We start from the raw sequence: 45,053 nt of genomic DNA, 5'->3' as shown, positions 1-45,053 counted from the left end.
CAAAATTTCTACCAACAAAAACAGCGATCGCGCCCCCCCGCGGGTCCTAGGGGCCCCACGGCGATCTAGATGCTGCGGGCGATCACGAAATCATCGCTCGCTTGATCTGCGAGCGATGGCTGCGCCGCGCGGCTATCGACGTCTGCGACCCTGGCGCCTCGCGGTCCCTTCCGCGCCTCGGCGGCCAACAGCTCGACGGTCTCCGGCGCCCCGGACAGAACCGCCTCCACCGTGCCGTCGGAACGGTTGCGCACCCAGCCGGCCACGCCGGCGGCGAGCGCCCGCTCTCGCAGCCACTGCCGGTAGCCGACCCCTTGCACCAGGCCCGAAATGACGATGTGGAGTGTCATCCTCGCATCCTCCCTGCTCGGTACGGCACGAACTCCTGGGCCGAACGCCGGTCGCCTTGCGCTTTCTGCATGAGTGTACGGCCGATGACGGCCTTCGGATGGCGAAGCAGACGGTGGCTGTGCCGATAACGCGGGGACGAGCGGCGCCAATGCCGGTTCCCTGCCGTCGCGCCGATGCTCTAGCTTCGCCTGCCGTCCCATTCGGAACCAGAGGAAGCGCCGAGCGATGAGCGATATGACACCCGAGGAAACCAAGGTCACCGCCTGGCTCGCCAGCCGCAAGGACGCGATGGTGGCGCTGCTGCGCGAGATGGTCGACACCGATTCCGGCTCCTATGACAAGGCGGGCGTCGACCGGGCCGGGCAGGTGCTCGCCCGCTTCCATCAGGCCAACGGCCTGGAGGTCGAGATCGTTCCGGACGCGCGCTATGGCGACGCCGTCAAGGCGCGCCTGCCCAATCCGGCCGCCAACGACCAGCGCCCGGTGCTGCTGCTCGGCCATCGCGATACGGTCTTCCCGGAGGGCGAGCCGACGCGCCGGCCCTTCACCATCAAGGGCGGCCGCGCCTATGGGCCGGGCGTGGCCGACATGAAGGCCGGGCTGATGATCGAGGCCTTCGTCGCCGCCGCCTTCGCCGAATGCGGTGGGCTTCCCGCTCCGCTCTTGATGCTGACGACGAGCGACGAGGAGATCGCCTCGCCCTCGTCACGCCCGATCATCGAGGCGGCGGCGCGCGAGGCGCGCTGCGTCTTCAACGCCGAGCCGAGCCGGCTGCCGGCGGGGAGCGAGTTCGCCCGCGACCGGAAGCAGTCGATCACCAGCGGCCGCAAGGGCGGCGTCTTCATGCGCGCCGAGTTCCTGGGCAAGGCCGCCCATTCCGGCGCGAATTACGACAAGGGCATCTCGGCTATCGTCGATCTAGGCCACAAGATCCCGAAGCTGCAGGGCCTGACCGATCTCGAGCGCGGCGTCACCGTCAATGTCGGGCTGATCGGCGGCGGCCAGACCGTCAACACCGTCGCGCCGCATGCCTGGTGCGAGATCGACCTGCGCTATGTCACGGCCGCGCAGCGCGACGAGCTGGTCGGGGCGATCCGCGCCATCGTCGAGACGCCGATCGTCGAGGGCTCGAGCGCGACGCTGATCATCAAGGGCGAGTTCCTGCCGCTGGAGCGCACGCCCGAGGCTGGGCAGCTCTACGACACCTATCGCGATGCCGCCGCGACCTTCGGGATCGGCGTTACTGCCGAATTCACCGGCGGCTGCGCCGATTCAGGCTTCACCGCCGCGCAAGGCTGCCCGACGCTGTGCTCGGTCGGCCCGATCGGCGGCATGGCCCATACGCCCGACGAGTTCCTCGAGATCGAGAGCATCGTCCCGGCCGCGCAGAGCCTGGCGCTGGCGGTGATGCGGACGGCGGCCAGGATGGAGTGAGTTCCAGGCCCGTCATGCTCGGGCTTGACCCGAGCATCTCCTGCAGGAGGTGCCTTTTTCATGAGATGGTCGGCTCAAGGCCGACCATGACGTGAGGCCTCAGAACGCCTCTTCCCAGTTCCGGCTCAGCCGCATCGCCGAGTTGATCAGTCCGACCATCGAATAGGTCTGCGGGAAATTGCCCCAGAGCTCGCCGGTTTCGAGGTCGGCATCCTCCGAGAGCAGGCCAAAGCTGTTGCGCCGCTTCAGGATGCGGCCGAACAGCTCCTTGGCCTCGTCGCGCCGGCCGATCGCGTGCAGCGCATCGACATACCAGAAGGCGCAGATCAGGAAGCCGGTATGCATGAAGCCGAAATCGTCCTCGGAGGCGTAGCGCAGCAAGAGGTCGCCGCGGCCGAGCTCGCGGCCGATCGCCTCGACCGTGGCGATATAACGGGGGTCCTTCGGCTTGACGAAGCCGAGCTCGGCGATGAGCAGCAGCGTCGCGTCGAGTTCGTCGCCGTCGAAGGTCGAGACGAAGGTTCCCTTCTCCTCGTTCCAGATGCGGTCGCTGATGATGCCCTTGAGCCGCTTCGCTTCGCCGCGCCAGTAATCCTTGCGGTCGGCCCGGCCGAGCGTGCCGGCGATCCGCGCCAGGCGGTCGCAGGCCGCCCAGCACATCACGCTCGAGAAGGCATGCACCACCTGTTTCTCGCGCAGCTCCCAGGGGCCGGCATCCGGCTTGTCGAAGACCGAGATCGCGATCTCGCCCATGCGCTCGAGCTGCCCGAAGAGGGCGTCCTTGCCGGGCTGGATCAGGCGGCGGTCGAAGAATGAGTGCGTGGCGGCGAGCACGACCGCGCCATAGCCGTCATTCTGGATCTGGGTCGCCGCGCCATTGCCGACCCGCACCGGCTGGTGCCCACGATAGCCTGACAGGCTCTCGACCTCGAACTCGTTCAGCGCGCCGCCGCGCGTGATCGGGTAGAGCGGCGGCAGATGCTCTGCCCCGCTCTCCGAGAAGGTATCGACCACGTTGGTGATGAAGCCGAGATAGTCCTCCATCGTCCGCGTCGTGCCGAGCCGGTTGAGCGCATGGACGACGAAATAGGCGTCGCGCAGCCAGCAGAACCGGTAGTCCCAGTTGCGCTGCGTCCCCGGCGCCTCCGGGATCGAGGTGGTCAAGGCGGCGACGATGGCGCCGCTTTCCTCGAAACTGCACAGTTTCAGGGTGATCGCGGCACGGATCACCTCCTGCTGGTACTCGAACGGGATCGAGAGCGAGCGCACCCAGTCGCGCCAGTAATCCGTGGTCTTGTCCAGGAATTCGCGCGACGTCGTCTCGATCTCGGCGCGCAGGGCCTCGTCCGAGCCGATGAAGAAGGAGAAGGGGCGTTCGACGGCAAAGGGGATGCCTTCGACGACATAGGAGATCGGCGCGTCCGTCGTCAGCCGGATCGTCTGGTCGGCCCCGACGAAGCGGACATGGTTGGAGCCGCGCGTGATCTCGTCCGGCTGCTCGCCGAGGCCGAGGCAGGGTTTCAGCACCACCCGGATCCGCGGCCTGCCGGACAGCCGACGCACCCGCCGCACCAGCTGCGGCGGCCGGAAAAACCGCTCGAAGCGGACGAAGCGCGGCGCGAAATCGAGGATCTCGATGGCGTTGCCGTGATCGTCCGACAGCACCGAGGAGAGGATCGCGGTATTGTCCAGATAGCTCTGCTCGCAGCGGGTCATGCCGACGAGCTCGATGGCGAAGACGCCTTTCTCCGGCATCCCCTCGCCGTCATCGGCCTTGTTGTCGATCAGGGAGCAGAACACCGGATCGCGGTCGAAGCGCGGAAAGCAGCCCCAGACGAAATGCGCGCGGCGGTCGACGAGGACGGCGATCGAGCAGTTTCCGATCACGCCGAGATCGAGCGAGGCGGAGTGCCGCCCCGTGGTGGACGTTTCGACGGTCATGGATCAGCCTTGAAGAAATGCGTCGGTGGTCAAGCTGCCGGCTTCGGCGGCGGAGAGCAGAATGGAGCGCAGTGCGGTCGGCGAGGCAAGACGTCGCGCGGCGCAGGTCTCGCCCGGCCCGATTCGGACCGAGAGGCCGCCAAGTGCGTTCACCGTCTTGAAACCCGCCTCGTCCGTGATGTCGTCGCCGATGAAGACCGGTTTTCGCCCGGCATAGGGCGGTTCGTTCATCAGCCAGGAGATGGCGCCGCCCTTGCTGGCTCCGGCCGGAACCAGCTCCGCGACCGACTTGCCCTCCTGCAGCCTCACCGACGGCCCCATCCTGGCGGCGATGGTCCGGACGAGCGCGAGGGCCTCGTCCTGCAGTTGCGGCGCCAGGCGCCAATGCAGGGCGGCCGAAATCCGCTTGTCCTCGACGATGACGCCGACATGGCTGTTGGCGAAGCGCACGAGGTCGCGGGTCGCCTCGCGCAGCGCCTCTGGTGCCTCCGCCTGGGCGCGAATGACGCCGTCGAGCCGGACCTGGGCGCCATGGAGACCGGCCGCATCGAAGCGGTGCGGATCGAGGAAGGCGTCGAGCACGGGCACCGGACGCCCGGAAACGAGCGCCAGCGCGCCGCCCAGCGACGCGCGCAGCGCTTCGAGCGCCGGGCCGACGCGCCGGTCGAGTCTCACCTCATCCGGCAAGGGCGCGATTTCGACCAGAGTTCCGTCGAAATCGAGAAATAATGCGATCTTCTCGCCTGCGCCGGTGAAGTCGCGGGATTCGCTGGCAGATTCGGGTTCGATCAGTTCCATCATCTCGATCTGTTTGCGTGACGAAGCAGGCGAAAGCACGACGTAGGAACTGTCCGAATCCTGAAGATAGACCCTTGCATCATCCGCGCTACCGGCCGATGCTCGCGAACTTGCCACATTCTGCTTTCACTTTGCCACAGCCATCCTGATTTCAACGCAAGCCTGACACGGCTTTGCCACCTGGCCCCGGAGCCCCACGGAAACATTACGTGTGCCGGCGCGTTCTGTTCCTGCTTCCGGTGTCGAAATTCGGGCAGCCGGTTGATCGGAGAACTTCCCGCATGCGTCTCGTCATCGTTTCCAATCGCGTCACCGTTCCCGATCGCAGCGAAAAGGTCGCCGCCGGCGGCCTGGCGGTCGCGTTGCGGGAGGCCTTGGAAACCAGCGGGGGGCTCTGGTTCGGCTGGAGCGGGGCGGTGAGCGACACCGCCCGCGACGTGCGGATGGAGCAGCGCGGCAAGGTGACCTACGCCGTGACGGACCTGAGCGAAACCGAGCGGCAGACCTATTATCTCGGCTTCTCGAACCGCGCCTTGTGGCCGAACATGCATTACCGGCTCGGGCTGACCGAGTTTTCGCGGGCCGATTATGCCGGCTATCTCGGCGTCAACCGTCGCTTCGCCAAGGCGCTCGTCCCGCTGCTGCAGCCGGACGACGTGATCTGGATCCACGACTATCACCTCATTCCGCTCGGCGCCGAGCTGCGCCGCCGCGGCGTGACCAACCGCATCGGCTATTTCCACCACATCCCCTGGCCGCCGGCCGAGCTTTTCGGCGTGCTTCCCTTCGCGGCGACTCTGATCAGCACCATGTCGGCCTATGATCTGGTCGGCGTGCAGACCGAGAACGATGCGCGCAACCTCAGCGACGGTCTCGTCGCGATGTGCGGCGCGATCGCCGGCGGCGGCAAGATCAAGATCGGACGGCGCGAGACCACCGTGCAGGCCTTCCCGATCGGCATCGATGTCGATGCCTTCCGCAAGCTCGCCACCGCCTCGGTGCGTGCCGCGACGACGCCGATCCGCACGACGACCGGTCCGCTCGGAGCCCGCAAGCTCGTCATCGGCGTGGATCGCCTCGACTATTCCAAGGGCATCGTCCAGCGGCTGGAGGCCTTCGGGCAGTTCCTGCGCAACCATCCGGAGCATCGCGGCCATGTCGGCATGCTCCAGATCGCGCCGCCATCGCGCTCCGACGTTCCCGAATATGCCGAGCTCGACCGCCAGTCGGACGAAACCGCCGGCCGCCTCAACGCCGCGCTCGGCGAATTCGACTGGACCCCGATCCGCGTCGTGAAGAAGACCTATTCGCGCAGCGCGCTTGCAGGGTTCTACCGGCGCGCCCAGGTCGGCCTGGTGACGCCGATGCGCGACGGCATGAATCTCGTCGCGAAGGAATATATCGCGGCCCAGGATCCCGCCGATCCCGGCGTTCTGGTCCTGTCGCGCTTTGCCGGCGCCGCGCAGCAGATGGGCGAGGCGCTGATCGTCAACCCCTACGATACGCAAGGCGTCGCGGAAGCGATTCGCACCGCCCTCGCCATGCCGATATCGGAGCGGCAGCGCCGGTTCGAGCGTCTTTACGCGACGATCGCGGCGACCGACATCCGCTGGTGGACGCGGAAATATCTCGCGGTGCTTTCCGGCCTCGCGACAGTCGACAGCGAGGCGGTGCCGCCGGTCTCCCGCAAGCCCTCGGCTGCACCGAAAGGCCGGGCCCGGCCGGCCGAGCTGGCACGCAAGACCGGCTCCGCGAAAGTCGCTTCGGGCGGCGCGAAAAAGGCCGCGAACGGGTCGGCTGCCCGTTCCGGCCGAGATTTCGATCTGGGGTTGAGGCCGCAGACCTTGCCGAACACTCCTTTCGGTCGCTAGAAGGCGACGAGGATCGGAGCTTGCTGGCGACTCGTCCAGGGTAGGCGTCAGGTCTTGCGCGGGACATCGGCGACGGTGTCTGAGGAGGCGGGCGGAGGGCAGGATTGATGCGAGGCGCTCTCGGAGGATCGGGCGTTCTGCTGCGCCGCCTCCGTGAGGTCATGGCAGCGCCCGTCAGTCCGCAGGAGCGGCTGGATCGGCTTGTCGTCCTGATCGCGGGCAATCTCGTTGCCGAGGTCTGCTCGGTCTACGTCCTGCGCGAGGATGGCTCGCTCGAGCTTTATGCCACCGAAGGCCTCAACCGCGAGGCGGTCCATCTCACCACGATGCGCGCCGGCGAAGGCCTGGTCGGCCTGATCGCGAGCGAGGCCGAGCCCCTCGCCCTGTCGGACGCGCAGGGCCATCCCGCCTTCTCCTACCGGCCCGAGACGGGCGAGGAGATCTACCGTTCCTTCCTTGGCGTCCCGATCCTGCGTGGCGGCGCCGTCATGGGCGTCCTCGTCATCCAGAACCGCGCCTCGCGGCTCTACAGCGAGGAGGAGATCGAATCGCTGCAGACCACCGCCATGATCATGGCGGAGATGATCGCGGCCGGCGGTCTGAAGTCGCTGGCGCGGCCCGGCGCCTCGATCGGCCTCGACCGGCCGATCCATGGCATCGGCGTCACGCTCGCCGAAGGGGTCGGTCTCGGCTACGCCGTGCTGCACGAGCCGCGCGTCGCGATCACCAACCTGATCGCCGAGGACCCGGCGCGCGAGGTCCGGCGCCTGGAGGCGGCGATCGCCGAGATGCGGACCTCGATCGACGAGCTGATCGAGCGCGGCGATGTCGCCCATATCGGCGAGCATCGCGACGTGCTCGAGACCTTCCGCATGTTCGCGCATGACCAGGGCTGGCTGCGGCGCATGCGCGAGGTGGTGATGACCGGCCTCACCGCCGAGGCGGCGGTCGAGCGCGTCCAGTCCGATACCCGCGCCAAGATGCTGCGCCAGACCGACCCCTATTTGCGCGAACGCCTGCACGATCTCGACGATCTGGCGAACCGGCTGCTGCGCACGCTGATGGGCAAGGCCAATGGCGTTGCGCGTGAGAAACTGCCCGAGAATGCCATCCTGATCGCGCGCTCGATGGGGCCTGCGGCGCTGCTCGACTACGACCGCGCCCGCCTGCGCGGCTTGGTGCTGGAGGAGGGCGGGCCGACCAGCCATATCGCCATCGTCGCCCGCGCCATCGGCATCCCGGTGGTCAGCGAGATCGTCAACGCGACGGCCCTGGTCCAGCCTGGCGATGCGGTCATCGTCGACGGGCAGGCCGGCGAGGTCCAGATCCGCCCGCAGCCCGACGTCGAGAACGCCTACAAGGACAAGGCGCGGCTGCGCGCCCGCAAGCAGGAGCAGTACCGCAAGCTCAAGACCGTGCCCGCCGTCACCAGGGACGGCGTCGGGATGGCCCTGCAGATCAATGCCGGCCTTCTCGTCGACATGCCCAATCTCGACGAGACCGCCGCGGCCGGCATTGGCCTGTTCCGCACCGAGCTGCAGTTCATGGTCGCGCAGCACATGCCGACCACCGCCGAACAGCAGGCGCTCTACGGCGCCGTGCTCAAGGCGGCGCAAGGCAGGCCGGTGACCTTCCGCACGCTCGATATCGGCGGCGACAAGGTGCTGCCCTATATGGAGCGGGTCGACGAGGAGAATCCGGCGCTCGGCTGGCGCGCCATCCGCATAGGGCTCGACAAGCCGCGGCTGCTGCGCGCCCAGATCCGCGCCATGCTGCGGGCCGGCGCCGGCTACGACATGAAGATCATGCTGCCGATGATCGCCACGGTGGATGAATTCCTGCGGGCCCGCTTCATCGTGCGGCGCGAGCTGGCGATGCTGGAGAAGCAGGGGCGTCCGGCGCCGGTGAGCCTGCAGCTCGGGGTCATGGTCGAGGTGCCATCGCTGCTCTTCGAGCTGGCGGAGATCGCGCGCGAGGCCGATTTCCTCTCGATCGGCACCAACGATCTGATGCAGTTCCTGTTTGCGGCCGATCGCGAGAACCGCCGGGTCTCGGAGCGGTTCGATCCCTTGAGCATCGGCGCGCTGCGGGCGCTGCGCAATATCGTCGAGGCTGCGGCCGATGCAGACTGTCCTGTCACGGTCTGTGGCGAGATGGGCGGAAAGCCGCTGGAGACGATGGCGCTGATCGGGCTCGGCTACCGCGCCTTCTCGATGTCGGCGGCTTCGATCGGGCCCGTCAAGGCGATGTTGCGCGCGCTCGATGTCGGCAAGCTGCGCGAGCGGATGGACTGGATGCTGGCCTCGTCCGACGGCGCCGCGAATCTGCGTTCGCAGCTCTCGGCGCTCGCGGCCGAGCTGAAAGTCCCCGTCTAGCGAAGCTCGGCCCGCTGCCTTCGCCTGCCGTTGCATCCTTGTTCCAGAGTTTCCGATGTCCCTTCAGCTTCCGCAAGACCGTCTCGACAGCATCGTGGCGCGCCACGCCGCCGCAACCGACGAGATCAACCGCTCGGCCGATGCCGTGCGCACGGTCGAGCTCGCCAAGGAGCTGGCCGAGCTCGACCCCGTCGTTGCCGCCATTGCAACCTGGCGCGGAGCGCGGGCGACCCTCGACGAGGCCCAGGCGCTGATCGACGATCCTGAAACGGATAGCGAGTTCCGTGATCTCGCCTATGAGGAACGCGACGCCGCGCGCGTCGAGATCGAGGAGCGCGCCCGCGAGATCCTGATCGCGCTCCTGCCGAAGGATGCCGCCGACGAGCGCGGCGTCATCCTCGAGATCAGGGCCGGGACCGGTGGCGACGAGGCCTCGCTTTTCGCAGGCGACCTGCTGCGGATGTATCAGCGCTATGCCGCGCAGAAGGGCTGGAGCTTCGATCCGATCTCGCAAAGCGAAGGCACGGTCGGCGGCTACAAGGAGGTCATTGCCGAGATCTCGGGCCGCGGCGTCTATGCGAAGCTCAAATTCGAATCGGGGGTGCATCGCGTCCAGCGCGTGCCCGATACCGAGACGAGCGGGCGCATCCACACCTCGGCTGCGACGGTTGCGATGCTGCCGCTCGCCGGAGAGGTCGACATCGCGCTCAACGAGTCCGACCTGCGCATCGACACGATGCGCGCCGGCGGGGCCGGCGGGCAGCACGTCAACAAGACCGAATCGGCCGTTCGCCTCACACATATCCCGACCGGGATCGCGATCGTCGTGCAGGACGAGCGCTCCCAGCACAAGAACAAGGCGCGCGCCTATGACCTGATGCGGGCGCGGCTCTACGACCTGGAGCGCAGCCGCGCCGATGCCGAGCGCGCCGCCGACCGGCGCTCGCAGGTCGGCTCGGGCGACCGCTCGGAGCGGATCCGCACCTATAATTTTCCGCAAGGCCGCGTGACGGACCACCGGATCAACCTGACGCTGTATAAGCTCGACGAGATGATGCAGGGGCTGGTGCTCGACGAGATCATCGATGCCCTGACCGCCGAGCATCAGGCGAGGCTGCTCGCGGCCGAGGGCGGGACGTGAAACTTTTTGGCCGGATGGGCGTTGAAAAACCACCGATCCCATAACGGGCTGGAGGAAACCATGAAGAAGCTTGCATCGGCAATTGCGATGGCGGGTCTGATCGTGCTGTCGGGCGGCGGTGTCGCCCAGGCGCAGGAGAAGACCTTCGGCCGAATCGTGCGCGGACAGCCCGCGCCATTGCAGAAATCGATGACCCAGGCGCAGGCGCGCAGGATCTGCTCGCAGCAGATGCGCGGCGCACGCGAGAGCCGCAGCGCCATTCGCCAGAAAATGGCGATCTGCATGCGCCGTCAGACGGAAGGCATCTGATGGCGGGGCGCCCATGACGGCGCCCCTCACCGGGGCAGACGCGACAATGCAGCGGGCCGGTATGGCGTCCACGATTGGTGAGGCGCGATATCGGCTCGCGGCACGTTTTCGCGCGGCCGGAAGCGAAACGCCGGCGCTCGATGCGCGTCTTCTGGTCGAAGGTGCTGTCGGCCGGTCCCGCGCCGAGGACGGCGGGGCAATGCTGGGTGAGGCGGCCGCTTCGATCCTGAACGGCTATTGCGAGCGCCGGCTGGCCGGCGAGCCGGTCTGGCGGATTCTCGGCGAGCGCGAGTTCTGGGGGCTGACCTTCCGGCTTTCGCTGGCGACGCTGGAGCCGCGGCCGGATACCGAGACGCTGGTGGAGGCCGTGCTCGAAACGATGGCTTCGCGCCGGAACGAGGCGCTGTCGGTCCTCGATCTCGGGACCGGGACGGGCTGTTTGCTGGTCGCCATCCTGAGCGAGTTCGCGCAGGCGAAGGGCCTTGGCGTCGATCTCTCCAGCGAGGCCTGCGAGACGGCGGCGGCCAATGCGGTCGCCAACGGCGTCGGTGCTCGCGCGGAGTTCCGCCAGGGCGACTGGCTCGGCGGCGTCGACGGCATCTTCGACCTGATCGTCTCGAACCCGCCCTATATCCCGGCGAGCGAGATCGCCGGCCTCGCCCCGGCCGTGCGCGACCACGATCCGAGATTGGCCCTCGATGGCGGGGATGACGGGCTCGACCCGTACAGGATCCTTGCGCGCGAGCTGCCTGCGAGGCTCGCGCCGGGCGGGCTCATCGTGCTCGAGATCGGCGCCGGGCAGGAGCGGGACGTGGTCGCTCTGATGCGGCAGGCCGGCCTGCGATATCTCGGCGCGCGCAACGATCTCGGCGGGCATCCGCGGGCCCTGCGTTTCGCCGGCGAAGCATGATGCGCACAGGCTTTCGTGCGAATTTGCTTGGAGTCGCGTACAAAAGCCGCTATGCACATTTCCAGCCGAAGCTGGTGTCGTCAGCGCCGAGCCTTGGGCAGCCTCCCTTCTGGTGAGGCGTTGCCTCCGGACCAGTCCGCAGATTGACGGAACTGACAAAGCAAGATCGGAAATTCGAGGACGCCCAAGCGTCATTCGGCTCCTGGGGTAAGACGAGCCCCTTTTGGAAACAAGCGCGTGAAGACCAAGAACGGCGGATCGCCCCTTCAGGTCCACTCCATCCGGCGCGGCGTCGCAACCCGCCACGCACCGGAACGCGCATGACCACCGTCAGGTTGCCTTGAGCGAACAGAGCGCGAGATAGACGCGAATGAGACCAGGTCAGAACCGGCGTATGCGCGGCCGTAACAACAATAACAACAACAATAATAATAACGGCAACCGGAAAGCGCCTAACCCTTTACAGCGCAGCTACGAGTCGAACGGGCCGGACGTAAAGGTCCGTGGCACGGCGCAGCATGTCGCTGAAAAATACCTGCAGCTTGCGCGCGACGCGCAATCCTCCGGAGATCCGGTGGCGGCTGAGAATTACTTCCAACATGCAGAGCATTATTATCGTATATTGCTCGCTGCTCAGGAGCAGATGGCTCAGCAGTTCGGCCATAGCTTCCCGCCGAATCGCGCCTTCGGCGAAGATGGCGAGGACGGCGAGGACGAGAACGAGGACGAGGGCGCAGCCTTCCCGCAAGGCTCGCCGCAGCCCGACATGCGCAACCAGCCGCAGGGCGGCATGAACGGCCATGGCGCCAATGGCGGCCCCCGCCAGGATGGCGAAGCGGGCGATGGTCAGCGCTTCGACAGGCCGAACCGCAACAACGATCGGTTCAACAACGATCGTCCGAACAACGACCGCCAGAACAACGATCGCAACGGCAATCGCCGCTTCGATCGCAACGATCGTGGCGAGCGCCGCTTCGATCGTCCGGAGGGTGGCCAGAACGGCCAGCCTGGCGGTTTCGCGCCGCGCGCCGACCAGCAGGCCCCGTTCGATCAGCCCGACGGCGCTCCTGCGCAGGATCAGGGCGAGCGTCGCTTCGAGCGCGCTGACCGGCCCGAGCGTGCCGACCGGCCGGAGCGTGCTCCGCGTCCGGAGCGTGCCGAGCGCCGTCCGCGCCGGGATAGCGAGGCGGATAGCGACGGCGATGTCGCCGCCGCCCTTCCGTCCTTCCTGACCACCCCGGTCAGGGTGCCGATCGCCGTGGCTGAAGAACAGGCTCCCCAGGCCCCCGAGACTGCGCCCGTCGAGCCGGCCGCGTCCGAAGAAGCGCCTGCGGCTGCGCCGAAGCGCGCGCGCCGCCGCCGCTCGCCGCGCGAGGTGATGGATGCGCTCGGCTCGGAATCGGACAACCCGGCCGAATGAGATAGCGGGCAGTGCCCGTGACGAGACAGGGGTCCGCAAGGGCCCCTGTTTTTTTGGCTCAGGCGATGCCGAGGCCCGAGCCGGGCTCCTGCGAAGCCGGCTCCAGTCTTTCGCCGCCGGTCAGCGTGCCGCCGGCGAGGACCTCGCAATAGATCCCGCAATCGACATGGCCGTAATGCGTCATCAGGGCCTTGGGGATCTGCTGGTCCCGCGCCCCGGTGGTCGGGTCGACATTGGTCGCGGCGCAGCGCTCGATCCGCTTGATGGCGCGCAGCCTGATGCCCGAAGGCGTCGACAATTCCCGCCCGACCAGGTCGTTCTCGGCCCAGGCGGCCAGCCCCTCGACCATGACATTGCCGCGAAAGCGCAGGGGATCGAGTTCGGCGCCGATGCGGGAGCCGAGCTCGGCGACGCTGGCGAGATTGATGATCGAGACGAAGCCCGAGCGCGAATCGGTGAAGCGGTAGCCTTCGGGCGCCGTCAGCAACTGCGGCTCGCCGCGCAATTCCTCCGGCATGAACCCCGAGAAGAAGGTGCTGAGCGAGCGCTGGCCCTCGGCTGTCCTGGTGTCGGCACGCAGCGCCTCGCGGCCTTCATGGGCGATCACCAGCGTCCCGCTCTCGTCCTCGTAGCGGGTCCGCAGCCGGGCCAGCGCTTCGTTGCGCATCAGCATCAGGTACTTGATCTTCGGCTGGTGCACCGGCGCGGCCGGATCGAAGCCCGAAGGCCCGTTCTCGATGGCGAACAGCCGGTCTCCCGGAAAATAAGCGCCCTGTTTCAGGGACGCCCGATCCACGGGCTCGGGCGAAAGTCCCTTGACGGGGTAGCGGTAGAGCGAGGCGATGCGCATGCAGAGATCCCGTGGCTGGCTGATCCGCGGCGACATTAGCGAAGCTTTCGCCGGGGCGTGATCAAATCCTCTTAGAGAGGCGGGATGATTCAAGCCTGGGATGTGGACCCGAGCGAGCCGTGGCCGGATGGCTGGATTTGAGAAGCGCGCGAAGCGCTATCTGCGGGAAGATACGGTTTCGTTCTCAGGCAGGTTCAATCTTGACCCCGGCGGCCTTCAGCGCGTCCCAGATGTGGAACTGGATCGGCGAACTGAAGGTGTCGACCCCGGCCACCCAATAGGTGACGGCGAAATTGACGTTGCCGCCGAAATTGAGCAGTCGGCAGGTCGGCGGCTCGGGCGCGTTCAGCACTTGCGGTTGCTGTTTGACGGCCGCTTCGACGATCGCCGGCACCTGATGAATATCGGTATCGTAGCCGACGGCGAATTTGATCTCGCAGCGATGATGCAGATCGCTTTTCGTCCAGTTGATGAATTCCGACGTGACGAACTTCTCGTTCGGCACCAGAATGTCGCGGCCGTCGTTGGTGCGCAGGGTGCTGGAGCGAATGTTCATTTCCTGCAGCACGCCGGCCCGGTCGCCGCCGAGATCAACATAGTCTCCGACCTTCATCGACCGTTCGATCAACAGAATGATGCCGGAGACGAAATTCGACGAAATCTGCTGCATGCCAAAGCCGAGGCCGACGCCGAGCGCGCCGCCGAACACGGTGAGCGCCGTAAGGTCGAGGCCGAGCACCTGCAAGAGCAGGATGAAGATCAACAGGAACAGGGCGATCTGGAAGGCTTTCGCCAACAGTTCGCGGGTCGGAATGTCGAAGGCTTCCTGTTTGCGGATGACCTTCTGGCCGGCGTCGTTCGAGGCGCGGCCGAGCCAGAACAGAATGGCTGCCGCCAGCAGGGCTTTGGCCATCGTATAGACCGAGAGACGAATGTTACCGGCTTCGACCGAAATCGAATCGAGATAGCCGACAACGGCGCCAAGAACGCCGAATACATGCAGCGCGGCGAGGGGAATACCGACCCATCGCGCCACGGAATTGATGACCGGATGGGTGATGAACCGATTGATCGCTGCGTAGAGGACGCCGACGACCGCAAGGCCTTGGGCGATGCGCACCAGCCATGCCGCGCCGACCGCTGATTGCGCCAGTTCTACGGCGATAGCGAGCGCCAGAACCGTGAAGACCGGGAAGAGAAGATCGCGGCAGGTGTAGAGCCACTGCCGCAGCCGCAGCAGCGGTCCGTCGTCCGGCGCGGACGAGAACAGACCGGAGCGGGAACGGACTTTCTGGGCGACGAAATAGGCCACCGCGACGGCAACGATGATGGCGCCGATCTGCGCGTAGAATTGCGGGCTGACGAGCCAATTCAATGCGGTCTGTAAAGCTTCCGTCGCCTGCACGCGCAAGGTTTCGAAATTCATCGCGAATATCCTCTTCAAGTCCGGCGGCAAGGATTGTTAGGCTGAAGCCGTCCAGTCTTATTGCCGCAACGGCTATCTGGCCTTGCAAGGACCCAGTTCGGCTGCACAAAACGGTGTTGCGTGACAAGTCTATCGTCGTTTTAGACCGGAGCCGAATTTTCAACGAGCAGGGCTGCAAGCTTCGGTGTTTCTGCCCCTCGCGTAACATTATTCGCGCGAGATCGAGCATAACTGCGAAGTTCGTTCCATAGCCGGTGCCGCAAATTCTCATTGGGTCGTCGAGCGCACTTTCGGCTGGGTGACTCGCTGGAAGCGCCTCGTCCGAGACTATGAACAGCGCCTCGACGTCTCCGAAGCCATGATCCATGTCGCACTCGGAAGCCTCATGCTGCGGCGCGTCGTCTATCCCTGAGCATTCTCAAACGGACTCTAACCGATCGCAACCGGGGTTCACGCCTCGGCGTCGGCCTCGATCTCCTCGCCATCCGCCACCGAGCGCTGGCAGCCCCAGCCGGAGAGCACGGCATCGGTCTCCTCGACGACGAAGAACCGGGCCGCGTCGCGATCATAGCCTTCGGCGAGGAGGCGGTCATAGTCGGTATGGCTGTGCCGGACATGGCTGCCCAATGCGAGCCAGAGCGCCGTGGACGGCGGCAGGGTCTTCATGTGGCGGCGCTCGGCCAGCGCCAGCACCGCTTCGGCATCGGCCAGCGGAATCCCGGGAGCCAGCGCCCTCAACGCCTTGCGAATCGCCTGCTGCCGTTTTGTGCCAGTCATGGTGGGAGGCTGCTCCGATGATTTGAGCGCCGTCAATGCTTCTTGCGCCGCTGCCTCTTCCGTTGCGCGGATGTCACACCTATCTGTGTCGCGAAGGGTGTCCTCCGGGAGCCCTATCCTGATGAAAGGCAGCCGGATGCGTCGCTACGGGGCGCGCCGGCGGGCGGAGCGACGACATGAACATCGAGAAATACACCGACAGGGCCAAGGGCTTCCTGCAGGCGGCGCAGACGATTGCGCTGCGTGACGGGCACCAGCAATTTGCGCCCGAACATCTTCTGAAGGCCTTGCTCGACGACAGCGAAGGCATGGCGGCCGGGCTGATCGAGCGCTCGGGCGGCCAGGCGAAGCTCGCTTTGCAGCTGACCGATGCAGCCCTGGCCAAGATGCCCAAGGTCAGCGGCGGCGCCAGCGGCCTGCATCTGACGCCGGGCCTCGCCCGCGTCTTCGACACGGCCGAGAAGGCGGCCGACAAGGCCGGCGATTCCTTCGTCACGGTCGAGCGGCTTCTGCTGGCCCTGGCGGTCGAGAAGGAGACCGAGGCCGGCAAGGCCCTGGCCAAGGCCGGGGTGACGCCGCAGGCGCTGAATGCTGCGATCGAGGCGATCCGCAAGGGCCGCACCGCCGATACGGCCTCGGCCGAGCAGGGCTATGACGCGCTGAAGAAATATGCGCGCGACCTCACCGCCGCGGCGCGCGAGGGCAAGCTCGACCCTGTCATCGGCCGCGACGAGGAGATCCGCCGCACCATCCAGGTGCTGAGCCGCCGCACCAAGAACAACCCTGTCCTGATCGGCGAGCCCGGCGTCGGCAAGACCGCCATCGCCGAAGGCCTGGCGCTGCGCATCGTCAACGGCGATGTGCCCGAAAGCCTTAAGGACAAGGAGCTGCTCGCCCTCGACATGGGCTCGCTCATCGCCGGCGCGAAATATCGCGGCGAGTTCGAGGAGCGCCTGAAGGCGGTGCTGAACGAGGTCTCCAGCTCGGATGGCGGCGTCATCCTGTTCATCGACGAGATGCACACCCTGGTCGGCGCCGGCAAGACCGACGGCGCGATGGACGCCTCGAACCTGCTGAAGCCGGCTTTGGCGCGTGGCGACCTGCACTGCGTCGGCGCGACCACGCTCGACGAGTACCGCAAATATGTCGAGAAGGACGCGGCGCTCGCCCGGCGCTTCCAGCCGGTCTTCGTCGACGAGCCGACGGTCGAGGACACGATCTCGATCCTGCGCGGCCTGAAGGAGAAATACGAGCAGCACCACCGCGTCCGCATCACGGATTCGGCGCTGGTCTCGGCCGCGACCCTGTCGAACCGCTACATCACCGACCGCTTCCTGCCCGACAAGGCCATCGACCTCGTCGACGAGGCCTCGGCGCGGCTGCGCATGCAGGTCGATTCCAAGCCCGAGGAACTGGACACGATCGACCGCGAGATCGTGCGTCTGAAGATCGAGCAGGAGGCGCTCAAGAAGGAGAGCGACGCCGGCTCCAAGGAGCGGCTGAAGCGGCTCGAATCCGAGCTGGCCGATCTCGAGACGCGCTCGGCTGCGATCACCGCGCGCTGGAAGGCCGAGAAGGACAAGCTCGGCCAGGCGGCGGAGCTCAAGACCAAGCTCGACAATGCCCGCACCGAACTGGCGCAGGCGCAGCGCAAGGGCGAGTACCAGCGCGCCGGCGAGCTCGCCTATGGCGAGATCCCGCAGCTCGAGAAGGCCCTGGCCGAGATCGAGGCCATTGGCGACTCGTCCGGCATGGTCGAGGAGGCCGTGACGCCCGACCATGTCGCGCAGGTGGTCAGCCGCTGGACCGGCGTGCCGGTCGACCGCATGCTGGAGGGCGAGAAGGAGAAGCTGCTGCGCATGGAGGAGGTGCTGGCGGCCCGCGTCGTCGGCCAGCGCGAGGCGGTCGAAGCGGTCTCGACGGCGGTGCGCCGCGCGCGTGCCGGCCTGCAGGACCCCAACCGGCCGATCGGCTCCTTCATGTTCCTGGGCCCGACCGGCGTCGGCAAGACCGAGCTGACCAAGGCGCTCGCCTCCTTCCTGTTCGACGACGACACCGCGATGGTGCGCCTCGACATGTCGGAATACATGGAGAAGCATTCGGTCAGCCGGCTGATCGGCGCGCCTCCCGGCTATGTCGGCTACGAGGAGGGCGGGGCGCTGACGGAGGCCGTGCGCCGCCGGCCCTATCAGGTCGTGCTCTTCGACGAGGTCGAGAAGGCGCATCCCGACGTCTTCAACGTGCTGCTGCAGGTGCTGGACGACGGACGTCTCACCGACGGTCAGGGCCGCACGGTCGATTTCCGCAACGTGCTGATCATCATGACCTCGAACCTCGGTTCGGAATATCTGGTGAACCAGCCGGAAGGCCAGGATAGCGACGCTGTGCGCGAGGAGGTGATGGGTGTGGTCAGGCAGGCGTTCCGGCCGGAATTCCTGAACCGGATCGACGACATCATCCTGTTCCACCGCCTCAAGCGGGCCGATATGGGCGCGATCGTCGATATCCAGATGGGCCGCCTCGCCAGGCTGCTCGTCGACCGCAAGATCGTGCTCGACCTCTCGGACGAGGCGCGCGAATGGCTTGCCGAGAAGGGCTACGATCCGGCCTATGGCGCGCGCCCGCTCAAGCGCGTCATCCAGAAATCGGTTCAGGATCCGCTGGCCGAGCTCCTGCTCGCCGGCAAGGTCCATGACGGCGAGACCGTGCCGGTCACGATCGGGCCGGCCGGGCTGATGCTCGGCGATGTCTCGGTGGTGAAGGAGAAGCGCCCGGCCGGCGTCGCGCTGAACTGACTGCACGCTTCCTTCTCCCCTCGGGGGAGAAGGTGTCTGCGAAGCAGACGGATGAGGGAAGGGTCGCGCAAGCGGCCCTTTTCTTCATCGACACCTGACTTCCCTCATCCGTCAGCGCTGCGCGCTGCCACCTTCTCCCCCGAGGGGAGAAGGATTATCCCCGCTTCAGCAGGAACACCGCCTGCGCGCCAAAGAGGTTCCAGAGCCACCAGGGAGCGCTGACGCCGACCTTGCCGCCGGCCGCATTGAGCGCGACGGCCCGCTCCTTCTCCGCGCCGACGGCCTCGCAGAGGCTCACGAAGTCGCGGATGGTGCAGAAATGGATATTGGGCGTCTCCCACCAGGCATAGGGCAGGGCGTCGGTCACCGGCATGCGGCCACGGAAGAAGACCTGGCTGCGCATGCGCCAATGCCCGAAATTCGGGAAGGAGACGATGGCGCGCCTCCCGATCCGCAGCATGTGTTCCAGGACCAGCCTGGGATCGCGCGTCGCCTGGATCGTCTGGGACAGGATGACATAGTCGAAGGAATCGTCGGGATACTCGGCGAGATCGGTATCGGCATCGCCCTGGATCACGGACAGGCCGCGCGCGACGCAGCCGGCAACGCCCGCGCGCGAGAGCTCGATCCCGCGCGCATCGACCTGGCGCGTCTCGGCGAGCAGCGCCAGGAGTTCGCCATCGCCGCAGCCGACATCGAGCACGCGCGTGCCCGGCGCCACCATCTCGGCGACGAGCTTGAGGTCGATGCGGTTGGTGAAGCTCTCGCTCAGCGCCATGGCCCTACAATCCCCTTGCCCGCGCCGCGGCGTTGAGGAAGCCGCGCGTGGTCGCGAACAGGTTCGGCTCCTCCAGCAGGAAGGCGTCGTGTCCCTTGTCGCTCTCGAGCTCGACAAAGGACACCGAGGCGCCGGCTGCGTTCAGCGCATGCACGATCGCGCGGGAATCGGCCGTCGGAAACAGCCAGTCCGAGGTGAAGGACGCGACGCAGAAACGCGTCTTCGTCCCGCTGAAGGCCTTGGCGAGGACGCCGTCATGGTCGGCCGCGAGGTCGAAATAATCCATCGCCCGCGTCACATAGAGATAGGAATTGGCGTCGAAGCGCTCGACGAAGCTCAGCCCTTGATGGCGCAGATAGCTCTCGACCTGGAAATCCGCGTCGAAGGAGAAGGTCGGCGCCTCGCGGTCCTGCAGCTTGCGGCCGAATTTCCGATGCAGCGCCGGCTCCGAGAGATAGGTGATATGCGCGCCCATGCGGGCGACCGAGAGCCCCTTGGCCGGCCGCGTGCCTTCCTCCAGATAGCGCCCGCCGCGCCAGTCCGGATCGGCCATCACCGCCTGGCGGCCGACCTCGTGGAAGGCGATGTTCTGGGCCGAGTGCTTGGCGCCGGTCGCGAGCGGCAGGGCCGAGAATACCCGCTCGGGATAGCTCGCCGCCCATTCCAGCACCTGCATCCCACCCATCGAGCCGCCGGCGATGCAGAACAGGCTCTCGATGCCGAGCGCGTCGATGAGATGCGCCTGCGCCCGTACCATGTCGCGGATCGTCACCATCGGGAAGGAGAGGCCCCAGGGCTTGCCGGTCGCGGGATTGGTCGAGGCGGGGCCGGTCGTGCCGGTGCAGCCGCCGATCACATTGGCGCAGATCACGAAGAAGCGGTCGGTGTCGATCGGCTTGCCCGGGCCGATCATCGCCGTCCACCAGCCGCCCTTGCCGGTGATCGGGTTGCGGCTGGCGACATGCTGGTCGCCGGTCAGGGCGTGGCAGACCAGGATCGCGTTCGACTTCTCGGCGTTGAGCGCGCCATAGGTCTGGTAGGCGATCTGCCAGGCGTCGAGGATGATGCCGCAATCCATCAGCAGCGGCGTATGCGTGCCGAATCTGGCGACCGCGCTCGAAGGCTCGTTCGCCTCCTTCAGCGGGTCGGCCAGGCTCTGGACTTCGTTACGCATCATCGTCCGCTTTGACAGGCTGGTTTGTCTTGCCGGTCGGCTCGTTCTAAAGATCGAACTTACCGATGGCGCGACGCGCGCGCGCTGTCAACGCGGAGCCGCGTGAGGATGGCTTTGCCATGGCCCCGCGTCGGCGTTAAGAGCAACCGACCTCGGCGCCCCGTCCGAGGTCGCGAACCAGAAGCTCGCCGCTGGCCATGACCGATTCCGCCCCGACCACCCTTGCCGACCTGCGCAGCGATATCGACCGCATCGACAGCGAGATGCATGCGCTGCTGATGGAGCGTTCGGCAATCATCGAGACGCTGATCGCGATCAAGAAGACGCAGGTGTCGGGCTCGGCCTTCCGTCCCGGCCGCGAGGCCGACATGATGAAGCGGCTGGCGCTGCGCCATAAGGGCCTGCTGCCGCTCGACACCGTCGAGAGCATCTGGCGCACCATCATCGCGACCTTCACCTATGTGCAGGCGAATTATGCGGTCCATGCCGATGTCTCGGGTGGCGACGCGGCGATGCGCGATTCCGCCCGCTTCCATTTCGGCTTCACCGTGCCCTTCGTCACCCATGAGGATGCGCGCGCGGTGATCATGGCGGTTGCCGGATCCGCCGGCGACCTTGGCATCTTCCGCATGGATCTCGGCGCCAGCGCCGGCATCTGGTGGCGCGATCTCATCGGGCCTGAGCGGCCCAAGATCATCGCGCGTCTGCCCTTCATCGAGCGCCCGGACCATCCGGCGGGGACTCCGGTCTATTGCATCGCCAAGCCGCTCGCCGATGCGGCGGTGCGCGAGATCGTGCTTTACGCTGCGCGCGTCGAGCGCTGGTCGGAAAATCTTCGGGCGGGCCTCGGCCAGCATCTTGCCGAGGTTTCGGCCAGCGCGGCGGACGGCTCGCATCTCTCGCTCCTGGTCGCGGCTTCGGGGGAGACCCCTCGGGACGCCATCCGCGCCGCGCTCGACCCTGCCGGCCTGAGCGAGTTCGCCGAGATCGGCAGCCACGCCGCTCGCTTCGCCGTCAAATCCTCCCGCTGATCCACACGTCCGATACCGTCGCAAGGTCTCACACCATGGCCACGCCTGCCTCCCGTCCCGTTCCGCGTCCCGGCGTCCTCGATATCGAGGCCTATGTGCCCGGCAAGTCCGCCGCGCCAGTCGGCGTCAAGCTGCATAAGCTCTCCTCCAACGAGACGCCGCTCGGCCCCAGCCCGAAGGCGATCGCCGCGTATGAGGCCGTGAAGGGCAAGCTCGAATTCTATCCCGACGGCTCCGCCGGCAAGCTGCGCGAGGCGATCGCCGCCCGCTACGGCCTCGACGCCGGCCGCATCCTTTGCGGCACCGGCTCGGACGAGCTGCTCCAGCTCCTCACCAAGGCCTATCTCGGCGATGGTGACGAGGGCGTCTTCACCGAGCACGGTTTCCTCGTCTACCGCATCGCCATCCTGGCCGCCGGCGGCAAGCCCGTCGTCGTGCCGGAAAAGAATTTCACCGCCGATGTCGATGCCATCCTGAAGGCGGTGACGGCGAAGACCAAGATCGTCTTCCTCGCCAACCCCAACAACCCGACCGGCACCTATCTGCCCTTCGACGAGGTCAAGCGCCTGCAAGCCGGCCTGCCGCCGCATGTCCTGCTGGTGCTCGACGCCGCCTATGCCGAATATGTCCGCCGCAACGACTACGCATCGGGCCTGGAACTGGTCGCGACCAGCGAGAACGTCGTGATGACGCGCACCTTCTCGAAGATCTACGGCCTCGCCAATCTGCGCCTCGGCTGGCTCTACGGCCCGGCCCATGTCGTCGACGCGCTCGACCGCATCCGCGGCCCGTTCAACGTCAACGGCGCGGCGATCGAGGCCGGCACCGCCGCGATCGCCGACGAGGCCCATCTCGCCGCGGCGGTCGAGCACAACGACAAATGGCTCGCCTGGACGACCGCCGAGCTGGAAAAGCTCGGGCTCGCGGTGACGCCCTCGGTTGGCAATTTCATCCTGATCCATTTCCCGAAGGAGACGGGCCGGACGGCGAAACAGGCCGACGCCTTCCTGACGCAGCGCGGCCTGATCCTGCGCGCCGTCGCGGCCTATGGCCTGCCCGATGCGCTGCGCATGACCATCGGCTCGGAAGAAGCGAACCGGCTGGTCGTGGCGGCTCTCGCCGAGTTCCTGGCCGGCAAGCCATGAGTGCGCCGGCGGAGAGTTTTGCCCCGCGGCGCGAGGAGCCGCTCTTCGCGCGTCTGGCTATCATCGGCATCGGCCTGATCGGCTCCTCGATCGCGCATGCGGCGAAGGAGCTCAATCTCGCCGGCAGGATCGTGCTGAGCGATCGCGACGAGGCGGTGCGGGCGCGGGCCCGCGAGCTCGGGCTTGGCGATGAGGTCGCCGACAATTCGGCCGCGGCGGCAAGCGACGCCGACCTCGTCATTCTCTGCGTGCCGGTCGGCGCCTGCGGCGCGGTCGCCACGGAGATCGCCCCGGTCCTGAAGCCTGGCGCGATCGTCTCCGATGTCGGCTCGGTCAAGAGCGCGGTGGTCGAGACCGTGGCGCCGCATCTGCCGGCGGGCGTGCATTTCGTGCCGGCCCACCCGGTGGCCGGCACCGAGAATTCCGGCCCCGATGCCGGCTTCTCCAGCCTCTTCCTCAACCGCTGGTGCATCCTGACCCCACCCGAGGGCGCGGACGAGACCGCCATCGCCCGCACCCGCCATTTCTGGGAGGGCATGGGTGCGCTGGTCGAGGTCATGAGCGCCCAGCACCACGATCTCGTGCTCGCCGTCACCAGCCATCTGCCGCATCTGATCGCCTACAACATCGTCGGCACGGCCGAGGATCTCGAGGCGGTGACGCAGTCGGAGGTGATCAAGTTCTCGGCCGGCGGCTTCCGCGATTTCACCCGCATCGCGGCCTCCGATCCGACCATGTGGCGCGATGTCTTCCTGCACAATAAGGAGGCCGTGCTGGAGATGCTCGGCCGCTTCAGCGAGGACCTCTCGGTGCTGACCCGCGCCATCCGCTTCGGCGACGGCGAGACGCTGCACAAGCACTTCACCCGCACCCGCGCCATCCGTCGGGGCATCATCGCGCTCGGCCAGGAGAAGCCGGAGACGGAAAAGCTGCGCAAGCCCTGAGCTTTCGTGGCTGGACGCGGCCCTTCGTCTTGCCAAGAATCGGCCGGGCTGATAGAGCCACGCGCGTCGCCGCAATAGCTCAGCTGGTAGAGCACCTCATTCGTAATGAGGGGGTCGGGGGTTCGAATCCCTCTTGCGGCACCACTCCTCCCTTCGCTGATGTCCGTAACCGCCAAGAATGGGCGGTTTTTTGTTGGTTTTGCCCTGTTTCGCGCCGCTGACGTTCGGGGCCGTTCATTGACAGTCGCGCGGATTGTTGGCCTTTCTGTTGGCCTGACCAACAAGGCCAACAAGGCGAGGCCAACACATGCCGCTGTCCGATGTTGCCATCCGCGCCGCCAAGCCCGCAGGCTCGGTTCAAAAGCTGTCCGATGGCGGAGGTCTTCAGCTCTGGCTCATGCCCAATGGCGCCAAGCTCTGGCGGCTGGCTTATCGCTTCGCCGGAAAGCAGAAGAAGCTGGCCATCGGTCCGTATCCCGCCATTGGCCTTTCTGAGGCGCGAGCCAAGCGCGAGGAAGCTAAGGCGCTCCTGATCGCCGGCCGTGATCCTTCAATCCAGAAGCAGGCCGAAAAGGCGCTGGCGCTGGAGGCGCAGGGCCAGACTTTCGCCAAGGTCGCTGCCGAGCTTCTGGACAAGAAGCGGCGGGAAGGCAAAGCGGCCAACACGCTCGCGAAGCTCGAATGGCTGTATGGACTGGCGGACGCGTCGATTGGTGATCGGCCCGTGACGGAAATCACCGCTGCGGAAGTGCTGGTTGTGCTGCGCAAGGTGGAAGGCAAGGGCCGGCTCGAAACCGCCAAGCGCCTTCGCGCCGTCATCGGCGAGGTCTTCCGCTACTCCATCGCGACCGCTCGCGCTGTCAACGATCCGACCTTCGCCCTTCGTGGCGCAATATCCGCTCCTGTGGTCAAGCATCGCGCGGCCATCACTGATCCGGTGCAGCTTGGCGGCCTGATGCGTGCCATCGATGGTTTCAAGGGCCAGCCATCGACCAATGCGGCGCTGAAGCTGATGGCGTATCTCTTCCCCCGCCCCAGCGAACTGCGGCTGGCCGAATGGCGGGAATTCGACCTCGACAAGGAGGTTTGGACGATTCCTGCTATCCGCACGAAAATGCGCCGTGAGCATCGTGTGCCGTTGCCGCGCCAAGCGCTGGCGATCCTAAAGGAACTCCACGCGATCACCGGCAGCGGTCGGCTTGTTCTCCCCGGTTACGGCGTCAGCGGCGGTGAGGGGCGGAAAATTGAGCAACGGCCGATATCGGAGAATACGCTGAACGGTGCTCTTCGCCGCATGGGCTATGGGCAGGATGAAATGTCGTCGCATGGCTTCCGCGCTGCCGCCTCGACGCTCCTGAATGAGAGCGGCAAGTTCTCTGCCGACGCCATCGAAAGGGCGTTAGCGCATCAGGACCCGGACGCCGTGCGGCGCGCATACGCGCGTGGAGAGCATTGGAAGGACCGGGTCACGATGGCGCAATGGTGGGCCGATCAACTCGACGCATGGCGCGATGGAGCGACGGTGATTTCTTTCGGGCCGAAGGCAGGATGAACCCACTTCAGTACGCGAGGTTTTTTTAGAAGCCGACCTTCGAAACGTCCGAGACGGGTGGGGGAGCGGAAGTCCGGGGCACACTCGGTTTTTGCTGATCCGCGCCAACTGTGGACATTGAGGCATTGCCCAAAATCAGACGTGCGGATCGATCGCTGGCGTCTAATCCCGACCTGTTACTGAGACCTTAGTAGTCGGCGTCGTGGCGTCAGTTGGCATTGCCACGGGGCGTGGCTACCCAACGTCACTTAGCGACGCGCGAACGGTTATGCTCGGCGAGCAGCCATTCGACTAATCGCCCGAGGCAAGCTGGTCATGCGCAAGAAGCCGAAGCCCGCTCCACGGTCGGAGCGGGCCCCTGGACTCGGCAAGGCGACAATTGCGCCCGGCACCTGGCAGTCCATAAAGGATTACTCGATGAGCTGCATGATCCGACCCGTCTGTGGGTCGACCAGCACCGTACGGTTGTTGACGACCGTGTAGCGATAGCTGGTTTCGCCGTATTCGCGCGGCACATCGTAATAGACGACGCCTTCGTTCGGCAGTGTCCCGCCGACTACGACCGGCTCCGCATAGGTGTAGGACGGACGCCGCTGCTCAGCGACATAGGTTCGGAACCGCGGAGTCTGATCCCCGATGATCGCGCCCACCACCGCGCCACCGACGCCGCCGACGACTGCACCAATCGGGCCTCCGACGACCGCTCCGCCAACCGCTCCAGTTGCTGCGCCTCCGACCGCGCCGCCTTGGGAGGCTGGTGCATTCTGGGCAAAAGCCGCCGCAGGGATGGTAGCGATGGCAGCGATAAGGAAAAATCTCTTCAGCATGGAAGTAATCCTTCACATGAACCGACTGGGAGGAATATCCCGTAAGTTGGTCAAGCGAATTTACAACGCGAGGACTATCGAACGGTTCCAATTTTTTATTCATAGATACGTTATATTATCTGATTAATTATTTTCGATCGTTCATATGTGCGAATTGCTTACGGGCCGGAAATTCGGGGGCCGAGTTTGATCTGAGGGCAAGGCTGTTAAAGCGTACAAAGCCGCGAGGGACCGGAACCCCGGGGATAGGAACGTTTGCCCACCCGGATCAGTTAAGCTGCTGGAGGTGGAGTACGAAACAGGGATCCGCTTCCCAACCCACTCGGACATTTATCATTCATTGCTGAGCCTTCGCCGGCACCCCATCGTGGGCAGTTATTGCTTCATTGCGCCATCACGACGAGCCGTTGGTCCTTGGTATCATTCGCCTGGGCTGGCACTACCCGCATCTTGCGACTTCGCTGATACGGGCGGCTCGACAGCAGGAAACGGGTGGCGGCGCCGTCAACGCAACCTATGGTGGTCATGACAGAACGTTCAGGAGAACACGTCATGGAACTGCAAAACAAGTCGATCGTCGTGACTGGGGCAAGCAGCGGGATCGGCGCGGCGGCGGCTTTGCTCTTCGCTGCCGAAGGGGCCAATGTCGTCCTTGGCGCACGCCGATCGGCGGAGCTGGAAGACATTGCCAGGCAAATCAATCGAGGCCACGGCAGGGCCGTATATCTTTCCGGCGATGTGAAGGATGAAGGCTATGCCGCTGCTCTCGTCGATCTCGCTATGAGAGAGTTCGACGGGCTGGACGGCGCATTCAATAATGCCGGCATGGTTGGGGAGATGGGGCCGGTCGCCGAGATGGGGATCGGCAATTGGAACGATGTCATTGCGGTCAACCTCACAAGCGCGTTCCTAGCCGCGAAGGCCCAGATACCGGCCTTGAAGAAACAAGGGCATGGCTCAATCGTCTTTACGTCTTCTTTCGTTGGCTTCAGCAATGGCGGATTGCCAGGAATGGGGGCCTATGCGGCGTCCAAAGCCGGGCTGATCGGGCTGGTGCAGTCACTGGCCTCCGACCACGCGGCGGATGGCATCCGCGTCAATGCGCTGTTGCCGGGTGGCACGATCACGCCAAGCGGAGGAGAAGGGGATCCCGCCGCTTTAGATTTCATCGCAAACCTGCACCCAATGAAGCGGATGGCCAATGCGAAGGAGATTGCGCAAGCCGCCCTTTTTCTCCTTTCCGACCGGTCAACTTTCATGACGGGAAGTCCGATGATCGTGGACGGCGGGATGTCCGTTCGGCTCACGTAGGAGCCGCTCGCCGGACTCGAACAATGCGCGACATCGGTCCCCGTAAGGTGTAGCGTCCTAGGAGGGTCGCCCGCTCTTTGGCTCTCGAGAACGCGCTCGCGTTCCAAACGGAGCCACTGCTCGTCCCATGTTAGATTTTCGAAAGGTGGAAGACGCACAAACACTCGCGCAAGCGATCGTCAATACCATTCCCGAGCCATTCGTCGTGCTCGATGACGAATTTCGCGTGTTGGAGGCAAGCGTCTCTTTCTACAAGACCTTCAAGGTCGATCCCGAGCACACGCGAGGCCGTCTGCTTTATTCGCTGGGAGACGGCCAATGGGATATCCCCGCCCTACGCGTGCTTTTGGAGACGATCATTCCTGAGCATGCCGCCATGGACGGCTTCGAGGTCGAGCATGATTTTCCAAATCTAGGCCGAAGGACCATGCTCCTAAACGCTCGACAGGTGATCTACGAAGACAGCTCGAACTCGACAATCCTTCTGGCATTTATGGATGTCACGAACCGGCGAGCGATCGAACGGGAGAAAGAGCAACTTCTCAAGCAGACAGAAGAGCTTCTGCGCCAAAAGGATACCTTACTTAAAGAGATGCAGCATCGCGTTGCAAACAGCCTCCAGATCATTGCGAGTATATTGTTGCTCAAAGCGCGGGCCGTATTGTCGGACGAAACGCGCCAGCATCTGAAGGACGCCCATCAGCGGGTGATGTCGGTGGCCGAAGTGCAGCGCCACCTTCACGCATCCGAAGGCATCGACCAGATCGAGGTCAGCTCCTACCTGACGAAGCTTTGTGGCAGCCTAGCTGTCTCCATCGTCGGAGAAAGCCAGCCCATCACAATCAAGGTGATGGCGCACTCAGGCATGATTGGTTCCGACAAAGCAGTGAGCATCGGCCTGATCGTCACCGAGCTTGTCATCAACGCGATCAAGTACGCTTTCCCATCGGCCAAGGCAGACGCGATGATCCTGGTCACTTACGAGATCGATGCTGCGGACTGGAAACTGACCGTGTCTGACAATGGCGTCGGAAAAGGTGCCAGCGACGCCACTGGGCACAACAGCGGATTGGGAACAGCGATCGTGCAAGCGCTCGTGAAGCAGCTCGACGCCGTGACGGAGGTTGTCAGCGGCAGCAACGGCATGACAATTTCAATTACGCGCGCGACCTTCACATCGCACATGCCAAGGGCGGCCTAACCCGCTACCTCGGTCGTCAGCTCCGCTTAGGTTAAGCCGACTGCCTCGAGTCGGCTCCGCGCCATTAGCAGACGTCGGTGCGCCGCCCGCAAGCTGACATTCCGCTTCGGCCGACCGCCCTCGATGAACGGCCGCAGGAGGCGATTGATGGAACGGTTTCAGGAGCCACTGGCATCGGGGAACTGCAATCTTCCGTGCGCGTTGCCAGGCTAGGGAGAACGCGCCATGAAAGTCCTGACGATTTCCATGCTGATTACAGTCGCGATCGCCACGGCTGCCTGTAACACGACTGAGCAGCGGGTTGGAGGAGCTGCAGTCGGTGCTGGTACCGGTGCCGCGGTAGGTGGGCCAGTCGGCGCGGTCGTCGGAGGAGCGGCCGGTGCCGTTGCGGCCCCAACGGTCGTGCAGGGGACGCGGCGCGCGACACGGCGCCGCTGACAAAATATTCAACGCCGCACGTAACCTCCCATGCCGATGTTAGCGGACCAACCTCCGCCACCGCGGCATCATCTGCAGTGCGCCACTTCCGGACATTGGGTCCGTGCCAGCAAGCGGACGTTCAGCCGCCGGCAGATGCGGGGTCGGTTGGCGACCCAACTGCGACATTCGCGGCGAGCCGCTGAGCGGTCAAAGTGGCCCTTTTCAGACACTGCAACGTCCGGTTTCGGGCGGAATATTAAACCGGTCGAAGTTTGCCCTCACCTGATGTCGAGAGATGTCCGGTTTTGCGAAGCGGCCCATGGCATCTTCAAAGTCATTCATCGACGGTTGTTCAGGCCTGATTGCAGGAACAACGCTCGTCCTACCTGCTCTCGGACGTTCGGAGTTGGCCAAATCATGCTCGCCGAGCGGCTCTATCCAGAGTTCTTCGAACAGATCGCACGCCTCGCAGCCAATCACCTGAAGGGGCAACCCGAGGCAGTCCGTCGGTTCGAGGGGCATGCTCAAAGACTCCGGCGCGATGTTGGAGGCTCGGCGCGCTGAGGCGTCGCGAACGTCACGACCGATCGCTCTCGCCTTACCCGGCTCCAAGATCATTGTTGACTAGGAAACTTTGTTGAGTTAGTTTCCTAGTCAATAAGGGATGTCTGATGACTTCGGCCTCGGAACTGACCGATCACACCGGGTACTGGATGCGGATGGTGTCAAACGCCGTGTCGCAGGAGTTCGCGCGCAAGGTCTCGGGCGAAGATGTCACGGTCGCGGAGTGGGCGTTCATACGGGCGCTCTATGATTTGGAGCAGACTCCTCCGTCAGTTCTGGCCGAGAGGATGGGCATGACGAAGGGGGCTATCAGCAAACTTGCGGAAAGGCTGGTAGCCAAAGGACTGGTTGAGCGGGCGGAAAGCCAGCAGGACAAGCGCGCTCACAGCCTGTCCCTGACGACAGAGGGCCGGGCCAAGATCCCGGTCCTGGCATCGCTGGCCGACAAGAATGACGCTGAATTCTTCGGCGTGTTGACGAAGGAAGAGCACGAAGCGCTCGACCGTATCCTGAGAGTTCTCGCCAAACGGCGCGAGCTGAAAGCAACCCCGGTCGACTGAACCCGCCGGCTAAACTCAACATTGAAATGGAAGGAAAGCCGCCATGGACGCGGAGCGGATTTCTGTTGCCGAAACGTGCCTGCATGCTGCTCACGATGGAAGCCTGAGCTTTCCGGAAATCGTGGGCACATTGATCGCCGCCGGCTTCGAGGGCTACGCCGTCGACTATCGTCGTAACAGCCAGACTTTCTACCTGCCGGACGGCGACAGCGTAACGATCGATATGCGGCTCGCGGCCGGCAACGTCGCCGCCGCCTTCGATGCCACCGAGATCGAACGCCTGGTGCGATGGGCGCAGGCGAACCCCGCCGATTACAGCTACGTCGCTTTCTGTGAGAAGGCGAAAGCCGCCGGCTGCGCAGGATACCTCGTCTCGTTCCTGGGCCGCCGCGTCGTCTATTTCGGCCGGACCGCCGAAACCCATGTCGAGCACTTCCCAAAGTGACGGGGCATCAGTCATGACGCTTTCCGGATTCGTGATCGGCGGGGCCATTCCCGCCATCTGCCTCGGGCTCGGCACCGTATTCATGCGGGCGAGCCTCGGCGCCGGCGCGTCAATTCCCCTTTACCTGGCGGTCGTGGGCAGCGTCGTAGCGCTGCTCGGCTGGGCGGCCTTCATCTGGACAGGCGGCGCAATTCTCTCTGTTCGGCCAGTGCTGCTTGCCGCGGCGATGGGGATGACCTGGACGTTGGCGATCGCCTGCATGGCCTATGGCATGGGCGTGCTGAAACTGCCGGTTTCAATCATTGCACCGTTGACCAACAGCAATGCTCTGATCGCTGTTCTCGTTGGCGGCGTCGCATTTTCTGAATGGCGCAACCTCAATCTCTCGCTCGTCGCCCTTGGTACTCTGTTGATCTGCGCTGGCGCGACGGTCATTTCCCTCTCACGGTGAAGGATATTTCCGCGATGCTGGCTGATCTGATTGAAGCAACCATCACATTCGTGATGTCGAACTATTCACTGGGCTTTTTCGTGCTCGGGCTTATCGTCTCCCTTGTTGCGATTGCACGATCGGGAGCTTCAATCGATCGACCGCTTGTCATCGAAAAGCTCCTCGCCTGGTACGTCTTCTTCAGCATTGGCATCGACAACTTCTATAACTTCGTCATGCACGTCTTCTTCGGCAAGCTGTCCGCCGGATTCATCGGCTGGGCCGACAGCCCCTTCCAGTTCGAGGTCGGAACCGCGAGCCTGGGCTTCGCCGCGGTCGGGCTCCTCGCGGCTTTCCGGAGCTATGATCTTCGCCTCGCCGCCGTGCTCGGTCCGAGCATCTTCACGCTGGGGGCTGCGGTCGGTCATCTCTATCAGATGGTGACCGCGCATAACTTCGCGCCGGGCAATGCCGGCATCATCTTCTGGACCGATATCTTCATTCCGCTGTGCGGTTTTGTGCTGCTGCGGCTGAGCCGGCGCGCTGCGATCCCGACAGCGGCTCTGATCACGGCCTGACCGAACCAGGAAGCCTTTGGAAGAGCGGGGAACGACGATGATTGACGGCATTACGCGACGGCTCGGAGCGGATGCCGAAGCAGTAGCCGATGCGTCCGTTTTACAGCGAGATCGACGAAGCGGTCGATGGCTCGGACCCAGTGATCGGCCGGGACATGGCGCTCAAGGCTGAACTCGTAGAACAACGCCTCTTGCGCCACCCGCCGCTCACCCATGATCGCGCCGCTCTCCGCCTAAGGGAGACTGAATCAGGACTTCACACCCGCAGCAACGACGACTTTTGCAACGACATCCGCGCGGATCGGCAGAAACTGAGCGTGCCACCGAACTTCCGCTCCCCACCCCAGGGCCGGTCGTTGCAGCGGCCAGACGTCTCAAGGCAGCCTGGCGCCAAATGCAGTCACTAGATCTACGCCGCGAAGCGGACATTGATCCTTATGGGCGGAGCTCCCGCTCATGGGCCGGAATTTCTCTTCGACCGTTGCCCTGCCGCCCTAGCGAAAATGCACGAGGACTAGTTCCGACTTCTCTTCGCGAGACGATGTGCGAGCGCTGGCCGTTCTTCGGCGTCTAGAAGATTGTGCTGCTGGTGCGCTTACGTTGAGGATCCATTGAGCCCGCCGTTTCCCGCAGCGGCGGACGCCAAGCTTCGAGGCGCACCCGCTTAATGTATGCGGCGTAATGGCGCGGGCGCGCCGACAACCCCATATACACTAGTGCCGACTGCAAACATCCGGACCGTCCCATGATGTCCAGCGCTGTCCGTTCCGCATCCCGCAACGAGGAGGACTCCGTTTTGGCGGTCATCGTCCTCGCCTTCGCGGCCGATCCGATGACGCGCTGGTCATTGGGAGAGGCGCAGACTTATCTCGCCGTGATGCCCGGCCTGATCCGCGCGTTCGGCGCCGCCGCCTACGATAGCGACAGCGCTTATGTCAGCGACGATTTCGGCGGCGCAGCGTTGTGGTTGCCGCCCGGCGTGGAGCCCGACATCGAGGCGCTTGGAGGCCTCATCCGGAATAACGCCGCCCCAGCGATCATACCCGATGTCGACGCGATATTCGAAGCGATGGAGCGCCATCATCCAAAGGTCCCACACTGGTATCTGCCGCTGATCGGCGCCGACCCAGCGCGGCAGGGCCAGGGAATTGGCAGCGCGCTCATGCGTCATGCGCTCGCACGCTGCGACCGCGATGGTGCCGCAGCCTATCTGGAATCGTCGAATCCCCGAAACATCCCGCTTTATCAGAGGCATGGGTTCGAAATTCTCGGAACCATCCAGATCGGATCGTCGCCAGTCCTGACGCCGATGCTGCGCCCACCGCGACCTGCCGCAAGCTGATGGAATCACGCTTTGGAGGTCAATCTCGTGGGGATGATCATGCCACTTCTGGTGATTTAAGTGCCGGCGCTGTCTGCTGGATGATCCAATCTGACGGCACCAGCTGTGTCCGGAAGCTAACTTCGCGCGAGTAGCGAAGGTTGGCTCTCGGCCCGCAGCAACCCGTTCTCGGTCGCCGGCGTGCCGATCGCCAAGGAAGCCGCCATGATCGAAGCGGGGCTGGACCTCGCCATAAGCCGCAGCGCCAGCCTCGGCATCTCCTATACCTGGCAGCGCGCGGGGAACGCCCAGGACCACGCCTTCAAGGGAACGCTCGCCGTCAGGTTCTGATGAGCCGCGCCATTTGCGGACGTTGAGACGATGCCAGGAAGCGGACCTTGTCCGCGGGCCGAAAAACCACGATCCGGTTTCCCGTATTGCAGCGTAAGCCGACTGAACAGCCACCGGACCGTCCTGTCGCCTCCCATCCGACTGCTATATCCTCCGGCTATGAAGCTCAGCCAGAGCATACGGTTCTGCACATCTGCCGACGGCACTCGCATCGCAGTCGCATCGTGCGGGGAAGGACCGGTGATCCTGCGCGCGGCGCATTGGCTGAGCCACGTCGACTACGATCTCGAAAGCCCGGTCTGGCGTCCCTGGCTTCAGACCCTTTCAGCTCAAAACCGTTTCGTGAGATACGACCCGCGCGGCAGCGGCCTGTCCGAGCGATATGTCGCCGATCTTTCGATCGAGGCGTGGAACGCGGACCTGGATGCCGTGGCGGAGTCGATCGACGAACCGCGCTTCGTGCTTCTCGGTCTCTCGCAGGGCGGCGCGCTCGCGGTCGCCTATGCACTCCGTCATCCTGAACGCGTATCGCATCTGGTTCTGCTCAACGCGTATGGCCAAGGCGGAAGGGTTCGCGCGCAGACGGAGGCCGAACGACTGGAGGCTGAGACGCTGGTGAATTTCATTCGCATCGGCTGGGGGCGCGACAATCCGGCATTCTGCCAGTTCTTCACCAATCTCTTCATCCCCGACGGAACACCCGAACAGCATCGCTGGTGGGGCGATCTCGAGCGCGTCACCGCGAGCGCGGAAGTCGCCGCTCAACTGCTTAGTAATATGCAGGGGATCGATGTGGCCGAACTTTCCAGGAAAATCAGTGTCCCGACATTGATACTCCACAGCCGCGGCGACATGCGCGTGCCGTTCAGCGAGGGCTGTAAGCTCGCGGCCGCGATCCCCGGCGCGCGCTTCGTGCCGCTCGAGAGCAAGAACCATGTGCTGCTGCCGGATGAGCCGGCCTGGGCAGTGTTTCATGCTCAACTTGCCGCCTTCCTCGGCTGGGATCAGCCTGCACAGCCGCGTGCTATCGTTCAAGCCGGCCTGACGGCTGCCGAGACGGCTATCCTGAAGCTCATCGCAGAGGGGCTCGACAACCGGGCGATCGCGCAGAGGCTCGGCAAGAGCGCCAAAACGGTGCGCAACCAGTTGTCGGTGATCTTCAGCAAGCTCGGCGTGCATAGCCGGTCCCAGGCGATCGTCCTGGCACTCGGCGGCGAGCAACCCCCGACCGATTGACGCCGAGCGCGGGACATCTGTCCTTCCGATTAGCCGCATTTTTCGCCCGCGCGGGACTGCGGCCACATGCGCGGCGACCAAATGGCCCTCATCCTCCAAGCCTGCCAGATCCGGCCAAAGGGGAGGAGGACCCGCCATGACCCAGCTCAACGAAGCCACCCTCAACGAACTCGTCGGCCGCGTGCTCGGCGATATCGGCGGAGCGGTCAGCGTGCCCCTGGTCCGGATCGGTGACGCGCTCGGTCTCTACAGGACGCTGAAAGAGATCGGCCCGGCGACCGCCGGCGAGCTTGCCGAGGCAGCCGGATGCGCCGCCCGCTATGTGCGCGAGTGGCTGTCGGCGCAGGCGGCCTCCGGCTATGTGCGCCACGAAGGCGGAACATTCTCGCTGACGCCCGAGCAGTCCTTCATCTTCGCGGAGCCCGATAGCCCGGTCCACCTGATCGGTGCGTTCGACACGGCGGCGGCGATGGTCGAGAACCAGCCGAAGGTGCAGGCGGCGTTCAAGACCGGACGCGGCGTCGCCTGGGGCGAGCAGGCGGGCTGCATGTTCTGCGCGGTGGCGCGGCTGTTCCGTCCGGGTTACGTCAACGCCCTCGTGCAGGATTGGCTGCCCGCGCTCAACGGCGTCGTCGACAGGCTGAAGGTAGGCGCGACAGTCGCCGATGTCGGCTGCGGCCACGGGCTCTCGACCATCCTGATGGCGCAGGCGTTCCCGAAATCACACTTCACCGGATACGATTTCCACCCCGCGTCGATCGCGGCCGCCACCGCGCATGCGCGATCGCACGGGCTGACCAATCTGACATTCGAGGTCGGCCGGGCGCAGGACTTCGGCGGCCGCGACCTCGACCTGATCACCTGCTTCGACTGCCTTCACGACATGGGCGATCCGCAAGGCGCCGCGTCGCATATCCGCAAGGCGCTGAAAGCTGGCGGCACATGGATGGTGGTCGAGCCAATGGCGGGCGATGCGCTCGACGACAACATCAATCCGGTCGGACGCATCTACTACTCCGCGTCGACGATGATCTGCGTTCCGACATCACTGGCGCAAGAGACCGGCCTCGCGCTGGGTGCTCAGGCGGGCGAGAAGCGGATCGCCGAGGTGATCCGCTCCGGCGGGTTCGGGCAGGTGCGCCGCGCCGCAGAGACGCCGCTCAACATGGTACTCGAAGCGACCTGAGCCGGTGCAATGGGCGCCGCTTCCCCAGCCTTCTCATCGCTCGTGCCATTCCCGGAGCGATCCGATGATGTTTGTGGTTGTGCCAGGGCGGGCCACGCTCGCCATGCCGATGTTTGTCGTCGCCTTCCCGAACTCACTCAGGAGAGTCCGTCATGCTGAGGGCGCATAAGATCATGATCGAACGAGGCAGCGCCTGGGCAATACTGGGGCTCAACGACAGGGGCGAGAAGCCCGGAACATCGGCTTTCGGACGTTGGCTGCACGCAAGAGACAGCACGGAGGAAGGCAAGATCAGCTTCACCAGCGACAGCAAGGAACACCTGTACTGGGAGTGGAAGTCCGAATCGCCTGCCACGATGCTGATCGGATCAAAAACGCCACGCGCTTCGCACAAAGCCGGCGAAGAGGAATACTTCCAGGTCTGATCACGCTGACCGGCATTCGGCGGAATGCGGAGGGCAAGTTCGGGGGCAGCGGCAGTCAGGGCGCCGGTAGCGGAAAGGGCATTTTGACCTACAATGTCAGCCCATACTTCGAGAAGGGCGCTATCGAATGGACGGTCGTTGCCTACTGAAGCTCAGCGCCGGCCGATCGGGGCCGTGATCAACGCCTTGGCGTCGGCGCCGGCCCATTTGGCCGGGCCCTAGAGCAGAGCGGCCGGCCGGCTCGACCATCAGGCCGATCGGCATGCCCTCGACTGTCTTCACTGCGCGGATCTCCTAGAATACCTTGGCCTGCGGGTCGGCGGCATTAGGGGTGGCTTTGAGCCGATGATGCGCCCGGTGTTCCAGGCCGGACGTTGATGGCGGCGTCCCTGGCGATCGCAGGCCGGCGACCGAGAATGGGTTACTGCCGGCGAAGGCGAGCGTGGCCCTCGGGGTCGACATCGCCGAGGCATGGCGCCATACGAGGCCGCCGCACGGGATCAGGTCCATGCCCTGCAGGCCGACGTTGGTCGAGGCGCGCAGGCCCAGCGTCGAGTATCGGCACGTCACCGGACGGCCGCTGGTGACCCAATCCGGCCATTGCATCCCACAACGGCTATCTGTCGGCCGTGCGCCAGTTGCAGACACTGAAGCATTGCCCAGAAGCAGACGTCACCAACTCTGGGTACGTCATGCCCGACTCGCCCGAACGCTCAGCCACCGATCATCGGGCTTTCCGATGCACCGACGTACGTCGCTGACGATCCAGCCGGCGTCTGTGAGTGCGGACCGCAGGGCAGACTCGCGCCAGTACGTCTCGACGTAGCGCCGAGGCGCAGCAGCGCTGCCGTGTGTGGACACATCCTCGCCATCGCCCTCTCTAACCGAGGCGTGCAGTCGGCCGCCGGTCCGGGTCGCCTCGGCAAGCCTTCCAAGCACCGTGCCGAAATCCTCGCGCGCGACGTGAATCAGGCAGGCACAGGCCCAGATCCCGTCGTACGGCGTGCCGGGACGCTGCGGGTCGGCCAAGTCTTCGGTCAGCGGGTCCAACAGGTCGGCCTCGAAGCCACTCTCGCGAAGCAGTTCGACGAACCCCTTCGAAATGTCGGTGCGCCGGACGCTAATTCCACGCTTCTCAAGCTCAAGTGCATCTCGCCCGCCGCCGCTTCCGATCTCCAGCACCCTGCCTGAGCCACCCAGCGCGGTCACGAACGCATCTATCTCTGTCGCGACCCAATCGGGCATCGCCGCGGCCTCGGCAGCGTACTCCGCCGCGACCGTATCATAGGACCGCACGGTGTCCCGGTCGGTGCTCATCCTGGCGCTCCTCCCTCAAGACAAGAGGCCCGATGAGCGAGAGGCCCATCAGCGCGTTGCGCCCTCACACTTTCGGCAGATGGTGACATCGCGGGCGATTTGCTTCCACTCCCTCGCAATGACGGCGAGCACGTTTCTCAGCAGCGCCACTTCCAGACGTTGGGATGCTGCCTGTAACCGGACGTTCCTAATTGTCTGGTAAGTCGGCTCAGGCCAGCAGCGCCGGCGTCGAGAAGCCGCTGTCTGTCGCAGCCAGCTCGGCCACGACCTCACGCAGCACTGCGCAAAACTCTAGCGATGAAGCGCTCTGAGCCGTTCCGACGGGAAGTGCGAGCCGTCCGACAATCTTCTCCGTCGGGAAGAACGGGACGAAGGCCAGCTTATCCGAGCCCGATCGCCCCAGGACGCCAAGCTTGTCGATCAGGGCGATGCCTGCGCCAGCCTCAACGAGCACGCATGCGATGTTCGATTGTGAGACCTCGACGGCGGGCCGCAGCTGGAGGTCGGCTCGCTCGAAGATTCGGTGCGCAAGCGCTCCGAGCGGCAACATCCGGTCGAGGCAGATGATGGGCTGCGGCGACAGATCTTCGATCGTGAGGTACGGCTTTTCCGCCAAAGCGTGGCCGCTCGGCAAGACGCAGCCAAAGCGCGAAGCGCACAGATCCTCCAGGAGGATTCCCGAAACCGCCGCCGCGTCGATGAGCAGCCCGAGTTCGCTCTTGAAGCTGGCCACACGTTGGGCGACGTCACGTGCGGTCAAGATCTCAACGACGAACTCGACGCCGGGCTTCCTGCTCCGGAGCCGCGAAATGGCATGAGGCAGAATCGAGTTCGCGAACGCGGCAATTGTCGCAATCCTCAGCGCGCCCATCCGGCCCTCCCTGAGATCGCGGGCGCGCCGCGTAACGGTCTCGATGGAAGAGACCGCCTGCACGACATCTGCGTAGAGAAGTTCCGTCTCCCGCGTCGGATGCAGTCGCTGCTTTTCGCGCCTGAACAGGACGATGCCGATGCGCGCCTCGATCTGTTGCAGCGTACGGCTCACGGCCGGCTGCGACACGTTCAGGGCCGCAGCCGCCGCTGTGACGCTGCCCTTCTCGATCATGGCACGAAGCACTGAGAGTTCACGGGAGTCGAATATCATGATCCACGAACATCAAGTCAGGCGATCATTGTATTGGCCTGCATGAACCATTCGGCGTCAAGATCGCTTCCGAGCGTTCGCGCGAGTGGGAACCCGATGAGAGTCACCGAGATCCGCGGCCATCATGTCGGCTTCGTTCCAGCGCCGGCGATCGGCAACGCCCGGACCATGATCCGGCGCCGCGATTTCCTTCTGCTGGAAGTCGCCACGGATACCGGCAAAAGCGGTTGGGGCGAGGTCTTTTCGTCGCCGGACGCGGCGGCCGCTATCATTCGCTCACGTTATGCGCAGGTCGTCATCGGAGCAGCGCCGGCGCGCTACCGCGCGCTTTGGGAGCACATGGTCGCCAACCTGGGCTATGATCGCCGAGGGCCTGCCATGATGGCGATCTCTGCGCTCGATATGGCGCTGTGCGATCTCGCTGCGCAAGAACGCGGCGTCAGCGTCGCCGCCATGTTGGGCGGCGCGCTTCGCAGCGACGTCTTCGCCTATGGCAGCGGCCCGTTCATCACGGAAGGGAACGACCCCTACGGGCACTACGCGGACGTGATCGAACGCGCTCTGAAGAAAGGCTATCGCGCGTTGAAGCCTCGCGCGGGTGTCGGTCCGAGAGCCGACGGTGCGATGCTGGCGCAAGTTCGCAAGCTGGTTGGCCCGGAGATCGGGCTCATGGTCGACATCAACCAGGCCTATACGGCCCGCGCCGCCATCGCCTCGGCCCACCGGATGGAAGCGTCCGATCTGCTCTGGATCGAGGAACCGGTGGGGCCAGAGGACATCGCGGGATATGCCGAGGTCGCCAAGGCGGTGTCGACCGCCGTGGCCGGGGGCGAAGCACTCGCCAGCGCAGCGGCATTCCGGGATGTCCTCGTGGCGGGCTCGCTGTCCATTCTCCAGCCCGATCTCACGGTGTGTGGCGGCTATACCGGCTTCCTGGGGATCGCAGCCTTGGCGGCGGCCTTCGACCTCCCGATCATGCCCCATGTTTTCGGCACGATCGTCAATCACCAGGCGGCGCTGCAGGTCGCCAGCCTGCTTCCGGCGCGGCGCGGCGGTGGTCCGGCGCCTTACCCCTATGTGGAAGTCGATATCTCCGGCAATCCTCTTCTCTCGCTCCAGGGTGCGGTCGGACCCACGGCGACCGGCACGCTTAAAATTCCCGATCTTGCGGGAACGGGGCTCGACCTTGATGCGGCGCGTCTGGAGCCATGGCGAAGCGAAACATGGGTTTGCCGTTGACCGACAGCGGCGGCGGATCAGTCAAGAAAAGAAAAAATGGGAGGAGAGAATGCTCATGAGGAGGCGGACCTTCATGCTGTCCCTTGTCGCCGTCGCTGCGACAGGAGGGGCAAGCGCTGCGGAGTGGCCCGAACGCGCATCGACTTTCATCGTACCGTTCCCGGCTGGCGGCAGCACCGATGTCGTGGCGCGACTATTCGCCGAACGCTTTGCCGAGCGCCTGCGCCAGGGCTTCGTGGTCGAAAACCGGCCTGGCGCTAACGGTAACATCGCCGCCGCGGCGGTCGCGAAGGCGGAGCCCGACGGCTACACCATCTTGGTGTCCGGCAATGGCCAGAACGCCATGAACCACTCGCTCTATGCCCGGATGCCCTACGATTCGACCAAGGATTTCGAACACATCTGCCTGCTGGCCCTGACACCGAACGTCATCATCGTCCCGGCAAACTCTCCGATAAGAACGCTGGAGGAACTCATTACCGGAGCCCGCCGATCCGGTGGCGATCTCTCCTTCGCAAGCCCGGGGGCCGGGTCATCAGGGCACCTCTCTTTGGCGATGCTTGAGGGCGCCGCGAAAATCAAAGCGCGGCATGTCCCCTATCGCGGTGCAGCTCCGCTCGTCACCGACGTATTGGGCGGGCATGTTTCGGTAGGCATCGTCAACGCCGATATCCCGCTTCCACATATCCAGGGCGGAAAAATCCGTGCGCTTGCCGTGACGAGTTCCAGCCGCAGCCCCCTCTACCCCGATGTCCCGACTGTTGCCGAGAGTGGTTTCCCGGGGTTTGAAGCGCAAGGCTGGTTCGGGTTGTCGGCGCCCGCCAAGACACCGCGCTCGATCGTCGAAACGTTGAACAAGCTCGCCAACGAGGTCCTCAAGGAGGACAAAATCAAGCAGCGCTTTGCGGCAGGCGGCTATGTGGCCGGCGGCGGGAGTGCGGAGGATTACGCACAGTTCATCCGGCGGGAAATCACCAAATGGTCGGCGGTGGTGAAAGAGAACGGGATATCGATCGAGTGAGCCAGCAGCCCGGGGCGTGCGATACGCGATCCAGCTGAAATGGGGTGACGTGAGCGGCGGCCACGACCCTCCGCGAGGTAGCCCGGACTACGTTCACGCCGCCGTCCAGCCCGATCGACATTTGGCAGAGCCTTGTACTCCCCCGGCGCGTCAGCGCGCCTGATACCATCGGTCGGATTAGCATCCGTCCACACACCACCAGCAGGGAAGAGGGATGTCATGTTGCGATATCATAGATTTATGCCCCACGCTGCCGTCTTCGTGGCGTCGATAGCAGGATTGCCCTCGACCGCTCGGGCCGATCAGGTCGCCCCCACGCCTGCAGCCGACACGAAACCGATGGCCTGTGACGGCTTCGCCGGGCTCTCCATCCCGGCGAGTGTCACGCCGCTGGCGACCGGCGGTGCCAAGGTCACGTCTGTGTCGGCGCAGCCAGCTTCCGGCACAGGCGCCAAGGCGGTCGGCGCATTCTGCCGCGTACTGGTCGAGATCGCCCCAGTCGATCCGAAGGCACCACCGATCAAGGCCGAGGTCAATTTCCCGGAGCGTTGGAACGGCAAGGCGCTGATGTATGGCGGGGGTGGCTTTAACGGCGTGATTCTCAGCACCAGCGGAACTCTGCGCTTGCAGCCGCCCGACGTGCCGATCCCGCTCGCGCGTGGCTTTGTCACCTTCGGCAGCGATTCCGGCCACGAAGGCGCGAACCGTGGCGATTTTGCCCTCAATGAGGAGGCCCTTAAGAATTACGCTTTCGACTCCGTCAAGAAGACGCGCGATGTCGCCACGCACCTGATCAAGCTCCGTTACGGGCGGCCTCACGAGAAGCTCTACTTCCATGGCAGTTCCAACGGAGGCAAGGAGGCGCTGGGCCTCATCCAGCGGTATCCTGACGACCTCGACGGCGCCATGGTGTTCTGGCCCGCGACGAACATTGGCACGGCCCATCTCCAGTTCGGTCGCATCGCGCGCGCCTTCGCTTCGCCCGGCGCCTATCTGTCGATGTCCCAGCGCAAGCTCGTCCTGGACGCTGCGTTGGAGACTTGCGACGAGCTGGATGGAATCCGCGATGGAGTGATCTCCAATGCCCGCGCATGCCAGCAGACGTTCCACCCCGACAAGGTCACCGTCAACGGCAGACCGTTGCGCTGTCTGGACGGTGCCGTCGACAGCGACAGTTGCCTTTCGGGCGTGCAGATTGGAGCCCTCAAAGTCATGGGCTCCCCCTTGAAGCTCGACGCAGCGCTCGCGAGTGGGGAAAAGGGCTATCCAGAATTTTACGTCTGGGGCGTGGACCTTGGCTGGCGGGAAACCGACGACCTTGCCAAGGGCGTGTTGACGCAGGGGCTCGGCAAGGTCGCCCCTGCCTATCCCGCTGCTCCCGGCATGCCGTTCCTTCATGCTTTCGCCGACCAGTACGCGCGCTTTTTCGTCACGCGAAACCCGCAGGGAAGCTGGCAGAATATCGACCCGGCAACACCGGGCGAGTGGCAGGATCGCCTGAGCATGCTCGCCGGATTGCTCGACATGAGCAGCACAAATCTCTCCAGCTTCCAAAAGCGCGGCGGCAAGATCATCCTGATGCATGGTCTCGCCGACCAGATCGTGCCGCCTCAAGCGTCGGTCGATTATTACGAGCGCCTCGTCGCCACCATGGGCCATGAGGCTGTCTCCCAGTTCTTGCGGTTCTACGAGTTGCCCGGCACGGCCCATAGCGGCTTCGGAATCGCCTTCAATCCGAGCTGGGACGCTCTCGGCGCACTAGATGCGTGGGCCGCTGGCGGCACCCCGCCGACCTCTCCAGTCGTGACCGACACGCACTTCAAGCCGGGCCGGACACGCCCGCTCTGCGAATACCCGAGCTATCCCCGATATCAGGGCGGCGACCCCGACCAAGCGGCGAGCTTCACTTGCGAGAGGTAGGGCTCGCGCGAAACTTTTCGCACAGAAAGTACAGTCGAAGCAGCGCTTCGGCCGACCTAGCAATGCAGATCCTTGAGGTCGGCGAACGACATATTCTCGCCGGCGATCGCGCTCGCCGCCACGGTCGCGGGACTAACCAGCCAGACCTTCCCCGGGCCGGATCGGCCCGGAAAGTTGCGATTGATCGCACTGATCGTGATCTCGTCGCGGCTTGGTCGGCAAGAGCAGCTCGTTCGGCTGCCACTCCGTCTCGCCCAAATCTGAAAGCCCAAGCTTGCTCCTTCATCTCCTTCAGGAATAGCAAGCGGGCCTTCCGAAGTTCAGCAAGAGGCCAATTTGTACCTTGGTTGGCTCCTGAACCAGAATGCCTGGGAGCGGACGTTCTCAGAGTCCGAATTGGGCCACTCTTGACCGTTCAGCGGCTCGCCGCGAATGTCGCAGCTGGGTCGGAAGCCGACATCCGTGCGGATGCGGGCTGGTATGATGTAGGTTGTTTTCCTGGTTCAAAGCGAAAGCTAGGAGAGGCCTTTGACTGCAGGTGGGACGGATGTCCCGGAGGCACTGACCCAGATCGCGGCGGCGATATCAGATCGCGGCGACCTGTTTGAGAAATGGCGAACGGAAATCGCTGCCGATCAGCTCTATGGGCTTCCTATCGGCACGTCGACCGCGATCCAGAATGCGCTCTTGCACGCAGCCTCGTTAGGCCTGCTTGACGCGGAGACAGCGGAAGGGCTGGCCGCCGACCTTAATTGTAAGCCGCTTGCAAACAGACCCGACATTTCGAAATTCGACCCACGTGACGATGCTTTTTGGTCGCTGCCGATGGCGATTGCCTGGACGATGTCACGCGATTGGAAAAAGGTAGCGAGGCAAAAAGCGGGCTACAGGGCTGCTGAAGAATATTGGTACTGCACACGGAATGTTGGACTACCGAAAGACGGGCTTTTGAATGGATACATCATTGACGCGAGCTGGCAGATTAGAAGTCTAGGGCCCGCCACGATCGACCGATTGCTATTGGACGACAGCTTTGAAGCCGTACAATCACTCCAGCCGGCCAGTGGGATGACCGCGCTAGAGGCGAAGCGGGCATTGTGGCGCGCGCTTCAGGAACAGCGGCTGACGGCATCCGGTCGCCAGGGCGGTGCGCGTAAGTCTATCTCCGCCTTTCTCTGGCAAGATCTTCTGCCCTTTCAAGATGGCAGCGAAGCACCGGAGCATCTGCGGGAGGGCTCTCACGGGCCGAGATGGGACGATGTGACCGTCAGCCGAGATGACGTCCTGCGGGAGTGGCCGCCCGGTCCTAACGAAGCTCCGCAGGAGAAGCCGCAGGTAGAGGATTGGCACCGGTTTGCTTCTTTGCCGCTTGCGCCATGGCTGCCGCTGGAAGTCGTTTTAAGCTTTGTGCAGGACGGATGGGCACTGCATCCCTCAAATATGGCGCTGAGTGAATTCGTGGTGCCAAGCGGCGAAGATGGCCAGTGGCGACGGAAGGGGGCGTTGCTGGCGCATCAACAGCCGGGCACGAGCAACTACGACGATCCTGTCATCGATCGATTCAACATGGCGCTCACGCGCGCGGGCCTTGAAGAGCGCGTCAGGTTTCGTGGCGTCCCCTGCGGCGGCGCTGCCACGGACATCCGGGACATACCGTCAAGCTACTTTGTGGAGATGCGAATTTTTGGACCTATCCCGGTCCATAATCCGACGATTGGCGACATAGCGGAAGGTGCCCGTCGCCAACAACACTGGGAAAGCGTCACCGTCGAACGGCTCGGCTTTCTCAGATGGCTGGCGAACGAGTATCCCGCTATCGGGCATCTGCACCGTGATTATGCGCCTATAGCAATGCCCTGGGCATCCGACATCGTGCGGGAATTCGCAGCTGATGCGGTCAAGCGAATGACAGGCGCTCCCGGTCCGCTGGCGATACCGGCGGCAGCCGCATGGCTCGCATGGGGCGGAAAGGAACCGCCCATCGATTGCCTCGAAAGGCCTATGGTGGAGGCGCTGAAGACGACCGCCACCAGCTTGTTGGACAGGATCGCGATTGGTTCGCTCGACGCTTTCGGCTCGAAGACGGGACGAGCGCCGCAGCGACTGGAGGTGCGATGGTTTCGAGACGTGCCGATCATTTTCGATGTCGACGGTGGTGTCACGCCACTGGCCTATATCCTTGGCGAGAAAGGCGTCTGGTTTGACCTGCCGCGTAGCGCCTTGGAGCTTGGTCGGTCGGAATCGGGCTGGCCTCATGAAACGACCTTCGAAAACGTGACGGTGAATTCGACGGATATTCAGGAGTTGCTGCCAAGCAACCAAGCGACAAACCCCGGACAGTCCATCGCTGACGATCGGCACGGAACGGATAGTGCGCTGGCTGTGCGTCGGGCTGTGAGGCACCTCTGGCCGGGCGGTGTTCCTGCCGGAATGACGAACAAAACTCGGAATGAGAAGATCAACGATTGGGCGCGAGCCCATGGCCTCGGGCGCACATTTTCGGACAGCACGATCCTGCGCGCACTGCGGCCAGGC

At 64.6% G+C, this 45,053-nt stretch carries 42 protein-coding genes and 1 tRNA gene (1 of these 43 cut by a window edge); 29 read left to right on the top strand and 14 right to left on the bottom strand.

Annotation, left to right across the window (positions count from 1 at the left end; genetic code table 11):
* Nucleotides 1–65: 65 nt before the first annotated feature.
* Nucleotides 66–350: an acylphosphatase gene (locus tag ACTIF2_RS11910; protein WP_439497276.1), complete on the bottom strand. Its 285-nt coding sequence runs from the start codon at nucleotides 348–350 to the stop codon at nucleotides 66–68.
* A gap of 235 nt (nucleotides 351–585) precedes the next feature.
* Between ACTIF2_RS11910 and ACTIF2_RS11905 the strand changes: the two genes are divergently transcribed.
* A complete protein-coding gene (locus ACTIF2_RS11905; RefSeq protein WP_439497291.1) occupies nucleotides 586–1,785 on the top strand; it encodes a M20 family metallopeptidase in 1,200 nt (399 codons plus the stop codon).
* Nucleotides 1,786–1,884: 99 nt separating this feature from the next.
* On the opposite strand, the gene ACTIF2_RS11900 is transcribed toward ACTIF2_RS11905, so the two are convergent.
* Both ACTIF2_RS11900 and otsB read right to left on the bottom strand, forming a co-directional pair.
* Entirely contained in the window at nucleotides 1,885–3,726 is a 1,842-nt protein-coding gene (locus ACTIF2_RS11900; RefSeq protein WP_439497275.1) for a glycoside hydrolase family 15 protein, read from the bottom strand.
* A gap of 3 nt (nucleotides 3,727–3,729) precedes the next feature.
* Nucleotides 3,730–4,524 carry a trehalose-phosphatase gene (gene otsB, locus ACTIF2_RS11895; protein ID WP_439497274.1) on the bottom strand — a complete coding sequence of 265 codons (795 nt, stop codon included), beginning with the start codon at nucleotides 4,522–4,524 and terminating at the stop codon, nucleotides 3,730–3,732.
* A 281-nt stretch (nucleotides 4,525–4,805) separates the two neighbouring features.
* Between otsB and ACTIF2_RS11890 the strand changes: the two genes are divergently transcribed.
* The 6 genes from ACTIF2_RS11890 (at nucleotide 4,806) to ACTIF2_RS11865 (ending at nucleotide 12,550) form a co-directional block, all read left to right on the top strand.
* Nucleotides 4,806–6,395, top strand: coding sequence for an alpha,alpha-trehalose-phosphate synthase (UDP-forming) (locus tag ACTIF2_RS11890; RefSeq protein ID WP_439497273.1), 1,590 nt, complete (start codon nucleotides 4,806–4,808; stop codon nucleotides 6,393–6,395).
* A gap of 107 nt (nucleotides 6,396–6,502) precedes the next feature.
* A complete protein-coding gene (ptsP, locus tag ACTIF2_RS11885; RefSeq protein ID WP_439497272.1) occupies nucleotides 6,503–8,770 on the top strand; it encodes a phosphoenolpyruvate--protein phosphotransferase in 2,268 nt (755 codons plus the stop codon).
* Between the two features lie 55 nt (nucleotides 8,771–8,825).
* On the top strand, nucleotides 8,826–9,911 hold the full coding sequence (gene prfA, locus ACTIF2_RS11880; RefSeq protein ID WP_439497271.1) for a peptide chain release factor 1: 1,086 nt from the start codon (nucleotides 8,826–8,828) through the stop codon (nucleotides 9,909–9,911).
* 6 nt (nucleotides 9,912–9,917) lie between these two features.
* Nucleotides 9,918–10,220 carry a hypothetical protein gene (locus tag ACTIF2_RS11875; protein WP_439497270.1) on the top strand — a complete coding sequence of 101 codons (303 nt, stop codon included), beginning with the start codon at nucleotides 9,918–9,920 and terminating at the stop codon, nucleotides 10,218–10,220.
* A gap of 61 nt (nucleotides 10,221–10,281) precedes the next feature.
* A complete protein-coding gene (prmC, locus tag ACTIF2_RS11870) occupies nucleotides 10,282–11,130 on the top strand; it encodes a peptide chain release factor N(5)-glutamine methyltransferase (protein ID WP_439497269.1) in 849 nt (282 codons plus the stop codon).
* A gap of 370 nt (nucleotides 11,131–11,500) precedes the next feature.
* Nucleotides 11,501–12,550: a DUF4167 domain-containing protein gene (locus tag ACTIF2_RS11865; protein WP_439497268.1), complete on the top strand. Its 1,050-nt coding sequence runs from the start codon at nucleotides 11,501–11,503 to the stop codon at nucleotides 12,548–12,550.
* 58 nt (nucleotides 12,551–12,608) lie between these two features.
* Here ACTIF2_RS11865 and ACTIF2_RS11860 read toward each other — a convergent pair whose 3' ends face one another.
* Nucleotides 12,609–13,400: an MOSC domain-containing protein gene (locus tag ACTIF2_RS11860; RefSeq protein WP_439497267.1), complete on the bottom strand. Its 792-nt coding sequence runs from the start codon at nucleotides 13,398–13,400 to the stop codon at nucleotides 12,609–12,611.
* Nucleotides 13,401–13,584: 184 nt separating this feature from the next.
* The gene (locus ACTIF2_RS11855; RefSeq protein WP_439497266.1) at nucleotides 13,585–14,826 is read right to left on the bottom strand and encodes a mechanosensitive ion channel family protein; all 1,242 of its coding nucleotides are present in this window, start codon (nucleotides 14,824–14,826) and stop codon (nucleotides 13,585–13,587) included.
* A gap of 220 nt (nucleotides 14,827–15,046) precedes the next feature.
* On the opposite strand from ACTIF2_RS11855, the gene ACTIF2_RS11850 reads away from it, so the two are divergent.
* A complete protein-coding gene (locus ACTIF2_RS11850; RefSeq protein WP_439497290.1) occupies nucleotides 15,047–15,238 on the top strand; it encodes a transposase in 192 nt (63 codons plus the stop codon).
* Between the two features lie 38 nt (nucleotides 15,239–15,276).
* Here ACTIF2_RS11850 and ACTIF2_RS11845 read toward each other — a convergent pair whose 3' ends face one another.
* On the bottom strand, nucleotides 15,277–15,603 hold the full coding sequence (locus ACTIF2_RS11845) for a DUF2293 domain-containing protein (RefSeq protein ID WP_439497265.1): 327 nt from the start codon (nucleotides 15,601–15,603) through the stop codon (nucleotides 15,277–15,279).
* Nucleotides 15,604–15,779: 176 nt separating this feature from the next.
* On the opposite strand from ACTIF2_RS11845, the gene clpB reads away from it, so the two are divergent.
* Nucleotides 15,780–18,398 carry an ATP-dependent chaperone ClpB gene (gene clpB / locus ACTIF2_RS11840; protein ID WP_439497264.1) on the top strand — a complete coding sequence of 873 codons (2,619 nt, stop codon included), beginning with the start codon at nucleotides 15,780–15,782 and terminating at the stop codon, nucleotides 18,396–18,398.
* Between the two features lie 154 nt (nucleotides 18,399–18,552).
* Here the strand turns inward: clpB and metW are convergent, their stop codons facing one another.
* Both metW and metX read right to left on the bottom strand, forming a co-directional pair.
* Nucleotides 18,553–19,176 carry a methionine biosynthesis protein MetW gene (gene metW, locus ACTIF2_RS11835; RefSeq protein ID WP_439497263.1) on the bottom strand — a complete coding sequence of 208 codons (624 nt, stop codon included), beginning with the start codon at nucleotides 19,174–19,176 and terminating at the stop codon, nucleotides 18,553–18,555.
* A 4-nt stretch (nucleotides 19,177–19,180) separates the two neighbouring features.
* On the bottom strand, nucleotides 19,181–20,353 hold the full coding sequence (gene metX / locus ACTIF2_RS11830; protein WP_439497262.1) for a homoserine O-acetyltransferase MetX: 1,173 nt from the start codon (nucleotides 20,351–20,353) through the stop codon (nucleotides 19,181–19,183).
* A 194-nt stretch (nucleotides 20,354–20,547) separates the two neighbouring features.
* Here metX and ACTIF2_RS11825 point away from each other — a divergent pair, with 194 nt between their 5' ends.
* The 5 genes from ACTIF2_RS11825 to ACTIF2_RS11805 all read left to right on the top strand — a co-directional run bounded on the left by ACTIF2_RS11825 (nucleotide 20,548) and on the right by ACTIF2_RS11805 (nucleotide 25,022).
* Nucleotides 20,548–21,381, top strand: coding sequence for a chorismate mutase (locus ACTIF2_RS11825; RefSeq protein WP_439497261.1), 834 nt, complete (start codon nucleotides 20,548–20,550; stop codon nucleotides 21,379–21,381).
* Nucleotides 21,382–21,416: 35 nt separating this feature from the next.
* Entirely contained in the window at nucleotides 21,417–22,526 is a 1,110-nt protein-coding gene (locus tag ACTIF2_RS11820; protein ID WP_439497260.1) for a pyridoxal phosphate-dependent aminotransferase, read from the top strand.
* A complete protein-coding gene (locus ACTIF2_RS11815) occupies nucleotides 22,523–23,470 on the top strand; it encodes a prephenate/arogenate dehydrogenase family protein (protein ID WP_439497259.1) in 948 nt (315 codons plus the stop codon). The genes ACTIF2_RS11820 and ACTIF2_RS11815 overlap by 4 nt, the downstream gene beginning before the upstream one ends.
* Before the next feature lie 68 nt (nucleotides 23,471–23,538).
* Nucleotides 23,539–23,614 (top strand) — tRNA-Thr (locus ACTIF2_RS11810).
* 163 nt (nucleotides 23,615–23,777) lie between these two features.
* On the top strand, nucleotides 23,778–25,022 hold the full coding sequence (locus tag ACTIF2_RS11805; RefSeq protein WP_439497258.1) for a tyrosine-type recombinase/integrase: 1,245 nt from the start codon (nucleotides 23,778–23,780) through the stop codon (nucleotides 25,020–25,022).
* 410 nt (nucleotides 25,023–25,432) lie between these two features.
* On the opposite strand, the gene ACTIF2_RS11800 is transcribed toward ACTIF2_RS11805, so the two are convergent.
* The gene (locus tag ACTIF2_RS11800; protein ID WP_439497257.1) at nucleotides 25,433–25,849 is read right to left on the bottom strand and encodes a DUF1236 domain-containing protein; all 417 of its coding nucleotides are present in this window, start codon (nucleotides 25,847–25,849) and stop codon (nucleotides 25,433–25,435) included.
* A gap of 552 nt (nucleotides 25,850–26,401) precedes the next feature.
* Between ACTIF2_RS11800 and ACTIF2_RS11795 the strand changes: the two genes are divergently transcribed.
* Complete coding sequence (locus tag ACTIF2_RS11795) at nucleotides 26,402–27,160, top strand: SDR family oxidoreductase (RefSeq protein WP_439497256.1); 759 nt, start codon at nucleotides 26,402–26,404, stop codon at nucleotides 27,158–27,160.
* A 127-nt stretch (nucleotides 27,161–27,287) separates the two neighbouring features.
* Complete coding sequence (locus tag ACTIF2_RS11790; RefSeq protein ID WP_439497255.1) at nucleotides 27,288–28,361, top strand: sensor histidine kinase; 1,074 nt, start codon at nucleotides 27,288–27,290, stop codon at nucleotides 28,359–28,361.
* 642 nt (nucleotides 28,362–29,003) lie between these two features.
* On the opposite strand, the gene ACTIF2_RS11785 is transcribed toward ACTIF2_RS11790, so the two are convergent.
* Nucleotides 29,004–29,303 (bottom strand): hypothetical protein, encoded by a 300-nt coding sequence (locus tag ACTIF2_RS11785; protein WP_439497254.1) that lies wholly within the window; start codon nucleotides 29,301–29,303, stop codon nucleotides 29,004–29,006.
* A 149-nt stretch (nucleotides 29,304–29,452) separates the two neighbouring features.
* Here ACTIF2_RS11785 and ACTIF2_RS11780 point away from each other — a divergent pair, with 149 nt between their 5' ends.
* From ACTIF2_RS11780 to ACTIF2_RS11740, 9 genes are all read left to right on the top strand, one after another.
* Nucleotides 29,453–29,905, top strand: coding sequence for a MarR family winged helix-turn-helix transcriptional regulator (locus tag ACTIF2_RS11780; RefSeq protein ID WP_439497253.1), 453 nt, complete (start codon nucleotides 29,453–29,455; stop codon nucleotides 29,903–29,905).
* A gap of 43 nt (nucleotides 29,906–29,948) precedes the next feature.
* Nucleotides 29,949–30,350 (top strand): DUF1398 domain-containing protein, encoded by a 402-nt coding sequence (locus ACTIF2_RS11775; RefSeq protein ID WP_439497252.1) that lies wholly within the window; start codon nucleotides 29,949–29,951, stop codon nucleotides 30,348–30,350.
* 13 nt (nucleotides 30,351–30,363) lie between these two features.
* Complete coding sequence (locus ACTIF2_RS11770; RefSeq protein WP_439497251.1) at nucleotides 30,364–30,801, top strand: hypothetical protein; 438 nt, start codon at nucleotides 30,364–30,366, stop codon at nucleotides 30,799–30,801.
* Between the two features lie 14 nt (nucleotides 30,802–30,815).
* The gene (locus ACTIF2_RS11765; RefSeq protein ID WP_439497250.1) at nucleotides 30,816–31,358 is read left to right on the top strand and encodes a DUF6790 family protein; all 543 of its coding nucleotides are present in this window, start codon (nucleotides 30,816–30,818) and stop codon (nucleotides 31,356–31,358) included.
* Nucleotides 31,359–32,103: 745 nt separating this feature from the next.
* Nucleotides 32,104–32,700: a GNAT family N-acetyltransferase gene (locus tag ACTIF2_RS11760; RefSeq protein ID WP_439497249.1), complete on the top strand. Its 597-nt coding sequence runs from the start codon at nucleotides 32,104–32,106 to the stop codon at nucleotides 32,698–32,700.
* A gap of 204 nt (nucleotides 32,701–32,904) precedes the next feature.
* Nucleotides 32,905–33,030, top strand: a complete 126-nt coding sequence (locus ACTIF2_RS11755) for a hypothetical protein (protein WP_439497248.1) — start codon at nucleotides 32,905–32,907, stop codon at nucleotides 33,028–33,030.
* Between the two features lie 159 nt (nucleotides 33,031–33,189).
* Nucleotides 33,190–34,266 (top strand): alpha/beta fold hydrolase, encoded by a 1,077-nt coding sequence (locus ACTIF2_RS11750; protein WP_439497247.1) that lies wholly within the window; start codon nucleotides 33,190–33,192, stop codon nucleotides 34,264–34,266.
* Nucleotides 34,267–34,402: 136 nt separating this feature from the next.
* Entirely contained in the window at nucleotides 34,403–35,452 is a 1,050-nt protein-coding gene (locus ACTIF2_RS11745; protein WP_439497246.1) for a class I SAM-dependent methyltransferase, read from the top strand.
* Nucleotides 35,453–35,604: 152 nt separating this feature from the next.
* Entirely contained in the window at nucleotides 35,605–35,877 is a 273-nt protein-coding gene (locus ACTIF2_RS11740) for a hypothetical protein (protein WP_439497245.1), read from the top strand.
* Nucleotides 35,878–36,171: 294 nt separating this feature from the next.
* Here the strand turns inward: ACTIF2_RS11740 and ACTIF2_RS11735 are convergent, their stop codons facing one another.
* From ACTIF2_RS11735 to ACTIF2_RS11725, 3 genes are all read right to left on the bottom strand, one after another.
* Nucleotides 36,172–36,483 carry a hypothetical protein gene (locus ACTIF2_RS11735; RefSeq protein WP_439497244.1) on the bottom strand — a complete coding sequence of 104 codons (312 nt, stop codon included), beginning with the start codon at nucleotides 36,481–36,483 and terminating at the stop codon, nucleotides 36,172–36,174.
* Nucleotides 36,484–36,567: 84 nt separating this feature from the next.
* A complete protein-coding gene (locus ACTIF2_RS11730) occupies nucleotides 36,568–37,194 on the bottom strand; it encodes a class I SAM-dependent methyltransferase (protein WP_439497243.1) in 627 nt (208 codons plus the stop codon).
* A gap of 208 nt (nucleotides 37,195–37,402) precedes the next feature.
* Nucleotides 37,403–38,338: a LysR family transcriptional regulator gene (locus ACTIF2_RS11725; RefSeq protein ID WP_439497242.1), complete on the bottom strand. Its 936-nt coding sequence runs from the start codon at nucleotides 38,336–38,338 to the stop codon at nucleotides 37,403–37,405.
* Nucleotides 38,339–38,434: 96 nt separating this feature from the next.
* On the opposite strand from ACTIF2_RS11725, the gene ACTIF2_RS11720 reads away from it, so the two are divergent.
* The 3 genes from ACTIF2_RS11720 (at nucleotide 38,435) to ACTIF2_RS11710 (ending at nucleotide 42,518) form a co-directional block, all read left to right on the top strand.
* The gene (locus tag ACTIF2_RS11720) at nucleotides 38,435–39,577 is read left to right on the top strand and encodes a mandelate racemase/muconate lactonizing enzyme family protein (RefSeq protein WP_439497241.1); all 1,143 of its coding nucleotides are present in this window, start codon (nucleotides 38,435–38,437) and stop codon (nucleotides 39,575–39,577) included.
* A 73-nt stretch (nucleotides 39,578–39,650) separates the two neighbouring features.
* Nucleotides 39,651–40,598: a Bug family tripartite tricarboxylate transporter substrate binding protein gene (locus ACTIF2_RS11715; protein WP_439497240.1), complete on the top strand. Its 948-nt coding sequence runs from the start codon at nucleotides 39,651–39,653 to the stop codon at nucleotides 40,596–40,598.
* Nucleotides 40,599–40,877: 279 nt separating this feature from the next.
* The gene (locus ACTIF2_RS11710) at nucleotides 40,878–42,518 is read left to right on the top strand and encodes a tannase/feruloyl esterase family alpha/beta hydrolase (RefSeq protein ID WP_439497239.1); all 1,641 of its coding nucleotides are present in this window, start codon (nucleotides 40,878–40,880) and stop codon (nucleotides 42,516–42,518) included.
* Nucleotides 42,519–42,574: 56 nt separating this feature from the next.
* On the opposite strand, the gene ACTIF2_RS11705 is transcribed toward ACTIF2_RS11710, so the two are convergent.
* Nucleotides 42,575–42,790 (bottom strand): aconitase family protein, encoded by a 216-nt coding sequence (locus tag ACTIF2_RS11705; RefSeq protein ID WP_439497238.1) that lies wholly within the window; start codon nucleotides 42,788–42,790, stop codon nucleotides 42,575–42,577.
* A gap of 256 nt (nucleotides 42,791–43,046) precedes the next feature.
* Here ACTIF2_RS11705 and ACTIF2_RS11700 point away from each other — a divergent pair, with 256 nt between their 5' ends.
* On the top strand, nucleotides 43,047–45,053 hold the 5' portion of the coding sequence (locus tag ACTIF2_RS11700) for a hypothetical protein (protein ID WP_439497237.1). The gene runs 6 nt beyond the window's last position; the window shows 2,007 of its 2,013 coding nt (coding positions 1–2,007); the start codon lies at nucleotides 43,047–43,049; its stop codon lies off the right edge, out of view.

It is taken from the genome of Allobosea sp., assembly GCF_051860145.1.
GTDB lineage: Bacteria > Pseudomonadota > Alphaproteobacteria > Rhizobiales > Beijerinckiaceae > Allobosea.
Note: the sequence above shows the minus strand (reverse complement) of the source record. Positions and strands in the feature narration are given on the sequence as shown.

Coding starts and splice junctions, on each gene's coding strand:
- ACTIF2_RS11745 (WP_439497246.1), top strand. CDS start 34,403: ATGACCCAGCTCAACGAAGCCACCCTCAACGAACTCGTCGGCCGCGTG.
- ACTIF2_RS11715 (WP_439497240.1), top strand. CDS start 39,651: ATGCTGTCCCTTGTCGCCGTCGCTGCGACAGGAGGGGCAAGCGCTGCG.
- ACTIF2_RS11720 (WP_439497241.1), top strand. CDS start 38,435: ATGAGAGTCACCGAGATCCGCGGCCATCATGTCGGCTTCGTTCCAGCG.
- ACTIF2_RS11900 (WP_439497275.1), bottom strand. CDS start 3,726: ATGACCGTCGAAACGTCCACCACGGGGCGGCACTCCGCCTCGCTCGAT.
- ACTIF2_RS11910 (WP_439497276.1), bottom strand. CDS start 350: ATGACACTCCACATCGTCATTTCGGGCCTGGTGCAAGGGGTCGGCTAC.
- ACTIF2_RS11805 (WP_439497258.1), top strand. CDS start 23,778: ATGCCGCTGTCCGATGTTGCCATCCGCGCCGCCAAGCCCGCAGGCTCG.
- ACTIF2_RS11770 (WP_439497251.1), top strand. CDS start 30,364: ATGACGCTTTCCGGATTCGTGATCGGCGGGGCCATTCCCGCCATCTGC.
- ACTIF2_RS11855 (WP_439497266.1), bottom strand. CDS start 14,826: ATGAATTTCGAAACCTTGCGCGTGCAGGCGACGGAAGCTTTACAGACC.
- ACTIF2_RS11760 (WP_439497249.1), top strand. CDS start 32,104: ATGATGTCCAGCGCTGTCCGTTCCGCATCCCGCAACGAGGAGGACTCC.
- ACTIF2_RS11820 (WP_439497260.1), top strand. CDS start 21,417: ATGGCCACGCCTGCCTCCCGTCCCGTTCCGCGTCCCGGCGTCCTCGAT.
- prfA (WP_439497271.1), top strand. CDS start 8,826: ATGTCCCTTCAGCTTCCGCAAGACCGTCTCGACAGCATCGTGGCGCGC.
- metX (WP_439497262.1), bottom strand. CDS start 20,353: ATGATGCGTAACGAAGTCCAGAGCCTGGCCGACCCGCTGAAGGAGGCG.
- prmC (WP_439497269.1), top strand. CDS start 10,282: ATGGCGTCCACGATTGGTGAGGCGCGATATCGGCTCGCGGCACGTTTT.
- ACTIF2_RS11775 (WP_439497252.1), top strand. CDS start 29,949: ATGGACGCGGAGCGGATTTCTGTTGCCGAAACGTGCCTGCATGCTGCT.
- ACTIF2_RS11905 (WP_439497291.1), top strand. CDS start 586: ATGACACCCGAGGAAACCAAGGTCACCGCCTGGCTCGCCAGCCGCAAG.
- otsB (WP_439497274.1), bottom strand. CDS start 4,524: ATGGAACTGATCGAACCCGAATCTGCCAGCGAATCCCGCGACTTCACC.
- ACTIF2_RS11865 (WP_439497268.1), top strand. CDS start 11,501: ATGAGACCAGGTCAGAACCGGCGTATGCGCGGCCGTAACAACAATAAC.
- clpB (WP_439497264.1), top strand. CDS start 15,780: ATGAACATCGAGAAATACACCGACAGGGCCAAGGGCTTCCTGCAGGCG.
- ACTIF2_RS11785 (WP_439497254.1), bottom strand. CDS start 29,303: ATGCCCCTCGAACCGACGGACTGCCTCGGGTTGCCCCTTCAGGTGATT.
- ACTIF2_RS11740 (WP_439497245.1), top strand. CDS start 35,605: ATGCTGAGGGCGCATAAGATCATGATCGAACGAGGCAGCGCCTGGGCA.
- ACTIF2_RS11815 (WP_439497259.1), top strand. CDS start 22,523: ATGAGTGCGCCGGCGGAGAGTTTTGCCCCGCGGCGCGAGGAGCCGCTC.
- ACTIF2_RS11790 (WP_439497255.1), top strand. CDS start 27,288: ATGTTAGATTTTCGAAAGGTGGAAGACGCACAAACACTCGCGCAAGCG.
- ACTIF2_RS11750 (WP_439497247.1), top strand. CDS start 33,190: ATGAAGCTCAGCCAGAGCATACGGTTCTGCACATCTGCCGACGGCACT.
- ACTIF2_RS11890 (WP_439497273.1), top strand. CDS start 4,806: ATGCGTCTCGTCATCGTTTCCAATCGCGTCACCGTTCCCGATCGCAGC.
- ACTIF2_RS11755 (WP_439497248.1), top strand. CDS start 32,905: ATGATCGAAGCGGGGCTGGACCTCGCCATAAGCCGCAGCGCCAGCCTC.
- ACTIF2_RS11730 (WP_439497243.1), bottom strand. CDS start 37,194: ATGAGCACCGACCGGGACACCGTGCGGTCCTATGATACGGTCGCGGCG.
- ACTIF2_RS11725 (WP_439497242.1), bottom strand. CDS start 38,338: ATGATATTCGACTCCCGTGAACTCTCAGTGCTTCGTGCCATGATCGAG.
- metW (WP_439497263.1), bottom strand. CDS start 19,176: ATGGCGCTGAGCGAGAGCTTCACCAACCGCATCGACCTCAAGCTCGTC.
- ACTIF2_RS11845 (WP_439497265.1), bottom strand. CDS start 15,603: ATGACTGGCACAAAACGGCAGCAGGCGATTCGCAAGGCGTTGAGGGCG.
- ACTIF2_RS11765 (WP_439497250.1), top strand. CDS start 30,816: ATGCTGGCTGATCTGATTGAAGCAACCATCACATTCGTGATGTCGAAC.
- ACTIF2_RS11800 (WP_439497257.1), bottom strand. CDS start 25,849: ATGCTGAAGAGATTTTTCCTTATCGCTGCCATCGCTACCATCCCTGCG.
- ACTIF2_RS11795 (WP_439497256.1), top strand. CDS start 26,402: ATGGAACTGCAAAACAAGTCGATCGTCGTGACTGGGGCAAGCAGCGGG.
- ACTIF2_RS11780 (WP_439497253.1), top strand. CDS start 29,453: ATGACTTCGGCCTCGGAACTGACCGATCACACCGGGTACTGGATGCGG.
- ACTIF2_RS11825 (WP_439497261.1), top strand. CDS start 20,548: ATGACCGATTCCGCCCCGACCACCCTTGCCGACCTGCGCAGCGATATC.
- ACTIF2_RS11735 (WP_439497244.1), bottom strand. CDS start 36,483: ATGCAATGGCCGGATTGGGTCACCAGCGGCCGTCCGGTGACGTGCCGA.
- ptsP (WP_439497272.1), top strand. CDS start 6,503: ATGCGAGGCGCTCTCGGAGGATCGGGCGTTCTGCTGCGCCGCCTCCGT.
- ACTIF2_RS11860 (WP_439497267.1), bottom strand. CDS start 13,400: ATGCGCATCGCCTCGCTCTACCGCTACCCCGTCAAGGGACTTTCGCCC.